This window comes from Streptomyces sp. NPDC006197 (genome assembly GCF_040613865.1).
GTDB lineage: Bacteria > Actinomycetota > Actinomycetes > Streptomycetales > Streptomycetaceae > Streptomyces.
Window position 1 is genome coordinate 1 of sequence record NZ_JBEXSZ010000071.1, and the last position, 40,501, is coordinate 40,501.

31 protein-coding genes and 1 pseudogene are annotated in these 40,501 nt (G+C 70.2%); 24 read left to right on the forward strand and 8 right to left on the reverse strand.

The window, feature by feature from the left end; genetic code table 11:
- Window positions 1-93: 93 nt before the first annotated feature.
- Window positions 94-1,422 (forward strand): annotated as a pseudogene (locus ABZ318_RS22170) (xanthine dehydrogenase family protein molybdopterin-binding subunit); the annotation flags it as partial.
- On the opposite strand, the gene ABZ318_RS22175 reads toward ABZ318_RS22170, so the two are convergent.
- Complete coding sequence (locus ABZ318_RS22175) at window positions 1,419-1,760, reverse strand: winged helix-turn-helix transcriptional regulator (RefSeq protein WP_356904203.1); 342 nt, start codon at window positions 1,758-1,760, stop codon at window positions 1,419-1,421. The pseudogene ABZ318_RS22170 and the gene ABZ318_RS22175 overlap by 4 nt on opposite strands.
- Window positions 1,761-2,387: 627 nt before the next feature.
- Here ABZ318_RS22175 and ABZ318_RS22180 point away from each other — a divergent pair.
- A complete protein-coding gene (locus ABZ318_RS22180; RefSeq protein WP_356904204.1) occupies window positions 2,388-3,671 on the forward strand; it encodes an MFS transporter in 1,284 nt (427 codons plus the stop codon).
- 7 nt (window positions 3,672-3,678) lie between these two features.
- Here ABZ318_RS22180 and ABZ318_RS22185 read toward each other — a convergent pair whose 3' ends face one another.
- Both ABZ318_RS22185 and ABZ318_RS22190 read right to left on the reverse strand, forming a co-directional pair.
- The gene (locus ABZ318_RS22185; RefSeq protein ID WP_356904205.1) at window positions 3,679-4,914 is read right to left on the reverse strand and encodes a helix-turn-helix domain-containing protein; all 1,236 of its coding nucleotides are present in this window, start codon (window positions 4,912-4,914) and stop codon (window positions 3,679-3,681) included.
- 51 nt (window positions 4,915-4,965) lie between these two features.
- On the reverse strand, window positions 4,966-5,091 hold the full coding sequence (locus tag ABZ318_RS22190; RefSeq protein ID WP_356904206.1) for a hypothetical protein: 126 nt from the start codon (window positions 5,089-5,091) through the stop codon (window positions 4,966-4,968).
- Between the two features lie 492 nt (window positions 5,092-5,583).
- On the opposite strand from ABZ318_RS22190, the gene ABZ318_RS22195 reads away from it, so the two are divergent.
- Window positions 5,584-6,192, forward strand: coding sequence for an XRE family transcriptional regulator (locus ABZ318_RS22195; protein ID WP_356904207.1), 609 nt, complete (start codon window positions 5,584-5,586; stop codon window positions 6,190-6,192).
- Here ABZ318_RS22195 and ABZ318_RS22200 read toward each other — a convergent pair.
- Window positions 6,189-7,676 carry an APC family permease gene (locus tag ABZ318_RS22200; RefSeq protein WP_356904208.1) on the reverse strand — a complete coding sequence of 496 codons (1,488 nt, stop codon included), beginning with the start codon at window positions 7,674-7,676 and terminating at the stop codon, window positions 6,189-6,191. The two genes, ABZ318_RS22195 and ABZ318_RS22200, sit on opposite strands and share 4 nt — an antisense overlap.
- A 572-nt stretch (window positions 7,677-8,248) precedes the next feature.
- On the opposite strand from ABZ318_RS22200, the gene ABZ318_RS22205 reads away from it, so the two are divergent.
- The 19 genes from ABZ318_RS22205 (at window position 8,249) to ABZ318_RS22295 (ending at window position 32,776) form a co-directional block, all read left to right on the forward strand.
- Entirely contained in the window at window positions 8,249-9,781 is a 1,533-nt protein-coding gene (locus ABZ318_RS22205) for an NAD(P)/FAD-dependent oxidoreductase (protein WP_356904209.1), read from the forward strand.
- Window positions 9,774-10,709: an alpha/beta fold hydrolase gene (locus tag ABZ318_RS22210; protein ID WP_356904210.1), complete on the forward strand. Its 936-nt coding sequence runs from the start codon at window positions 9,774-9,776 to the stop codon at window positions 10,707-10,709. Before ABZ318_RS22205 ends, ABZ318_RS22210 begins: the two co-directional genes overlap by 8 nt.
- Window positions 10,693-12,087 carry a flavin monoamine oxidase family protein gene (locus tag ABZ318_RS22215; RefSeq protein WP_356904211.1) on the forward strand — a complete coding sequence of 465 codons (1,395 nt, stop codon included), beginning with the start codon at window positions 10,693-10,695 and terminating at the stop codon, window positions 12,085-12,087. The genes ABZ318_RS22210 and ABZ318_RS22215 overlap by 17 nt, the downstream gene beginning before the upstream one ends.
- The gene (locus ABZ318_RS22220) at window positions 12,084-12,788 is read left to right on the forward strand and encodes a transporter (protein WP_356904212.1); all 705 of its coding nucleotides are present in this window, start codon (window positions 12,084-12,086) and stop codon (window positions 12,786-12,788) included. The genes ABZ318_RS22215 and ABZ318_RS22220 overlap by 4 nt, the downstream gene beginning before the upstream one ends.
- A gap of 26 nt (window positions 12,789-12,814) precedes the next feature.
- Complete coding sequence (locus tag ABZ318_RS22225; RefSeq protein ID WP_356904213.1) at window positions 12,815-14,173, forward strand: NAD-dependent succinate-semialdehyde dehydrogenase; 1,359 nt, start codon at window positions 12,815-12,817, stop codon at window positions 14,171-14,173.
- 29 nt (window positions 14,174-14,202) lie between these two features.
- Window positions 14,203-15,318: a Zn-dependent alcohol dehydrogenase gene (locus ABZ318_RS22230; RefSeq protein WP_356904214.1), complete on the forward strand. Its 1,116-nt coding sequence runs from the start codon at window positions 14,203-14,205 to the stop codon at window positions 15,316-15,318.
- 122 nt (window positions 15,319-15,440) lie between these two features.
- Complete coding sequence (locus ABZ318_RS22235) at window positions 15,441-16,592, forward strand: aminotransferase class III-fold pyridoxal phosphate-dependent enzyme (protein ID WP_356904215.1); 1,152 nt, start codon at window positions 15,441-15,443, stop codon at window positions 16,590-16,592.
- A gap of 99 nt (window positions 16,593-16,691) precedes the next feature.
- Window positions 16,692-18,248, forward strand: coding sequence for a long-chain fatty acid--CoA ligase (locus ABZ318_RS22240; RefSeq protein WP_356904216.1), 1,557 nt, complete (start codon window positions 16,692-16,694; stop codon window positions 18,246-18,248).
- A gap of 42 nt (window positions 18,249-18,290) precedes the next feature.
- Window positions 18,291-19,970, forward strand: coding sequence for an AMP-binding protein (locus tag ABZ318_RS22245; protein ID WP_356904217.1), 1,680 nt, complete (start codon window positions 18,291-18,293; stop codon window positions 19,968-19,970).
- A gap of 3 nt (window positions 19,971-19,973) precedes the next feature.
- Window positions 19,974-20,756 (forward strand): SDR family oxidoreductase, encoded by a 783-nt coding sequence (locus ABZ318_RS22250; RefSeq protein ID WP_356904218.1) that lies wholly within the window; start codon window positions 19,974-19,976, stop codon window positions 20,754-20,756.
- A 27-nt stretch (window positions 20,757-20,783) separates the two neighbouring features.
- Window positions 20,784-22,022, forward strand: coding sequence for an acyl-CoA dehydrogenase (locus ABZ318_RS22255; RefSeq protein WP_356904219.1), 1,239 nt, complete (start codon window positions 20,784-20,786; stop codon window positions 22,020-22,022).
- On the forward strand, window positions 22,022-23,122 hold the full coding sequence (locus ABZ318_RS22260) for a phosphotransferase family protein (RefSeq protein ID WP_356904220.1): 1,101 nt from the start codon (window positions 22,022-22,024) through the stop codon (window positions 23,120-23,122). The genes ABZ318_RS22255 and ABZ318_RS22260 overlap by 1 nt, the downstream gene beginning before the upstream one ends.
- Window positions 23,123-23,710: 588 nt before the next feature.
- Complete coding sequence (locus ABZ318_RS22265) at window positions 23,711-24,655, forward strand: dihydrodipicolinate reductase (RefSeq protein WP_356904221.1); 945 nt, start codon at window positions 23,711-23,713, stop codon at window positions 24,653-24,655.
- A 178-nt stretch (window positions 24,656-24,833) separates the two neighbouring features.
- Window positions 24,834-26,198, forward strand: a complete 1,365-nt coding sequence (locus ABZ318_RS22270; protein ID WP_356904222.1) for an FAD-binding oxidoreductase — start codon at window positions 24,834-24,836, stop codon at window positions 26,196-26,198.
- A gap of 379 nt (window positions 26,199-26,577) precedes the next feature.
- Complete coding sequence (locus tag ABZ318_RS22275) at window positions 26,578-26,811, forward strand: hypothetical protein (protein WP_356904223.1); 234 nt, start codon at window positions 26,578-26,580, stop codon at window positions 26,809-26,811.
- Window positions 26,808-28,493, forward strand: a complete 1,686-nt coding sequence (locus ABZ318_RS22280; RefSeq protein WP_356904224.1) for a transporter — start codon at window positions 26,808-26,810, stop codon at window positions 28,491-28,493. The genes ABZ318_RS22275 and ABZ318_RS22280 overlap by 4 nt, the downstream gene beginning before the upstream one ends.
- Before the next feature lie 301 nt (window positions 28,494-28,794).
- Window positions 28,795-29,661 carry a phytanoyl-CoA dioxygenase family protein gene (locus ABZ318_RS22285; protein ID WP_356904225.1) on the forward strand — a complete coding sequence of 289 codons (867 nt, stop codon included), beginning with the start codon at window positions 28,795-28,797 and terminating at the stop codon, window positions 29,659-29,661.
- 181 nt (window positions 29,662-29,842) lie between these two features.
- The gene (locus ABZ318_RS22290; protein WP_356904226.1) at window positions 29,843-32,035 is read left to right on the forward strand and encodes a SpoIIE family protein phosphatase; all 2,193 of its coding nucleotides are present in this window, start codon (window positions 29,843-29,845) and stop codon (window positions 32,033-32,035) included.
- A 114-nt stretch (window positions 32,036-32,149) separates the two neighbouring features.
- A complete protein-coding gene (locus tag ABZ318_RS22295) occupies window positions 32,150-32,776 on the forward strand; it encodes a TetR/AcrR family transcriptional regulator (RefSeq protein ID WP_356904227.1) in 627 nt (208 codons plus the stop codon).
- 71 nt (window positions 32,777-32,847) lie between these two features.
- On the opposite strand, the gene ABZ318_RS22300 is transcribed toward ABZ318_RS22295, so the two are convergent.
- The gene (locus tag ABZ318_RS22300; protein WP_356904228.1) at window positions 32,848-36,063 is read right to left on the reverse strand and encodes a cytochrome P450; all 3,216 of its coding nucleotides are present in this window, start codon (window positions 36,061-36,063) and stop codon (window positions 32,848-32,850) included.
- Between the two features lie 248 nt (window positions 36,064-36,311).
- Here ABZ318_RS22300 and ABZ318_RS22305 point away from each other — a divergent pair, with 248 nt between their 5' ends.
- Window positions 36,312-37,373 carry a zinc-binding dehydrogenase gene (locus ABZ318_RS22305; RefSeq protein WP_356904229.1) on the forward strand — a complete coding sequence of 354 codons (1,062 nt, stop codon included), beginning with the start codon at window positions 36,312-36,314 and terminating at the stop codon, window positions 37,371-37,373.
- A gap of 84 nt (window positions 37,374-37,457) precedes the next feature.
- On the opposite strand, the gene ABZ318_RS22310 is transcribed toward ABZ318_RS22305, so the two are convergent.
- Window positions 37,458-38,099: a DUF1345 domain-containing protein gene (locus ABZ318_RS22310; protein WP_356904230.1), complete on the reverse strand. Its 642-nt coding sequence runs from the start codon at window positions 38,097-38,099 to the stop codon at window positions 37,458-37,460.
- A 340-nt stretch (window positions 38,100-38,439) separates the two neighbouring features.
- Between ABZ318_RS22310 and ABZ318_RS22315 the strand changes: the two genes are divergently transcribed.
- Window positions 38,440-39,075 carry a VOC family protein gene (locus ABZ318_RS22315; RefSeq protein WP_356904231.1) on the forward strand — a complete coding sequence of 212 codons (636 nt, stop codon included), beginning with the start codon at window positions 38,440-38,442 and terminating at the stop codon, window positions 39,073-39,075.
- 429 nt (window positions 39,076-39,504) lie between these two features.
- Here the strand turns inward: ABZ318_RS22315 and ABZ318_RS22320 are convergent, their stop codons facing one another.
- Window positions 39,505-40,029, reverse strand: a complete 525-nt coding sequence (locus ABZ318_RS22320) for a peptidylprolyl isomerase (RefSeq protein ID WP_245389817.1) — start codon at window positions 40,027-40,029, stop codon at window positions 39,505-39,507.
- A gap of 265 nt (window positions 40,030-40,294) precedes the next feature.
- Window positions 40,295-40,501 (reverse strand): transposase (locus ABZ318_RS22325; RefSeq protein ID WP_356904232.1); only part of this gene is annotated, 207 nt, incomplete at its 5' end.

The window sequence follows — 40,501 nt, forward strand, 5'->3', positions numbered from 1 at the left end:
CCGAGGTTCGCAGGCTCTGATCGCAGACAACGCCGTCGGAAACCTCGACACCGCTGCCGTCGAGCCAACCTGTGGCGGGAGCGACCCCGATGCCGCCGCGACCTGCCCGCCGCCGTGGGGCACCGCGCGCCCACCGTCCAGCGCGTCCGCATCGGCGCCGCCGCCGACGGGACGATCGCGGCCCTCGCCCACGACGTGGTCACCCAGACGTCCACGGTGAAGGAGTTCGTCGAACAGGCCGCCGTCCCGGCCCGCACCATGTACACCTCCCCGCACAGCCGCACCACCCACCGGGTGGTCGCCCTGGACGTGCCCACCCCGTCGTGGATGCGCGCCCCCGGCGAGGCGTCCGGGATGTACGCCCTCGAAGCGGCCATGGACGAACTCGCCGGGACGGTCGGCGTCGACCCGGTGGAGCTCCGGCTGCGCAACGAACCCGACACCGAGCCCGACAGCGGCAAACCGTTCAGCAGCCGGGGCCTCGCCGCCTGCCTGCGGGACGGCGCGCGCCGGTTCGGCTGGGCGGACCGGGACCCGCGCCCCGGTGTCCGGCGGGACGGGGACGTGCTGTCCGGTACGGGCGTCGCCGCCGCCACCTATCCCGTACTCCTGAGCCCGTCCCGCGCCTCCGCCCACGCCGTCCCGGACGGCCGCTTCGTCGTCCGCGTCGACGCCACCGACATCGGCACCGGGGCGCGGACCGTCCTCGCCCAGATCGCCGCCGACGCCCTCGGCGCCCCGCTCGACTCCGTACGCGTCGAACTCGGCAGCAGCCGACTGCCCGACGCCCCCGTCGCCGGCGGCTCCTCCGGGACCGCGTCCTGGGGCTGGGCCGTGCACAAGGCCTGTGCCGCGCTGCGCGCGACCCTGGCCGCCGACCCCGGCCGTCCGCTGCCGCCCGAGGGCGTCACGGTCGAGGCGGACACGCGGGAGGAGGCGGGGCGGACGTCCCCGTACGCCCGCCACGCCTTCGGCGCCCACTTCGCGGAGGTCCGCGTCGACACCGTCACTGGCGAGGTCCGGGTGAGCCGACTGCTCGGCGTCTACGCCGTGGGCCGGGTCCTCAACGCGCGCACCGCCCGCTCCCAGTTCATCGGCGGCATGACGATGGGGCTCGGGATGGCCCTCACCGAACACAGCACCATGGACCTCGCCTTCGGCGACTTCCGCGAACGCGACCTGGCCTCCTACCACGTCCCTGTCTGCGCCGACGTGCCGGACATCGAGGCGCACTGGGTGGACGAGCCCGATCCCCACCTCAACCCGATGGGCAGCAAGGGCATCGGGGAGATCGGCATCGTCGGCACGGCGGCGGCGATCGCCAACGCCGTCCACCACGCATGCGGCATCCGCCTCCGGGAACTCCCCCTGACCCCCGACCGCCTCCTCCCGCTGCTCACCGCCCGGGCGCCCGCCCCCTAGGGGGTGTCGTGCGGGGTGCGCCAGGCGAACCAGGTGGGGAAGGCGGCCACCAGGTCGGGGTCGCCGTCCAGGCGGAGGTGGCCGGCGCGGCGGACGGCGGCGGGGGTGGTGGTGCGGGCGACCAGGCCGTGCCCGCGCATCCGGCGCAGCCGGGCGGACAGGAGACTGCGGCTGATCCCGGGCAGCCCCCGGTGCAGGTCGTTGAACCGCTCGGAGCCCAGGAGCAGTTCACGCAGCACGAGCAGGGTCCAGCGGTCAACGACCGCCTCCACCCCGGCCGTCACCGGGCAGTACTCGATCCCCCGCCGCGTCTCGCGCCGCGTCCCTCGCCCCGTCATGTGCCGTATCCCCGTCATGTGCCGTGTCCCCGTCGTGCCCCTCACCCCGCCGTGCCCCTCGCCCCGTTATGTCCCTCGCCCCGTTATGTCCCTCGCCCCGTCATGTGCCGCTTCTCCCCGCCGCCGACCGGGTCGTCGCCGCCGTCTTCGCCGAGCACGCGACGGCCGACGGCACGGTCCACGCGGACTCCGCCTACCTGCTCGCGGTGATCCGCCCGGCGGGCAACGCTCGTGATCAGTACGCCCGACGAGCTCGTGCCCGGAAGCGGTCCCAGCCAGTCCCGCCGATGATGTCCGGCGTTCCCGAACGCCGCAGCCACGACTGTGTCAGGACCGGCACCCCCACATTCGGGTCGCGATGCGAGGCGCACCTACGCCCGCGTGTCGCCCGTCGCCGCACGGCGGTGCGAATCCTCACCGGGGCGGGGCCGGGGCCCGCGCCGGTGGTGCCGAGTGCACAGGGCTGCGCGAACCAGGGTGCGGCGTGTCGTACCCAAGGACCGTCCGGATCGCGACAGTGAAGCACCACCGCCGACCGACAAGGACAACGATATGCCGGAGTTGACGACCACTCAGCGACGAGCACGCGGAGCTGCCGCCGTAGGCGTGGGCGCAGTCGCCACGGTCATGATCCGACGCAGCACCCGGAGGCGCGGCGAGTCGCCCGGTCGTCACGTACTGCCCGGAAGCACGAACGAGAACGTACGCGCAGCCGCGACGACGGCTGCGCCGCGCGTCGAGCAGCACACGAAGAGCCGGTGGGTGGTCTTCCTCGCCTACGGGCTCCTGGCGGCCGCGTCCCAGGCGCTCTTCGTGAACTACGCGCCCGTGACGGAGGACGCCGCGCGGCACTTCGGCGTCTCCATCGGCGAGATCGGCTGGCTGTCCCAGGTCTTCCCGCTGGTCTACGTCCTCCTTGCCGTCCCCGCCGGCATCGCGCTCGACCGGTTCCTCCGTCCGGCCCTCGTGGTCGGCGCGGTGCTCACCGCGTCAGGGGCGTTCCTGAGACTGGTTGCCGACGACTTCACCTGGGCGCTCATCGGACAGGCCGTCGCCGCCGCGGGGCAGCCCTTCGTCCTGAACGCCATACCGGGTCTCGCCGTGGGCTACCTCGCCGAGAAGCACCGCGCCACCGGAATCGCCGCCGCGTCCTCCGCCACGTTCGCCGGCATGGTCCTGGGCTACCTGCTGGGCGCGTTCCTGCCCGGCGAGAACCACATCCGCACCCTCACCCTCGTCACCGCCCTGATCGCCATGGACGCCGGGCTGTGTCTCGTCGCGGCACTTCGCCTCCCGCCGCGGGGGCGCCCCGAGTCCGCACCCGCGGCCAGTGGGCTCCGGGCCTTTCGCGCGGCCCTCGGCAACCGCTACGTACGACGTCTGTGCGCGGTCGTCGCCATCCCGATGGGCACGTTCATCGCCCTCGCGACGTTCGTGCAACCGCTGTTGGCGCCGGCGGGAGTTTCGGAATCCACCGCCGGTCTGATCCTCGCGCTGACCATGATCGCCGGCGTGATCGGCTGCGCCGTCGTACCGGTCTGGGCGGACCGACGCGGCCGCGAGGTCCAGGTCATGGGCGCCGCGATCGCCTTCACCGCCGGGGCCTGCCTCCATCTCGTCCTGGTCCCGAGCACGCCCATGGCCTTCCTCATGCTCCTCGGGACGGGCTTCGTGCTGCTCCCGGCCCTTCCCATCGTGCTCTCCCTGAGCGAGCGGCACGCGCCCGAAGCCGAGAGCACGGCGGCCGGTCTCATCTGGATGGCGGGCAATCTGGGAGGAGTACTGCTGGCGGCGGCCGTCGGGCTGCTCGTCACCCGCCCCGCGATCGCGTTCGCGGTCCTGTCAGCCGCCACCCTGCTCGCCCTCCCGGCACTCCACTGGTTCAGGAGGCTCGACACCACGGCCCCGTGAGGTGAACTCAGCCGGGATCGGGCGCAGCGATGTCGGGCGCGAGGTCCAGCAGCAGGAGCGCCGCCGCCACATGGGTCGGGTTGTCCTCCACCTTGACGGCCGAGAGCTCGTTGGCACGCGAGACCCGCCGCTCGACGGTGTTCCGGTGCGCGTAGAGGTGGGCGGCCGCCCGGGTGGTGTTGAAGCCGCACTGCACATAAGTGAGGAGTGCCTGCCGCAGTGCAGTGTCGGCTTCGGCCAACGGCCCGAGCGTGTTGATGACGAACCGACGTGCGCCGGCACGGTCCTTCGTGAGCGCGTCGATCAGCTCGACGTCGGCGTAGGCGGTGAAGTGCCGGTCGGACCCGAGCCGGATGACCAGCGCCTGCGCCGCGAGGGCGTCCTGGTGGCTGGAGCGGAATCCTTCGAGTCCACGTCCCGGCCTTCCCACCGCCACGCGGACCCGGTCGGTCGTCGCGAGGGCCTTCTCCACGTGGTGGAGGTCCGGAACGACCTCCCCCGAGAGCCAGATCCACCGCGACGTGACACTGGCACGCGCCACCAGGGCGCTCCGGCCCCCTGCGGCGGAGCGCACGGCCGGGATCGCCTCGTCCAGGGCATCGGCCTGCTGAGGATCGTCGGTCCACAGGACGAGGCCCACGTGCCACCGCCCCATCCGGTGGCGCAGGCGCCCCTCGGCCAGGTCTTCCGCCATCGGTGCCCCGCTGGCGATCAGCTGGATCAGTGCGATCCCCTCGGCATCCGTATTGCCCATCGCCGCGGCGAGGCCGGCTTCGCGCAGGGCCGCGACCGAGTCGAGGGCGTACTGCACCAGCGACTTCCCCGACACGTCCAGGACCCCGACGAGAAGGTCGGGGTCAACGCAGTGCGCCACGCACTCCTCCAACCATCGCCGCCAGCCGATCCCCAGGGCCACGCGCCAGGCGACGGCGAAGTCGGGCGCGATGCCGCGGGAGACGAGATCGTGGATGTACGCCGTGGTCCTCGGGCCGACGTAGGGCTCCACCCGCCGCCCCGGTTGCTGGACGTTCGCGGTCAGCCATTGGACGAGATCGGAGCGGTTGAGCTCGCGGTCCTCCTCGACCAGCGAGGCGTCCGCGAGGAGGGCGGGATCGTTCTGGGCCACCCGAGAGGGCTCTGCGAAGGCGTCGATCAAGGCGTCCGTTTCCGTCAGCAGACGCTGGCACAGTGACCTGATCGCATCAGCGACCTCGCGGGAGGGCGGGGGCCACAGCTCTTCCATGTCTTAAGTGTCCCTCCGGTCCCGAGGAGCCGACGCTCCCGACATGCCGTGTCACTGACAGATGAAGGCGAGCAGCGCGTCCTGGCGCTGTGCGGGCGTCGTCCTGGACCGCGCCGGAAAGGCGGCCGTCGCGGACCGGAGAATGCCGTTGACGACGTCGTCGACGATGCGGGTCATGGTTCCTTCTTCGTGGGTGAGGGATGCCGGAGGCATACGGGGTTTCGGGCTCAGGGGGCGGGCAGTTGACGCGACTGCCGTCCGGCGGCGAGGCCCTCCAGCGCCTGTGCGGCCCTCTTCGAGGAGAGCGTCCTTGTGGGGATCTCGATGGCGTCGCCTGCGGGGATCACGACCTCTTCGGCCCACGAGGAGACGCCCTGGTGGTGCGACGGCGCATCGTATCCGCCGCCTCGAAGGGCGTGGCAGGGCCTCGGAGAACAACCGCGCGCATGGGGCTCCAGAAGTGGGGGGTTGTTTAGTGATGCTAAACCGGCGGCAGGTTTACCACGCTGCCGGCGGCGCTGCAAGAGTTCCGGCGGCGTCGCCCCCCGAAGGGCACCGGCCACCCGTGACGCGCATGCCTTAGCCTCGTGTCACGGAGGGGCTCGTCCGAGTCGGCCCGTCACCCGATGGGCACGCGACCTCGATCTCTGGACGGGCGGTGAGCACACGATGTCCATCGAAAACAGCGGGAGAGCAGGCGGGGCGGCCAAGAACTCCCCTGCCCTCGAAGCGTCCACAGGCGCGCAACTGAGGGCGATCAGGATCAGCCGCGGGTTGTCGTTGACGGAAGTCGCGCATCGGGCGGATGTCACCAAGGGCTTCCTGAGCCAGTTGGAGCGTGGTCTCACCAACGTGTCCGTCCCGACGTTGTTGCGCGTCTGCGATGTGCTGCGGATCGGGGTCGGCGAGCTGTTCACCCACCCGGAGGAGCAGGTCGTGGAGAGCGGAAGCCGGATCGACATGGGCGGTGAAGGCGTGACCGAATATCTGCTCACGCCTGCCGACACCACGGCGTTCCAGGTCTTCCGCTCGGTGATCGAGCCGGGCGGGGGCACGGGCGGCCCCTATCGGCTCGACACCGCCACGATCTTCGCGATGGGGCTGAGCGGCTCGACCCGTCTGATCGTCGGGGGCGAGACCCGGATGCTGTCAGCCGGCGCGTCCACCTCGTTCTCCGGTCGGACGCTTCACCAGTTCGACAATCCGGGTACGACGGTCAGCGAGGTCCTGTGGGTCCTGTCGCCTCCACTGCCGCGCGTCACGCAAGGACCGGCCTAAACCACGTCTTTCGGACCTCGGCCGGAGGACACGGCCTGGAGCCGCTCGTAGACGGCCGGTCGGGCCGACCGCAGGACGAGGGCCTGTACCGCGCCGACCACGGCCGAGAGGGCGACGAACCCGCCGATCACCCAGGCGCCCTCGGTGGTGCCGACGAGGAGCGGGAAGTTGGCGACGATCAGGTAGACCACCCAGGCCAGGCCGAGGAAGGCCACGGCCGGGGCCACGGCCGCGCGCCACACCGACTGCTGCTCGCCGGCGCGCCGGAAGAAGCCGATCACCGCGAGGCTGGTGGCCGCCATCAGCAGGATGATGCCGAGGGTGGCGGCGCCGGAGAACCAGGCGTAGAGGTCCCCGATCGGGTCGAGGCCGAGCGCGACGACGACGAGCGTGGTGACGAACGCGACCGCCGAGGCGAGGGCCGAGGACGATGACGGCGCACGGTGCCGGGGGTGGACGACGCCCAGCGACGCCGGAAGGGCGCCGGCCCGGGACAGCGAGAACTGGTAACGCGTCACGACGTTGTGGAAGGCCAGCACGCACGCGAACTGACTGGTGATCAGGAGCAACTGCATCACGTCGGCCCAGACGGACCCGACGTAGCTCTGCGCCAGCTTGAGGACAAGGCCCTCGGGGTCGGCCTGCGCGGCGCCGGTCACGGAGTCGACGCCGACACCCACCACGACCGCCCACACGGTGAACGAGTAGAAGATCCCGATCACCAGGATCGCGACGTACGTCGCCCGCGGGACCGTGACGTCGGGGTCCTTGGCCTCGTTGCGGAACACGGCCGTCGCCTCGAAGCCGATGAACCCGAAGAAGGCGAACATCACGCCGAGGCCCGGGGATCCGTTCCCCACGATCGAAGGCGACAACGGCTCGGCCGTCAGACCATGGGCGCCGCCGTGTCCCACGATGCCGAGGTCCATGACCAGGAGCAGCAGGGATTCCAGCACCAGCACGACACCGAGCACCTTGGCGCTCAGCTCGATGTCGCGATAACCGAGGAAAGCGATGATGCCCAGCGAGACGAACGCCCACAACCACCACGGGGAGCCGACGTCGGCGTACCGCTCGATGACGTTGCTCGTCGCGACGCCGACGTAGGCGTTCACCCCGACGAGCAGCAGCGTGTAGGAGAAGAGCGCGAGGGTCGCGGCCGAGAGGCCGGGTATCCGGCCCAGCCCCGCCTGGACGTAGGCGTAGAAGGCCCCCGCGTCGCGCACCCGGCCGGCCATCAGCGTGAAGCCGACCGCGAAGACCAGCAGCATCACGGTGGACAGCGCGAAGTACAGCGGCATACCCGGGCTGCCGCTCACAGCGAAGGCGAGCGGCACCCCACCGGCCACCAGCCCGAGCGGCGCCGCCGCGGCGAGGACCATGAACACGATCTGCGGTACGCCGAGCCCGCGGTTGAGCGGGTCGCCCGTTCCCGCTTCACCGCTGGGTGCTTCGACGTGCCCTGTCTTGGAGAGGTCGGTCATGTCGACCACCTTTCAGCTCACGGCCGGTGCCGGCTCGTCATGGTTGGATGGATCGCCCCGAGCGGGAGCCGGGCTGCTCGTCGTTACCCCTCGCCGGCGATCCGGTAGTCGTCACCCGCGGCCGCCTCCAAGCCATGGCGGCCGTCGACGTCTCCACAGCAGCAAGCCGCCTCGACCTCCTCCGCGGTCAGACCGAGGCCGGGCTCCCACGACGCGATGCGTGCGACTGTCGGCGGGTGCGCACGCTCCCGCACACCGAGTCGGACCCGTGACTCACAGCAACCATCCGGTCACCTCAAGTCACCCTTCCGGTCATCCCGGGAGGGGGCCGCAACAAGGTGTTTAGTGCTACTAAACCGCAGCGGCAAACCTCTATCACGCCGGTGAGAACCCCACAAGGCCGCCGGCAAGGCTGCCGCGCTCGGCTGTCGACAACGCAGGAGAGCAGCGGTGCGACCGGCCTGTGCACCGTGCACCGGACCCGAGCGAAGCAGGTGCTCACTGTCGTTCTCGCAGGCGGCCGTGGCTGGCGAAAGTGAATCCACCAGCCACATGAACAGCGAGGAAACGCCATGACAGCTGAGGTGTTGGACGCCGTCGAGGAGTTCGACGTGGTGATCATCGGAGCGGGAATCTCCGGGATCGGCGCGGCCGCCTATTTCAGCCGAGAGCTCATCGACAAGTCGCTCGTCGTGCTGGAGGCCCGCGACAACATCGGTGGCACCTGGGACCTCTTCCGCTATCCCGGCATCCGTTCGGACTCCGACCTCCACACCTTCGGCTACGAGTTCAAGCCGTGGCGCCACGAAGCCGCGATCGCCGACGCCCACCTCATCAAGGGGTACCTCCAGGAAGCGGTCGAGGAGAACGACCTGGAGCGCCGCATCAGGCTCCGCCACCGGGTCGTCGGCTCGGAGTGGTCCTCGGAGGACTCGAAGTGGACCCTCACCGTCCAGACGCCGGACCCCGCCACGGGCGAGACCCGGACCAAGACGATCCGCGCGGGCTGGGTCTTCGCCGCCACCGGCTACTACCGGTACGACCAGGGGTTCTCCCCGGAGTTCCCGGGGCGCGACGACTTCGAGGGTCAGATCGTCCATCCGCAGCACTGGCCCGAGGACCTCGACTACAGCGGCAAGAAGGTCGTCGTCATCGGCAGCGGCGCGACCGCGATCACGCTGGTGCCGGCCATGGCCACCGGGGCGGGCGCCGCCCGACACGTGACGATGCTGCAGCGCACCCCCACCTACGTCATGGCGCTCCCCCGCGTCGACAAGATCGCCCTGGCGCTCACGAAGCTGCTCGGAGAAGAGCGCGGGTACGCCGTGACGCGGTTCAAGAACATCTGGACCGAACACGCCGTCGTCAAGGGTCTGCGGACCTTCCCCAAGGCCGGGCGAGCGTTGATCCGGCGCGAGAACATCAAGCGCCTTCCCAAGGGATTCGACGTCGACAAGCACTTCAACCCGCCGTACGACCCGTGGGACCAGCGGCTGTGCGCGGCACCGGACGGCGACTTCTTCGACGCGATCAAGGAAGGAGGGGCCTCCGTCGTCACCGACGCCGTGGCGAGGTTCAGCAAGCGCGGCATCGTCCTGGCGTCGGGTGAGGAACTGGAAGCCGACATCATCGTCACCGCGACGGGTCTGAACCTGCGGCTCTTCGACGGCATGCCCATCGTGGTCGACGGGCGCCAGGTCGACATCGCGGACGCGCTCTGTTATCGCGGCATGCTGCTGAGCGGGATCCCGAACTGGGCGATGGCGATCGGTTACACCACCTCGTCCTGGACGCTCAAGGTGAGCCTGATGTGTCGCTACTTCATCGATCTGGTCAGGCACATGGACGCCCGCGGATACGACACGGTGGTTCCGGTCGCACCGTCGGGGACGCCGCGCAGGCCCGTCATGGACCTCCAGGCCGGGTACGCCAAGCGCGGCGAGAAGCTCCTGCCCAAGCAGGGCCCCACGAAGCCCTGGCGGATGGCGATGTCCTACCCCGAGGACGCCAAGGCCCTGCGCGGACCGGTGGCCGACGGGAACCTCCAGTTCGGCACCGGCCGGCCGGCCGCGCAGCGGACCGGGAGGCGAGCGGCCCGTGCCTGAGACGAGCGGCGCCGAGAGCGTCGACCAGTACGCGACCCTGCCGTCCGGAATGACGATCTGCTTCCGGGACCACGGCGACAAGGCCGACCCCGTCATCCTGCTCGTCGCCGGCATGGGCGAGGACCTCACCCTCTGGACCGACTCGTTCTTCGCCTCGCTCGTCGCCCGCGGCTTCCGGGTCGTCGCGATCGACAACCGTGACGTCGGCCAGTCGACGTTCGTCGCCACGCCCCCTCCCGCGCTCTGGCGTCAGATCGCGGCGCGCCCGCGCGGCGACGCGTACGCGCTGGCCGACATGGCCCAGGACGCCGTCGGCGTACTCGACCACCTCGGGATCTCCCGGGTGCACCTGGTGGGGCGGTCGATGGGCGGGATGATCGCGCAGACGGTCGCGGCCACGGCGCCCGAGCGCGTTCTGTCGCTCACGTCCATCTATTCGACCACCGGGGCGAAGAAGGTGGGACAGCCGGCGCTGTCGACGATCCGGCTCATCGCCTCCCCACCGGCGAGGACCAGGACCGAGGCGGTCCGCGCCCACCTGCGGCTCACCGGGCACGTCGCCGGAGTGGGATACCCCATCGACGACGCGGCCGAGGCGGCCCTGGCAGCTCACGCGTGGGATCGCAGCGCCGGTGACCCTGCGGCCGGCGTGGCGCGTCAGGTCCAGGCGATCCAGCGCTCCGGAGACCGGACGGCCCAGTTGAGCAGGATCACGGCCCCGACGCTGGTCATCAACGGCGACCGGGACCTGCTGGTCGCCCCGAGCGGCGGCGCCGCGACCGTCCGGGCGATCCGCTCGGCCCAGCACGTGGTCATTCCCGGCATGGGCCACCACATCCCCGAGGCCCTCGTCGGCCCCGTCACCGAGTACATCGCGCAGCACGCGGCCCGCGTGGGCGAAGGAGGAAACCATGTCCGGATCTCGTAAATCCGGCTCCAGGGACACCACGGTCGACGTCGTGGTCGTCGGTGCCGGCTTCGCCGGCCTGAGCGCCGCCGAGCGACTGGTGAGCACGGGGCGGTCCGTCCTGGTCCTGGAGGGCCGCGACCGGGTCGGGGGCCGATCGCTCTCCGGTGAGGTCGCAGGCGTGAAGGTCGACCTCGGGGCGACGTGGGTGGCACGACGCCACACCGCCGTCCGGGACCTCGCGAACCGAATGGGCTGTACGACGACCGACCAGTTCAACCAGGGTCGCAACGTGCTGTGGATGGCAGGCCGGCGCCGCACCTACAGCGGCACCATTCCCAAGGTCTCCCCCGCGGCCCTGGTGGACATGGCCCGCATGCAGACGGCGGTGAACAAGCTGGTCGCGACCATCGACGTGAACGCCGCGTGGGAGACGCCCGGGGCCGGGCGGCTCGACGCCGTCTCGTTCGGCGAGTGGCTCGACCGGAAGAACGCGCTGCCCAGCACCCGTGCGCTGATGACCGTCATCAGCAAGGTGCAGTGGGGCTGCACCCCGGGGGACGTCTCCCTGCTGCACGCACTGCGCTACATCCGTTCGGCGGGCGGGCTCGATCACATGCTGGACGTCGACGGCGGCCAGCAGCAGGACCGGCTCGTCGAGACCACCCAGGAGATCGCCAAACGGGTGGCGGAAAAGCTCGGTGACCGCGTGCGCCTGGAGACGCCGGTGCGCCGCATCACGCAGGACGACGACGGCGTCACCGTCCACACCGACTCCGAGGAGATCCACGCCGGGTACGCGATCGTCACGGCCGCGCCGGCGCACCGCGCCGCCATCGCGTTCGACCCCGCTCTGCCCGAGCAGGCCGAAGGGCTCGCGCGAACCTGGCGCATGGGCGTGCTGAGCAAGGCCTTCGTGGCCTACGAGAAGCCCTTCTGGCGGGCCGACGGGTTCTCCGGCGAGGCGGTGACCGACACGGGAACCGTGTTCATCACCTTCGACGTGTCCCCCGCCCCCAGCGGACCGGGCATCCTGATGGCCTTCTGCGATCCGCGCGTCTTCGACGGCTTCAGCCCCGAGACCCGACGCGACCGGGTCGTCCAGCAGCTCGCCGACCTCTACGGTCCCCAGGCCCGCACCCCGATCGACTACGTGGACCACTGCTGGGGAGCGGAGCCCTTCGCCCCGGGTGGCCCCAACCCCGCCGTCGCCCCCTACGCGACCACGAGCTACGGCAAGGCGCTGACCGAGCCCCACGGGCGCATCCACTGGGCCGGCACCGAAACCGCCGGCGAATGGGCCGGCAGCATGAACGGCGCGGTCCTGACGGGCCAGCGCACCGCCGAGCGCGTCGTCACCCTCCTGTCCCGCGACGTCCGAGAGGGGGCGCTGCGATGAGGGAAGCGCTGTTCCTGCTGGCCGACCTGTGGATGATCTTCGCCGGCTACTTCTACGGATGGAAGTTCATCCGCCGGTACGGCAACTACCTCCTCGGTCTCGAGTGGATGGTCGTCGCGACGTCGGGCAGCAACTTCCTGCTCTGGTCGCTGCTCAGTGGCGACAGCGGCAGCGTCCTGTACGACGTGGCGTACTTCTTCGACGCGTTCTCCAGGTCGGTCGGCATCACGCTCATCCTGATCATGGGCCTGATGAAGGTCACCCATCGCTACAAGCCGAGCGTCGGCGTCGATGTCGGCGTGTTCGGGGTGGCGATCGTGGCCGGCCTGTTCCTCCGACACTTCCATGGCGCGGATCTCCACGCCGACCGCGGTGCGTTCTGGGTCTCCGTGTTCTACGTCGTCGTCAACCTCCTCACGACCGTGTTCCTCTGCTACTTCGTCAAGCGGCTCTGGAACGCGGGCGCGAGGTGGCCGGCGGTCTGGACGGCACTGGTCACGGCCGCCGGGACCACCATCGCGATCACGTACGACTTCTTCCCCCTGCCGTTCGACGACGCGAACCGCACGATCTTCTACACCGCCGCGCTGGCGACCTGGGGCACCCAGGGATTCGTCTACTTCCGCGCCTACCGCGCGCTGCACGACCGCAACGCGGCCTCGGACGCGAACCCGGCCCGCGCAACCGAAACCCTCGCATGAACCCCGAAAACGAACAAGGAGTCAGCATGGCGAAGAGGCACGTGTACGCGGTGGTGGACCCGGCCACCGGCAAGCTGGTCAAGGAGTACCCCACCGCGACGGACGAGACCGTCGACGCGGCGCTCGACGCGGCGGCCGACGCCTACGCCCGCTGGTCGAGGCAGACCTCCGTGGCACAGCGCGCCCAGCTGTTGCACGCCGTCGCCACCCTGCACGACGAGCGCAGCCGACAGCTCGCCGAGATCATCCACCGGGAGATGGGCAAGCCGGTGGACGAGGCCGTGGGGGAGGTCGAGTTCAGCGCCTCCATCTACCGGTACTACGCCGAGAACGCGGAGAAGTTCCTCACCGACGAACCGATCGAGCTCCTGGAGGGAGAGGGCACCGCCTTCGTCCGCCGCCAGCCGGTCGGCGTGCTGCTGGGGATCATGCCCTGGAACTACCCGTACTACCAGGTGGCCCGGTTCGCCGCGCCCAACCTCGCACTGGGCAACACCATCGTGCTCAAGCACGCGTCGCAGTGTCCGGAGTCGTCCGCCGCTCTCCAGCAGCTGTTCACGGATGCGGGCTTCCCCGAGGGCTGCTACGTCAACGTCCACGCCACCGGCGAGCAGATCGCCCGCGTCATCGCGGACCCGCGTGTGCAGGGCGTCTCCTTCACCGGTTCGGAGCGGGCCGGCGCGGAGGTCGCCGAGAAGGCCGGGCGCAGCCTCAAGAAGGTGGTGCTCGAACTGGGCGGCTCGGACCCCTTCATCGTGCTGTCCACCGACGACCTCGACGCCACGGTCCAGGCGGCGGTCGAGGCGCGGTTCGAGAACGCCGGGCAGGCGTGCAACGCCGGGAAGCGCTTCATCGTCGCCGAGGACCTCTACGACGCCTTCCTCGACAGGTTCACCGAGAAGGTGCTCGCCCTGACCGACGGCCTGGCGCCGCTCTCCTCGGTCGCCGCCGCCGAGTACGTCGAGGACCAGGTCGAGCGAGCCGTCGCTGACGGGGCGACCTTCGTCTCCGCTCGACAGCGAGAGGGAGCGTACTTCCCGCCCGGCGTTCTGACGGGCGTCTCGCCGACGTCGCCGTCGGCCGCCGAGGAGCTCTTCGGTCCCGTCGCGACCGTCTACCGCGTCGGATCCGAGGACGAGGCCGTCGAGCTGGCGAACGAGACCCCGTACGGGCTGGGCTCCTACGTGTTCACGACGGACGCCGAGCAGGCGCTGCGCGTCGCCGACAGGATCGACGCCGGCATGGTCTTCGTCAACGGCGTCGGCCTCGAAGGGGCGGAACTGCCCTTCGGCGGGGTCAAGCTGTCCGGTTTCGGCCGCGAACTGGGCCGGGGCGGGATCGACGAGTTCGCCAACAAGAAGCTCATCCGCACCGCTCGGACCTGATCGCCACAGCGCACAGAAGGGAACCCGTCATGACCATCGAATTCGACGCCGCCGTCTTCAGGACGCCGAACGAACCACTGACCATCGAAAAAGTGACCCTCCCCTCGACGCCTCCGCCCGGCGAGGTGCTCGTGCGGCTCCAGGCGAGCGGGGTGTGCCACAGCGACCTCCACGTCCTTCTGGGCGAATGGGAGGTTCCTTCGCCGATGATCCTCGGCCATGAGGGAGCCGGGATCGTCGAGAGCGTCGGCGAAGGCGTCACGACGCTGAAGAAGGGCGACCACGTCGTGCTGTCGTGGACGCCTTCGTGTCGCCGCTGCCGCTACTGCATCAGTGGCAGGCCCGTCCTCTGCGACATGGTCAGCCGGCACTCGGCGAACCACCTGTCGTTCGACGGTCGGTCCCGGATCACGTCCGCCGGCGGGAGCGACGTCCTCAGCTTCGCGGGCCTCGGAACGTTCGGCCAGTACACCCTCGTGCCCGAATCGGGTGCGATCGCCATCCGGGACGACGCCCCGTTCCCCCAGTCGGCTCTGGTCGGATGCGCCGTCACGACCGGCGTCGGCGCGGCCGTCAACACCGCCAACGTGAGGCCGAGCGACACCGTGCTGGTCCTCGGCTGCGGCGGCGTCGGCCTGAACGCGATCCAGGGTGCCCGGCTTGCCGGCGCGCGGAAGATCATCGCCGCGGACATCTCCGACGAGAAGCTGGAGCAGGCGCGCGTCTTCGGCGCGACCGACCTGATCAACAACGGCCGCGAGGACTTCGCGGACAGGGTGCGACAGCTCACCGACGGACGCGGTGTGGAGATCGCCATCGAGGCCATCGGGCTGCCCCGCACCATCGAGGCGGCCTACGAGGTCCTGGCCCGGGGCGGCACGGCGGTGGTCGCCGGGCAGGTGGCGGACGGCCTGAAGGTCTCCATCGATCCCTTCGTCATGTCCGATCAGGAGCTCTCGCTGATCGGCTCGAACTACGGCTCCAGCAAGCCGGATTCCGACTTCCCCATGCTGATCGACCACTACATGAACCATCGCATCGATCTCGACTCCCTCGTGACGCGCGTGATCGATCTGAAGGACGTCAACGAGGCGTTCGACCAGATGAAGCGCGGCATCGGCATCCGCTCGGTGATCACGTACTGAAAGGCAGGGGCAACCTCATGGCCCTGGAATCATCACGCTCGGCCTTCGAGCGAGCCCGCCGCAGCGTCGGCGGGGGTGTGGGGTCGGGCCTGCGCGCCGCGATGCCTCCCCATCCGCTCTTCGTGCAAGAGGCACGGGGCGCGCACGTCTGGGACCTGGACGGCGACCGGTACATCGACTACGTGATGGCCTGGGGCCCGCTCGTCCTCGGTCACGGTGACCCGCGGGTGGTTTCCGCGGTGTCCGAGGTCGCGAAGAAGATGCAGGTCGTCGGCACCGGCCACCGACTCGAATATCTCGCGGCGGAAGCGGTCCTCGAGGCCGTGCCGCACGGCGAGCGACTGCTGTGGAGCAACACGGGGACAGAAGCGGTGCAGGTCGCGCTGCGCCTCGCGCGAGCCGCCACCGGGCGGCGCCGCGTCCTCAAGTTCGCCAAGAGCTACCACGGCTGGCACGACACCGTGTACGCCGGGATGTCCGAGGACGACTGCGATCGCCCCGCGGCTCCCGGCGGAGCGGGGCAGTCGACCAGCGTGCTTGACGACCTGGTCGTGGCGCGCTTCAACGACGTGCACCTGGCCGAGCGCCTGCTGAGCGAGGCCGTCGAGCGCGACATCGCCGCCGTGCTCGTCGACCCGGTGATGAGCAACGCCGGCGTCGAAGCACCCACACCGCAGTTCCTGTCCACGCTGCGGACCCTCTGCGACCGACACGGCGTCGTCCTCGTCTTCGACGAGGTGATCGCCGGGTTCCGGGTCGCACGGGGCGGGGCTGCCGAGAAGTACGGCGTGCTCCCCGACCTGTCCGTCTTCGGGAAGGCGATGGCCGGCGGTTTCACCCAGAGCGCCGTCGTCGGCCGAGCAGAGCTGGTCGATCAGGTGACGGTCGGCGTCGTTCATGCCGGAACCTTCAACGCCAACCCGATCGCACTGGCGGCCGTCGAGGCGACGATGCGCGTCCTGGCCGATCCCGCGGTCTACGAACTGCTCGAACGGGCCTCGTCCGAGTTCGAGGCCCTCGTCGGTGGCGTGCTCGGCTCGTCTCCCGACTTCGGCCGCTTCAACAGGGTCGGCTCGCTCCTCCAGTACGTTCCCGCCGGCGGGGCCACCGGGCTCCACGGAACCGGCGGGCTCTGGACCGAGATCCTCGAAGGGATGCTGCGGCAGGGCTTCCTGTTCATGCCGTCCGGCAAGGTCTTCCTCAGCACGGCGCACACCACCGCCGACATCGAGGCGACGGCCGAGGCCCTCGACCGGCTCCTGCGGAAGTTGTGACGTCCGCACCGAGCCACGTGTAACGCCCCACCCGCCCCGGGCCAGGCCGTATGTCCCGTTCCCTGCGGCCTGGCCCGGTCCACTTTCCCGGAAGACACCATGCTGAACCTCTCGGTCCTGCTCGAGGACTCCGCCCGCACGCACCCGAACCGGGACGCAGTGGTCCTCGGCCCGACGCGTCTCACCTACGCCCAGGTCGAGGCCGCCGCGAACCGGATCGCCAACCTCCTGGTCGACCGCGGCATCTGGCCCGGCGACAAGGTCGCGCTCAGTTGTCCGAACGTGCCCTGGTTCCCGATCGTCTACTACGGGATCCTCAAGGCCGGCGCCGTCGTCGTACCGCTCAACATCCTGCTCAAGGGCCGGGAGGTCGCCTACCACCTCGCCGACTCGGGGGCGAAGGCGTACTTCTGCTTCGAGGGCGACGCGGGTCTGCCGATGGGTGCGGAGGGACACGCCGGGTTCAGCGAGACCCCGGGCTGCGAGCACTTCTTCCTCATCACCGCCGACCCCGCGGCGGAAAGCCCGATCGAGGGCGTCGAGACCATGGGCGCCGCGCTGCGGGGCACGGCGACGACGTTCGACAGCGTCGGGACCTCGGGGGACGACCCGGCCGTGCTCCTCTACACGAGTGGGACGACAGGACAGGCGAAGGGCGCCGTACTCACCCACGCCAACCTGGTCCTCAACGCCCTCGCGTGCAACCGGCTGTTGGAGAACCGGCCGGCCCTGGACACCCATCTGGTCGTGCTGCCGCTGTTCCACTCCTTCGGCGCGACCGTGCAGATGAACGCCGGTTTCTCGACGGCGAGCACACTGGTGCTGCTGCCGCGGTTCGACGCCCGGCAGGCGGTGTCCCTGATGCAGCAGGAGGACATCACCTTCTTCGCGGGCGTCCCCACCATGTGGTGGGGCCTGTTGCAGGCGCTCAGCGACGACGTCGACGTCGAGAGGATCGCGAGGAACCTGCGCGTCGGCGTCTCCGGCGGTGCCTCGCTCCCCGCGGAGCTCATCAGACAGGTCAGGGAGAGGCTGGGCGTCCAGGTCCTGGAGGGCTACGGCCTCTCCGAGACCTCGCCGGTGGTGACCTTCAGCGATCCGGCGCAGGAACCGCGGCCCGGGTCGATCGGCGTGCCGATCTGGGGTGTCGAGGTCAAGCTCGTCAAGCCGGACTGGTCGGAGGTCGAGGACGACGGTACCGGCAGCGCCGTCGGGGAGATCGCGGTCAAGGGCCACAACGTGATGAGGGGCTACCACGGCCGCCCCGAGGACACCGCCGACGCGGTCAGGGACGGCTGGTTCCGCACCGGCGACCTGGCCCGCAGGGACAAGGACGGCTTCTACTACATCGTCGACCGGGCGAAGGACCTGATCATCCGCGGTGGCTTCAACGTCTACCCACGCGAGGTCGAGGAGGTCTTGATGACGCACCCCGCGATCAGCCTGGCCGCGGTCGTCGGCGTGCCGCACGAGAGCCACGGCGAGGAGATCAAGGCGTTCGTCATCCTCGACCGCGGCGCCGAGGCCTGCCCCGACGAGCTGATCGTCTGGGGCAAGGAGCAGATGGCCGGCTACAAGTACCCGCGCATCGTGGAGATCGTCAAGACGCTGCCGATGACGTCCACCGGAAAGATCCTCAAGCGCGAACTCGCGTGACCGGAAAGACAAGCGCATTCGTATGGGTGGGAAGGACGGCAGATGACAGTGGATGAGGGTCGGCGGAGGGACGCGTTCCTCGACGGGTTCGGCAAGGGGACGGATGCGGCCCCCGACTCGCTCGTGGCCGCCTGGAAGGCGCGCGTGGCGAAGAACCCGAACGGCACGGCGCTCCGTTACTTCGACGGTGCCCTGTCCGCGCGGGAGGTGGACGCGGCGTCCGACGCCCTGGCCGCCGCGTTCGAGGCCCGCGGGACCGGACGGGGCGATCGCGTCGGCGTGTACCTGCAGAACGTTCCGCAGTACGCGCTGGTGCTGTTGGCCCTGTGGAAGCTGGGGGCCACGGCGCTGGGACTCAATCCGATGTACCGGCGCCAGGAGCTCCGCCGGATCATCGACGACTCCGGGGCGGTCGGGGTCGTCTGCGCGGACGCGGACGTCCACGAGACGCTCGGCACGCTGGCGGGGAGCACGGTCCGATGGCTGGTCAGCACGTCGGCGCTGGACTACCAGTCGAGGAACGACGCACGGGCCTTCGCGACGACGGAACGCCACGCCCCGGCGCCGGACGGCGACCTGGTGGCGCTGATCAGCGAGTTCGAGGGCCGCGCTCCCTCGCCCGTGGAGCCGACCCGCGACGACGTCGCGTTCCTGACGTACACCTCGGGAACGACGGGGCCGCCGAAGGGCGCCATGAACACCCACGGCAACGTCCTGAGCGTGGTGACGACCTGTGCGTCGTGGATGGACGTGAGCGACGGGGACGTCGTGCTCGCCGTGGCCCCGCTGTTCCACATCACCGGCGCGGTCGTCAACGCGACGATCTCCCTGCTCACCGACACCACGCTCGTCCTGGCGGGCCGGTTCCACCCCGAGGTCGCCCTGGAGGCCTTCGCCGAGCACGGGGTGACCTACACGATCGGCTCCATCACGGCGTTCAACGCCATTTACGAGCTTCCGCAGGCCGGACCGGAGCACTTCGCGTCGGTGAAGGCCCTGTACTCCGGGGGCGCGCCGATCCCGCCGGCGACCGTCGAGCGGTTCCGGGAGCGGTTCGGCGTCTACCTCCACAACGGCTACGGGATGACGGAGACGACGTCCGCCGTCATCGCCGTGCCTCCGGGAAGCAGGGCCCCCGTCCATCTGCCGAGCGGGACGCTGTCCGTCGGCAAGCCGCTGCCGCACCTCACGGCACGCGTCGTGGACCTGCACGGCGACCCGGTGCCCAGTGGGGAGCAGGGCGAACTCGAACTGAGCGGGCCGCAGGTGGTGCCCGGGTACTGGGGCAAGCCCGAGGCCACCCGTCACACGATGCCGGAGGGCCGGCTCCGTACCGGTGACGTCGCCGTCATCGACGAGGAGGGCTGGGTCTACCTGGTGGACCGGCTCAAGGACCAGATCAACGTGTCCGGGTACAAGGTCTGGCCGCGCGAGGTCGAGGACGCGCTGTACGAGCACCCGTCGGTCCTCGAGGCCGCGGTCGTCGGGCAGCCGGACGAGTACCGCGGCGAGACCGTCGTCGCCTACGTCTCGCTCAAGGCGGGTCTGAACGCGACGGCGGAGGAGCTGATCGCCTTCGCCCGCGACCGGCTGGCCGCCTACAAGTGTCCCCGCACGATCCACTTCATCGCCGACCTGCCCAAGACCCAGAGCGGCAAGATCCGGCGCGCCGAACTCCGCGGCCTCGACGGCACCGGGCCGGCATCGCCCCTGAAGGACTGACCCATGAACGAGAACCACACCGACCGCGGCCGTTTCTCGGGCCGCACCGCCATCGTGACCGGAGCGAGCCGGGGCATCGGTCTCGCCGTCGCCGAACGGCTCGTCGCCGAAGGGGCGCGCGTGTGCCTGACCGCGCGCAAGACCGGACCGCTCGAAGAAGCCGCCGCCGCCCTCCCCCGGGGCAGCGTCATCACCGTCGCCGGTAAGGCCGACGACCCCGAGCACCGCCGCGAGGTCTTCGACACCGTCGCGCGCGAGTTCGGCGGACTGGACGTCCTCGTGAACAACGCGGGCATCAACCCGGCGTACGGCCCCGTCGTCGGCCTGGACCTCGACGTCGCCCGCAAGGTCCTGGAGGTCAACGTCCTCGCCACCCTCGCCTGGGTGCAGGACGCGGTGGCCCACCCGAAGCTCGGTTTCACCGACCGCCGCGGCACCGTCGTGAACCTCTCCTCGGTGACCGGCGACACCCCCGCGCCCGGCATCGGCCTCTACGGCGTGAGCAAGGCGGCGGTGTCGCATCTGACCAGGACCCTGGCCGTCGAACTCGGCCCGGAGATCCGTGTCAACGCCGTGGCACCCGCGGTGGTGAAGACCCGGTTCGCCGAGGCCCTGTACGAGGGCAAGGAGGCCGAGGTGGCCGCGGAGTACCCCATGAGGCGCCTCGGCGTCCCGTCGGACATCGCCTCCGCCGTGGCCTACCTGGCCTCGGAGGACTCCTCCTGGGTCACCGGTCACATCCTCACCGTCGACGGCGGCCTCACCGTCGCCGGCGGCACCGCGTAAACCGCGCTCACCCGACAAAGGACAGCCATGACTTACCCTCATCTCCCGCCCGAGGTCGCGGAGCTGCGCGACCGCACCCGCCGGTTCATCCGCGAGGTCGTCATCGACGCCGAGCCCGCACCCGGCGGGCGCCTCGACCAGGCCACCCGTGACCGGCTGCAGGCGGCGGCGAAGGAGGCCGGTGTCTTCGCACCGCTCGTGCCGAAGGAGTACGGCGGGCAGGGCCTGCCCATCGAACACTGGTCGCCGATCCTGCAGGAGGCCGGGTACTCGCCGATCGGCCCCAGCGTGCTCAACTGCATGGCCCCCGACGAGGGAAACATGCACATGCTCAACCTGATCGCGACCGAAGAGCAGAAGAAGCGCTATCTCGCGCCTCTGGCCGCCGGAGACATCCGGTCGTGCTTCGGCATGACCGAGCCCCACCCCGGAGCGGGCTCCGACCCGGCGGCGTTGCGGACCACAGCCGTCCGCACCGACGGCGGCTGGATCATCGACGGCCACAAGCGGTTCACCAGCGGCGCTGTGGGCGCCGGGTTCTGCATCGTGATGGCCCGGACCCCGGCCATGGACGGCTCCCCCGAGGGGGCCACCATGTTCCTCGTCGACCTGGCCAACCCCGGCATCCGGATCGGCGAGGCGATCCACACCGTCGACCGCTCCATCGACGGCGGCCACCCCCACCTGTACCTCGAGAACTGCCTCGTACCCGACGAGGCGGTACTCGGCGAGGTGGGCCTCGGCTTCCGCTACGCCCAGGTCCGGCTCGGACCGGCCCGTCTCACCCACTGCATGCGGTGGCTGGGGCTGGCACGGCGGGCCCACGACATCGCCCTGGACCGGGCCGCCCGGAGAGAGCTGTTCGGTGGTCCGATCGACTCCCTCGGCCTGGCCCAGCACCTGATCGCCGAATCGGTCATCGACATCGAGACCTCCGACGCGATCATCACCAAGACGGCGGCGCTGCTGCACGGCGATCCGAAGGCGGGCTCCGCGATGTCGTCGATCGCGAAGGTGCACTGCTCGGAGGCGATCTTCCGGGTGATCGACCGTGCCGTCCAGATCTGCGGCGGCGACGGGGTCTCCGACGGGCTCCCGCTGGCGCAGTACCTGAGCGAGGTCCGCCCGTTCCGCATCTACGACGGCTCCAACGAGACCCACCGGTGGGCCATCGCCCGCCGGGCCTCGGCCGGCCGCGCCGCCGCGGTCCGGGCCGGTGAGCCCTACCGGGGCGACGCCGTCGTCGGCCGGGACGGGGGCGCGTGATGCACACCGTTCCCGACGGCGTGGAGGTCGTCGCGAGCCGGGAGGAGGCCCGTCACCTCGACAGCCCTCCGCTCCTGGTCCTCGACGCGGTCACCGGCTTCCTCGACGCCCACGGCATCGGCCACGGCCCGCTGGCGTGGCAGCGCATCGGCGACGGCCACTCCAACGTCACCTACCTGATCGAGCGCGGCAACGAGTCCGTCGTCCTGCGCCGTGGCCCGCGCCCGCCGCTGCCGAAGTCGACGCACGACATGGTGCGCGAGGCCCGCATCCAGAAGATCCTCGGCGGGCACGGGGTGCCGGTGCCGGAGATCCTCGCGGTGTGCGAGGACGAGTCGCTGCTGGGCGTGCCGTTCTACCTCATGGCCCGGCTCGACGGAACGGTCGTCACCGACACGATCCCGGCCCACCTCTCCCCCGCCGCACAGCGCCGGGCCACCAGCGAGGCGGTCGTCGACACCCTCGTCGCCCTGCACGGCATCGACGTGACCGAAGGGGAACTCGCCTCCCTGGGCCGCCCCGAGGGATACCTCGGTCGCCAGGTCGACCGGTTCCGCGGCCTGTGGGAGGTCAACACCACCCGCAACCTGCCCGCGGTGGAGCGCATCGCGGACTGGCTCGCCCGCAACCTGCCGACGAGCCAGGCGGCCTCGGTGGTGCACGGCGACTACCGCATGGGCAACCTCATGTTCGCCCCACAGGCACCGGCCAGGGTCCTCGCGATCCTCGACTGGGAGATGGCCACGCTCGGTGACCCGCTCGCGGACCTGGGATACCTCACCGCCACCTGGTCCGAGGCCGGCAACCCTGCCACCCCGCTCGAACTCACCCGGGTGACCCGGTCACCCGGCTACCTCACCCAGCGCCGGCTGGCAGAGCGCTACCAGTCCCGCACGGGCCTCGACCTGACCCCGCTGCCCTGGTACCAGACCCTCGCGCTGTGGAAGGCGGCGATCTTCTGCGAGGCCATCTACACCCGCTGGCAGCGCGGTGAGCGTCCGAACGACACGGTCTTCGGACCGTCGCTCGAAACGGGTGTCCCCCGGCTCCTGGAGCGGGCCGGGCGGTACGCCAGCCTGACGGCGACCACTCGCCGCTGACATCCGACGCGTCCCGGTACGGGGCGCTTCGGCAACCTCGCCGCGGCCAGGCCGTCTTGCTCCGACATCGGTTCACCGCCGTGATGGAAGCGATCCGGGCGCCGCGGAGCGGGCCGGTGCGGCCCCGTGTCCGGCCGCTCACGTCTTGGGCGACAAGTAGCGGCATCCCGGGAAGCTCTCGGCTGAAACGGGTGGCTGCGTCGATCCCGGAGATCCCCGCTCCGATGATCACCACATCGAACTCCTCGACGGCGTCCAACACTCAGCCGTCATGGCGTTTCCTCGCTGCTGGAGTTGGGCGTGACCGGCTTGTGCACCGTGCACCGTACCCAGGGGGAAGCGGGTGCTCAGTGTCGTTCCCACTGCGGCCGTGGCTGGCGACAGTGAGGTACGAGGTAACCGCCACAGGCGAAGTTCCGTATTGCTGAACACCGTGTCGTGGGCGTGCCGACTTGGGCGCCTAGGGGAGTGTCCTTGAGTAATCAGACTGTCATTGTGGGTCTCGGCGCCACTGGTCGGGCCATCGCTTCTTCCTTGCTGCAACGCGCGGACGTGGAGATCGTCGGAGCAGTGGACCAGGACCCCCGCGTGGCTGGTCAAGACCTCGGAGCGCTCCTTGATGGCCCCGCGAACGGCATCCTCGTCGTGAGCGACCTGGACGGCCTGCCCGCCGCCGACCTCGCGATCGTGGCGACCACCTCGGATCTGAACCAGGTCGCCGGCACCCTGCTGCCGCTGCTGGAGCGTTCGTACAACGTCCTGAGCATCTGCGAAGAGCTCGCCTATCCCTGGCAGAGCCATCCCGACCTGGCCCGGCGGCTCGACGAGACGGCCAGGGCGAAGGGCGTGACCGTCCTGGGCAGCGGGGCGAACCCGGGCATCTTGATGGACACCCTTCCCCTCCTGCTGACCGCACTGACCCAGCGCGTGGAGAACGTGCGCATCCGCCGACGGACGAACATGTCGCGTTACGGCGCGATCCTGTCGAAGTTCGGCCTCGGTCTGACCGCGGAGGAGTTCGAGAAGGCTCGCAGCCGGGGCGAGGTCGTCGGCCACTACGGCTTCGAGCAGGCCCTCGGAGCGCTCGCGGCGGGGCTCGGGTGGGATCTCGACTCGGTGGACGTGGGCGAGGTCGAACCCGCCGTCGTGACGACCTCGCCGCGCGTCGGGGAGCACAGGCGCATCGAACCGGGTCAGATCTCGGCCGTCACCCATGCCGCCCGCGGCGTGCTCAGGGGCGAGACGGTGATCGACCTGGAGATCACGTTCGGGTTCTTCGAGCCGGCCGACGAGGTGACCGCGGGCGACGACTACCGGATCGTCGGTGAGGAGCAGGTCATCGACCTTCGTTCCTCCGTGGGCTTCGATTCCTTCCTCAGCACGATCGCGGCGGCTGCCAACGCCGCCGCCGCGGTCGTCGAGGCACGACCCGGACTCCTGTCGATGGCAGACCTCCCGGCCCGCGCGCTCGCGGCCAAGGGAGAACGCCGAGCATCCCGGGCCCCGCTCCGAACCACCGCTCCTCAGAACTGAGACGGAGACGCAGAGGACGGAAAACCTGCTGCTCGCCATCCTCACACGTCTCGTCGAAGAGACGCCCGTCACGGTTGATCTGCTGGACGGGAACGAGGGCTTGCGGCGCGTGCCGAGCAGATCTTGGCGCGAAGCATGACGTAGGACAAACACCCCACCTAAACGAGACCAGGACAGCATGAGGACCGACGACACGAAATACAGCAGCTTCACCGGCTGGATCGACCGGCCGAACGACGTGCAGCCCGCGCTGGACGGCGATCTCACCTGTGACATCGCCGTCATCGGCGGCGGCATGGGTGGCATGGCGGCTGCACTGCGCCTCGCGGAGCGTGACCAGGACGTGGTCCTGCTGGAGGCCGAGTTCTGCGGATACGGCTCAGCCTCGCGCAACGGCGGTCAGATCGCCGGGGCACCGGGTGGTGACCTGCGGATGCTCAGCCTCCAGTCCCCGAAGAAGGTGCCGGCCATGGTCAAACTGGCGGAGCACGCGGGCCACTACGTGGAAGGCCTCATCAAGACGCACGACATCGACTGCGACTATGTGGCGAACGGCCTGGTGTGGGGTGCGGTCTCACCCCTCATGATGCTCAGGGTGCGCACCCAGGCGGCGGTCCTGCGCGCCTTCGGTGGGCAGGGGACGGTCGGCAGCAGGGAGGAACTCGGCCTCCCTGCCGGCTTCGTGGGCGGTATGCGGGAATCCATCGGCGGGATGCTGAACCCGGGCAAGCTCGCTCGTGGTGTGCGTCGCGCGCTGCTCGCCTCCTCGGCCAAGGTCTTCGAGCAGTCGCGGGTGAGCGATGTCCGCCGGACAGGCAGCACCGTCGAGCTCACGACACCGCACGGCACCGTGCGGGCCAACAAGGTGGTGCTCGCGACCAGCGTCTACGGCGGCGAGTGGGACATCTGGCCCAAGAACCTCGCGACGCCGCTGTACGTCATCGAGATCGAGTCGGAACCCATCGCGCCGGAGCGGCTCGCCGCACTGGGCTGGACCAGCCGGTCCGGCATCATCACCCAGCACCAGTTGATGACCCACTACCGGCTCACCGAGCGCAACACCATCGTCTGCGGGGTCCGCCAAGCGCAGCGAGGCCCGGCCTTCCCGCTCCCGGACCGGGTCCCGGATCCCCGTGTCGTGCAGGACATGGGGAAGGATCTGGCCAATCGGTTCCCGTCGCTGTCCGACGTGGCCATCGAGCGGGCCTGGGGCGGTTGGATCGGCATCAGCCCGGACTGGCTGTCAATTGCCGGGCAGGTGGGTGACAACGTCTTCTACTCGATGGCCTGCAACGGCCACGGCCTCTGTCAGGTGCCGTACGTGGCCCATCAGATCGCCGACTACATCGTCGACGGTGAGATGCCGGATGACCTCGCCGGCATCTGGTCGGACGCCGCGAAGTACTCGTCGTCGATGTCGCTGCTGCTGCAGCCGCTCGTCCTCCGAGCCGTCTGGGGGATCGACCGGTTCAACGACTTCTTCAACGGCAGCAGGACGCTGGCCCGGCGGACGCTCCGTCGTCGCCGGCGCGGGAACTCCTGAAGGTTCGGGTGGCGCCTGGTCCGTGACGACGTGGCGTGGGATCGCCACCCGCTACGACAAGACCGCCGAGTCCTACGAAGCAGTCGTCGCCCTCGCATCACTCCTGGTGCGGGCCTGACATTTAACGACAGAACCCAGGCCGCTGCTCGCCGACGAGAGCCGGCGCGACCTCCTCTGCGGAGGCCGCGCCACCGTCGAGCCCCCGCGGTCGCAGACATGGAGTTCCGACGGGTACGGAGCGCGGCCGCCCGACTCCCTCGCTCGTCCCCGACGACTGCGACCTCCCCCACGCCCGCTCACGCCGTGTCCTTCTTCCTTTCCTTCAGAGAGAGGTCCCGTGCCCTCCGTTTCCTCCCAGCATTCCCCCCGTGACACACGGATGCTGGTCACTGTCAATGCGCTGCCGCTCGCCGTCGGTGTCCTGCTCTCCTGCTCCACGCCCCTCGGAGAGATCTCCGTGTACGGACGTCTCACCCTGGGCATCACCTGGGCACTCACGCAGCTGGTCGTCCTCGTCGGCGGGACCTGGTGGTACGAGAACCGGGCCGCGTCCTCCTTCGAACCGGCCTCGGCGACGACTGCCGCCTCTCGTGCGGCCGGGGGCGCGTGGTGACGACGCACCTCCTGAGCGTCGGTGCGCCCGATCTCATCGGCACTGCCGCGAGGGGCGCGGTCATCAGCGCCTTCCTCGTCTTCATCGGCCTCTGCCTGCTGTGGGTCTTCACCCTCGCCACGCAGGACGACGACCCGGAACGCCTCTACGTCGCCGGCCGGTCCCTCCCGCCCGTCTTCAACGGCGTCGCGATGGCGGGGGAGCAGATCACGGTCGTCATTCTGGTCTCGCTGCCGGGAGCGATCGCCATCTTCGGCTACGACGGAGTCTCGACCGCTGTCGACAGCGCCCTCGCACTCGGCGTCTTCCTGCTCCTCGCCTCCAGGATTCGCGCGACCCGCCGCTACACCCTGGGCGAGCTGTTCTCCCTGCGTGCCGAGGGACCGGGAGCAAGGATCGCCGGTGCGGTGGTGACCCTGTGCATCGCCGTACCCCTGCTCATGGTCCAACTGCGTGCCGGCGGCATCACCGCCTCACTTCTGATCGGCATGCCGAGCGAGCGGGCCCAGGTGGTGTGCACGGTGCTGATGGGGCTCCTGATCACGTGCTTCGCTGGGGTGGCCGATCTGCGCGGCACCAGTTTCGTGCAGGCCGCCAAGGTGCCCGTAGCCCTGGCGACGCTCGCCGCGGTGACCCTGCTGGCGCTCCGCCTGTTCGACTGGAGTCCTGGATCCCTGCTGTCGGCCGCCATGGACAAGAGCGTGTCGCCGGACGAGTACCTCAGTCCCGGGCTTTGGGCGCACTCCACCGGCCTCGGGTCGCTCGGCACGCTCGGCACGCTCAGTGACCACATCGTCGTCATCCTCGGCACGGCGATGATGCCCCACCTGCTCCTGCGCGTCAGCGCCAGCCGGGACGTTCCCGGCGCCCGACGCTCCCTGAGCGTCGCCGTAGGGCTGACCGGCCTCTTCTACCTGCTCCTGGTCACGACCGGCTTCGCCGCGGCCGCGGTGGTGGGCAGCGGACGGATCGGGGCGGTCGACGCGAAAGGGCAGGGCGCCCCGATCCTCCTGGCCTCGGAGGTCCTCCCCCACCACCCCACCGGCCGCGTCGTGCTCATCACACTCGTGGCCTGTGTCGCCTTCCTCGCCGTCCTCACCGCCGTGGCGAGCGTGACCTTCGCCGCCGCCGTCTCCGTGACCCGCGACCTGATCGGGCAGAAGGGCCGTACCCGGCTCGGGATCGGAGAGCCGACGGTCCTGCGGCTGTCCGTCGTCGCGCTCTGCGCCGTGAGCCTTTTCCTCACCACCGCCGTGCACCGCTACCCCATCGAGTTCCTCCTCGCCTTCTCGCTGAGCCTGGCCGCCTCATGCGTGTTCCCGGCGCTCGTCTACTCCTTCCTCTGGCCCGGCTTCGACCGCCGAGGGCTGCTGTGGCTGGTCTACGGAGGGCTGTCCCTCTGCGTCCTGCTGACCCTCTTCTCCCCCTCCGTGTCCGGGACGGCGTACGCGCTGCTGCCGGAGGAGGACTTCGACCTGTTCCCGCTCCACACCCCCGGGCTGGTCTCCGTCCCGGCAGCCTTCCTCCTCGGATGGCTCGGCAGCGCGCGTCCGTGGGAGCGGACCGCACGCCCCCGGCGCACGGCATGGGGGGACGCAGGAGATCAGGGTCGCGCCCCGGCTCCTGACCGTGGTGCCTCTCAGGCAGGCATCGGCTACGGCCGGGACGGCGTCACCGGGTAGATCCGCTGAGACTGCGAACGTTCGGGAGCCTGGAACGGCGACCTCGCGCGGTTGCACCGCCGCTCTCTTACGACTGTCTACGGCCGGAGGAGAGCGGCGGTGCGACCGGCCTGTGCATCGTGCACCGGACCCGAGCGAAGCAGGTGCTCGCTGTCGTTCTGGCCGGCGGTCGTGACTGGCGAAAGTGAAGCCACGAGCCCCGGGAACAGCGAGAAAACACCATGCCAATCGAACTCATCCGACCGTCGGCAGCCGTCGAGGGCCCGGTCAACCGGAGTTCTCATCGAGGGAGAGAATCCACATGACAACACAGAAGCAGCCCCAGACCCTGCCGTCGGTGGCGGCTGACACGCCGAAGGACGAAATTCTCCAGCTCCTGACCCGCGACGGCGGCGTCATCGTCAAGAACTTTCTGACGAAGGAGCAGATGAACCGCTTCAACGCCGAGATCGAGCCTCCGCTGCAGGCACTTCGCCCGGGCTCGACCCACTCGAACGAAATGGTGGCCGCGTTCCACGGCAGCAACACCAAGCGGCTCACCAACCTGGTCACGCACAGCGCCACGTTCCGCAACGAGATCCTCGAACACCCCCTGGTCCACGAGGTCTGTGACCAGGTCTTCCTCCCGGAGTCGGGCACGTACTGGATGACCACCGCGCAGGTGATCGAGATCGGCCCCCACAGCCAGGCACAGATGCTGCACCGGGACCTGGAGAACTGGTTCCCGTTCATCGGTATGGGGCCCGACGGCCCGGAAGTCACCCTCAACTTCCTGATCGCCCTGACCGACTTCACGGAGGAGAACGGCGCCACCCGCGTCATCCCCGGGAGCAACCACTGGAGCGACTTCGAGGACCGCGGGACTCCGGAGCAGACGATTCCCGCAATCATGAACGCCGGAGACGCCCTTCTGTTCAGCGGCAAGACCGCGCACGGTGGCGGCGCGAACCGGACCGGCGACGAGTACCGGCGGGCCGTGGCCTTCGCCCTCAATCCGGGCTTCCTCACCGGCGAGGAGGCGTACCCCTTCCTGGTCGACATGGAGATCGCCAGGACGCTCTCGCCGCGTGTCCAGCGCATGCTCGGGTTCCGCTCCCAGTACCCGACGGGCTCCCCCGGCCTGTGGCAGGTGGACTACGCCGACCTCGGCAACTACCTCGGTCTCTGAGAGCCGACCCGATCGGCTCACGTGTCGTGACTCCTGACCTCAGGGTTCCGACACGGTGACGGGGCCTGGGCCGGCGGCAGCCCTTCCCGGACGACCGTCATCGTGCTGTGGCGAACCAGGTCACGGGAACGCCGCAACTGTCCGAGGAGCGCACGCCAAGGCCCTCCCGTACATTCGCCCTATGGGAACCGACGTCGATGCGTTCCTCGGTCAGCTGGCTCGCCGCCTCAGACCACAGGTGCGGAAGCTGGCCGGCCTGCTGCTCCAGCGCCTGAACGGCGAACTCCCCGAGCTGTCGGAGGAGGCGGACATCGCGGCTCTGAACCTGGAGGAGACGGCCCAGCACATCACCGCCTTTCTGGATCTCCTGGAGACCCGCCCCGATGCGAGCGCGCCGAAGGCTCCCCCGATCGCCTTGGAAGGAGGTCGCCTCTACGCCCGGCGAGGGATTCCGGTGAGCAGGCTCCTCCGTGGCTACCGGATCGGCCATCTCAGCCTGCTCGAACTGCTGCAAGCCGAAGCGCCCCGCCTCACCGACGACTGGCACATGATCCACCTGGCCTCGATGAGGCTGGTCACGATCGGCTTCGACTACGTGGACCGGTCCTCGGAAGAGGTCGTCGCCGCCTACCAGGAGGAGCGCGACCGTCTGCTGCAGCGTCGGCTCGCCCTCACCAACAGGGCGAGCAAACGGATCGGGACCACGCTCGACGTCACCCGGACCGCGGAGGAGCTGACGGAGTTCTGCACCGAGGACTTCGCCGACCTCGTCACCGTCGACCTCTTCGACTCCGCACTCGACGAAACGGGCATGGGTTCAACAGAGGCTCTGACGCAGCGCCGAGTCGCCCAGCGCTCCGTCCTCGACGGCTGTCCGGAGTCCCTGCTCCGCATCGACGAAGCCCACTCCTACCCCGATGAATCGGAACCGGTTCGCGCACTGACCACCGGACGACCCGTCCTGCACCACATCACGGGGACCGAGATGCCCACGTGGATGGCACCGTCCGAGTCCCACGGCCGAGTGCTGCGCACGCTCGGCCTCCACTCGGTTCTCCTCGTGCCCTTGCACGCCCGCGGGGACACCCTGGGCCTGGTGCAGTTCGTGCGCCATCGCACCTCGGCCCCCTTCGACGACGACGATCTCCTGCTGGCGCGGGAGATCGTCTCCAGGGCAGCGGTGTCCATCGACAACGCCCGTCGGTACACCCATGAGCGTTCCACCGCGCTCACCCTCCAACGCACCCTGCTGCCGCACCACACGGTGCGACAGTCGGCCGTCGAAACTGCCTCTCGTTACCTGCCCGCCGGGTCCCGCGCGGGTGTGGGCGGGGACTGGTACGACGTGATTCCGCTGTCCGGGGCCCGCGTCGCGCTCGTCGTCGGCGACGTCGTCGGTCGCGGTCTGCACGCCGCCGCCACCATGGGCCGGCTCCGCACAGCGGTCCGCGCCTTCGCCGACATCGACCTCATGCCCGACGAACTCCTCACCCATCTGGACGACGTGGTCATCCGGATGCAGCGGGAGGAGTCGCGGGACGAGGGCGAGACCAGCGCCACCTGCCTGTACGCGATCTACGACCCCGTCTCCCGCCGGTGCTCCCTCGCCAGTGCCGGCCACATCCCGCCGACCGTGGTCATCCCCTCGACCACCGGCGGGGCCATCTCGGCCTCCGGCGTGGTCGAGCTGCCCGAGGTACCGATCGGACCGCCTCTCGGCCTGGGCGGACTCCCCTTCGAGACCGCCGAGTTCGAACTGCAGGAGGGCAGCCTGCTGGTCCTGCACACCGACGGGCTGATCGCCGCCGACCGCACGCGTGACGTCGACCTCTCACTCACCACGCTGCACGGTGTCCTCGCCTCGGCGCCGGAGTCGTTGGAGGAGATCTGCGACCGGCTGCTGGCCGCGCTGTTGCCCAGCCGACCCGCCGATGACGTCGCTCTGCTCGTCGCCCGGACCCGTGCCCTCGACCCGGACCACGTCGCCACGATGGACCTCCCGTCCGATCCGGCAGCCGTATCCGGGGCCCGTGGTTTCGCGTCCGACGTCCTGGCGGCCTGGGGGCTGGAGGAACTGTCCTTCACCACGGAGCTGGTCGTCAGCGAACTGGTGACGAACGCGATCCGCTACGGCAAGAGCCCCATCCAGCTGCGACTGGTCCTCCAGACGACGCTCACCTGCGAGGTCTCCGACGCCAGCAGCACGGCCCCGCATCTGCGCCGCGCCCGGATCTTCGACGAGGGCGGCCGCGGCCTGCTCCTGGTGGCCCAGCTCACCGAACGCTGGGGCGCACGGCACAACCGCGAGGGAAAGGTCATCTGGGCCGAGCAGGCCCTTCCTGCGGACAGTGGACCGAGCACCGAAGGAACGTGACCCCGCTCGGACCCCGGGAAGAGGAACGAGTTCGCCCGAACCACCCGCACGGCCAGCGGGCGAGCCGTCGACCGGGGCGACTGTGTCGACCGACTGAGTCGATATAGTGGGCCTATGGCTCATGTTTCCGCGGCGGAGCGCCGCCCTCAGTTGATCAAGGCGGCCATCGACCTCATGGCCCGGGAGGGCGTGGCCGCGGGGAGCACCCGCGCCATCGCCGCGGAGCTCGGTGTCGCGCAGACCACCGTCCACTACACCTTCGGCACGAAGGAGGACCTCTACCGCGCGGTCATGGACCACATCACCGACGAGCTGGTCGCGCAGGTGCAGCGGGCGGCGCCGGAGGACGCGGGCTTCGAGGAGACCATCGGCGCCTTCGCGGGGGCCCTGTGGGGCACCGTGCGCGAGCCGACGTCGCACCACCAGCTGCTCAGCGAGCTGACCATGTTCGCCCTGCGTGTGCCCGGTCTCAACGAGGCCCGGCAGGGTCACTACCAGCGGGTCATAGAGGTGACCGCGCAGGTGATCGCCGAGACGGCGGAGAGGACGGGGCAGGAGCTGGCCGAGTCCCCGGAGACGGTGGCCCGGTTCTTCCTCTCCGGCTTCGACGGACTCACCATGCAGGTCCTCGTGGCCCTGCCGGACGAGGCCACTGAGCGGACCGGCCTCAGGGCGCTCGTGGCCGCGACCGTGGCGCTGGCCAAGGGGGACCTCGGCCTCCCTGACGTGCCGATGGCCTGACACGACACGAGAACGGTTGTGGGCGCGCCTTTCCAGGTGCGCCCACAACCGTCTCTGCCTCCTCGTGGGGTTCAGCCGGCCCAGACGTCCTCGACGTAGCGCCCGGACGCGACGAGCTCCGCGAGCCATGCCACGGCCTGCTCGTCGCTCGCACCGGTCCGCTCGCGGTGGATCGCCATGAACGCCTCCCGTACGGCGGGTGCCATACGGCGGCCGTCACCGCAGATGTAGACGCGGCCGCCGGCCTCCAGGACCGACCACACCTCCTCGCTCTCGCGGGCGATGCGCTCCTGGACGAAGCGGGCCCCGTTCTCGGGCGCGTGCATGAAGGTGGGGCGCATGCTGACGGCGCCGGCCGCCTCGGCCGCCTCGAACTCCTCCCGGTGCAGGAAGTCCACGTCGGGGTGGTCGCAGCCGAAGTAGCAGAGCAGGGTGCCGGTCGAGCCGGCGTGGTGGCGATCGAGGACCGCGCCGCGGAAGGGCGCGAGGCCGGTGCCCGCGCTGATCAGGATCACCGGCACGGAGGTGTCTTCGGGGAGGCGGAAGGACTCGCTGCACGGCAGGACCCGGGCCTGGATCACGTCGCCCGCGTTCACGGTCTGCAGGAAGTGCGAGGCGATGCCCCGGAAGGTGCCCTCGCCCGACCGGTGGGGCGCGGCGAGCAGCGACACCATCAGGTCGGCCTCGCCGGGCCGGGCCGCGGCCGACGACGAGATCGAGTAGTGCCGGGGACGCAGGACCGGCAGCAGCTCCAGGAAGCGTTCGAAGGGCAGCTCGCACGCGCGGTAGCGCTCCAGGAGGTCCAGGACGCTGAGCCCCGCCATGGTCACCTGCTCCCGGAAGGTCTCGGGAGCGGCGGTGGCGAAGGCGGTGAGCGGCTGCTTCTCGGGCGGGCAGGCGGTGTGCTCGGCGAGCACGGCGACCTGCTCCTGGGTGGCCGCGTCCTGGAGCTCGACGAAGTCGGTGAGGAGGCGGCGCAGGGTCAGCGGCCGGTCGACGGGCAGGGCGCCCCGGCTCCGGCGCCGGGCGCGCAGCCGGACGGTGCGGTCCAGGTCGAGGCCGAAGCGGTCGGCGACGCGCTGGACGAGGGCCTCGGAATTGCTGGGCAGGACGGCCAGGTGGTCGGCGGTGCGGTAGGTGACGCCCTCGGGCAGCCGGAGCCGCAGGAACCGCTTGGAGCGTCCCAGTTCGTGGTCGGTGTCGACGAGTTCGTACGCTTCGAGGACCTCCATCGGCCGGACGCCGTGGCGCTCGGCGAGGCCGCCGAGGACCGACTCGGAGGTGTCCTCCAACTCGTACAGCCCCTCGTCTTCCGTCTCCGGTGCGGGGTCGGCCGCTTCACCGGCGACCGCCTCGCCGTACTCGTCCAGGAGCGCCTTCCACAGGTCTTCCGTCCACTGGTCGACCGCTCCGCCGAAGTCGCCGGAGGCGTCGGCGCTGCCGCGCTCCAGGAGCGGAATGGCGCCGACGGCGGTCAGACGCTCGTCGATCAGGGTGGGGATCCGCTGGTAGGTGGCTGCCCAGTTGCGGTCGCCGACACCGAGGACTGCGTACCGCAGCCCGGTGAGCGAGCCGGGGGCGAGGTTCTCCAGCCAGGCGACGAACCCGGCGGCGTCGTCGGTGGGGCGACCGTTGTAGGAGGCGGCGACGATGACGACGGGCCCCTTGGAGCCGGCCAGCCTCTCCGTGTACGCGTCGAGGGGGGCGACGGACGGGGTGAAGCCGTGCTCCTCGCCGTCGGTGCCGAGGTCGCGGGCGATGCCGGCACAGGTGCCGAGGTTGGAGCCGTGCAGCAGGGTCAGCGCGGTGCCGCTCGCCCGGCGCGTCACGGCCGCGGTCCGGCCCGCGACAGGGGCGGCCGCCGTCGCGGCGGGCAGGCGCCGTTCGTCGCTGGTGCGGCGGGCGAGCCGCAGGCTGAAACCGTCGGGCTTGATGGTCAGCGTCGACTTGATCTTCATCTGGTAGTCGGTGTGGTCGATCAGGCGGTAGCGGTGCACCAGCAGGCCGAGCAGCAGGGTGGCCTCGTGCAGCGCGAACTGGCGGCCGATGCAGGCCCGCTCGCCGCTGCCGAACGGCTTGAAGGCGTGGACCGAACGGGCCGCCTCCCGCTCGGGGGTGAAGCGCTCGGGATCGAACAGCTCGACGTTCTCCCCCCAGGCCGCATCGCGGTGCAGGGCGGAGGTGATCACCATCAGCGACTCGCCCTTGCGCACGGGGTACTTGCCGCCGATGACGGTGTCCTCGATCGGCTCGACTGCGTACGCGGGCGCCGTCGGCCACAGCCGCAGGCTCTCGTTGAGGATCTGGCGGATGTAGGTGAGTTTGCCGATGTCCCCGTACTGGGGGTCCGGGGACTCGGCGTCGCCCCACAGGGCGTCCACCTCGGCCTGGGCCCGGGCGAGCACCTCCGGATGCTTGGTCAGGTAGTACAGGGCGAAGGAGAGCGCGCTGCTGGTGGTCTCGTGGCCGGCGATCAGGAAGGTGATCACCTGGTGCCGGATGTTGACGTCGTCCAGCGGCTCACCGGTGACGGGGTCCTTCGTGTGCAGCATCAACCCCATCAGGTCGTCCGTGCTGGTGTCGCCGGAGGCGCGGCGCTCCCTGATCACGTCGTCCACGAGGTCCACCATCAGGTCGATGTCCGCGCGGAACTGCTCGACCTTCTTCCTCTTGAACAGCTCGGAGCCCGGGATGGACTCGCCCTTCTCCTGGGCGAAGACGAGGGCCCGGGCCATCGCCTCGACGAACGGGTGCAGGTCGTTCCGGCGGAAGGACTGGAAGTCGTAGCCGAAGCCGCACAGGCCGATCGTGTCGAAGGTCAGACGGGTCATCTCGTCGGGCACGTCCACCGACTGCACCCCGGCCAGCCGGTCCCATTTGCCGATCAGCGAGCGGGCGACCTTGAGCATGGGGTCGTGGTAGCTGCGCATCGCGCCGAGCGAGAACGCGGGCATCAGGATGTCGTGGGCCTTGCGCCAGTTCGGTTCGTGGTTGTAGGCGGTGAACAGACCGTCCCCGGCCAGAGCTCGGACCTCGACCAGGTCGGCGTGGACGTGCTTGCGGAAGCGGGTCTCGTCCGACAGCTCGGTCACGAGGTCCAGGCCGCCGACCATGACGGTGTCCCTCCCGAAGAGCCGCAGCCGGTACACGGGCCCGAATTCCTTGAACTCCTTCAGCAGGTAGGCCAGGAAGTCCGCGCCCGCGGGAACGTTGAACGCGTGGCCTACGAGGGGCAGCGGGGGGCGCTCGGGGATCGCCCGCGCCGCACCTACGGACACCTGAGTCATGAGCGTGCCTTTCGTTGCACTCCAGCAGTCGCCAACCAACTTACACACGACTGTGTCAGGTGAACATGTCGGTTGACTGTATTGAGTGACACAGTCCATTGATGGAACTTGGCGACCTTGGAAAACGTCCGGCGGAAGCCGCTTGACAGGCGACATTGTCAGTCGACACGGTTGAACGACATGGTCAGTCGACCATGTCGAGCGCATGAGCTGTGCGCACTTCTCACCGAGCACATCGAGGTTTCCGCATGAACACCATGCTGGCCGGACGGCTGCGCCTGGACACCCGCACCTTCGCCGTCGAGGAGGTCCCGATCCCGGTTCCCGGCCCGGGCGAGGTCCTCGTCGAGGTGCGGGCCGCCGGTGTCTGCCTGTCCGACATCCATCTGATCGACGGCAGCCTGAGCCCCTTCTTCCCCGTGGACGCCGTCAAGGAATCCGGCGCCATCACCCCCGGCCACGAGGTGGCCGGCGTCGTCCACACCGTCGGCCCCGACGTGAAGGGCGACTGGACCCCCGGCCGACGGGTCGTGCTCCAGGCCGGGCAAGCGTGCGGCGATTGCGCCGACTGCCTGCGCCACGCGCTCTGCCGCCGGCCCCGGACCCGTGGAGTGGACTACGACGGCGGCTGGGCACAGTACGCCCTCGCCCGGGAGGACACCCTGCTCCCCATCCCGGACCACCTGCCGTTCGACCAGGCCGCGATCATCCCCGACGCCGTCTCCACCCCGTACGCCGCGATCGTGGACACCGGCGCCGTCCGACCCGCGCAGGCGGTCGGCATCTGGGGAGCCGGAGGCCTCGGCGCCCACGGCATCCGGCTCGCCCGTCTGGTCGGCGCCGCCCCCGTCATCGCCGTCGACCCGCTGCCCTCGGCCCGCGAGCGCGCCCTCCTCTTCGGAGCCGACCACGCGCTCGACCCCATGGCCGGAGACTTCGCCGAGGCGGTGCGCGAGGCCACGGCGGGCCGGGGCATCGACGTCGCCTTCGACTTCGCCGGTGTCGGAGCGGCCCGCGCCCAGGCCACCGCCGCCCTCGGCCCGAACGGCGTCCTGGTGCTCGCCGGCCTCACCCCGGAGCCGATCACCGTCGCCGACAGCATCGACTTCTGCTTCAACGTCCGACAGATCCGCGGACACTACGGCTCCGAGCCGGAACACGTGGAACAGCTCGTCGGACTGGCCGCGGCCGGTCGGATCGACCTCGGCCCCTCCGTCAGCGCCCACGTCCCCCTGGCCGAGGCCGCGGACGCCGTCGCCCGGCTGGAGAAGAAGATCGGGGACCCGATCCGCCTCGTGCTCATCCCCTGAGCAGGAAGGGCGGTGGCCGGCTCGCCACGCCCAGCGCGGCTGATCCGGCCACCGCCCCCGCCCTCCGGGGATCAACGGCACCCGTCAGGCGCCCTGCCCGCTGTCCAGCGCCGCGACCCTGCCGGCCACGATCACCGTGCTGAAGACGAACGTGATGGTCGCGTTGGCCGCCACCGTCCGGCGCATCTCCCGCGACATCACCGTGACGTCCGTCGTACCGAAGGTGGCCATGACCGACAGGGCGAAGTACACGTAGTCGGCCCAGGCCACCGTCTCATCACCCGGAAAGTCCAGCGCTGCCTCGTCCTCCACGAGGTTGTCTGCATGGAAAGCCACCGCGAAGGCGGCCGGCACGCAGATCCAGGCGACGACGAGGCCGAGCGCCATCAGGACCCGTACCGCCGCCGGGAAAGCGGAACCCAGATGCCCGGGACGCCAGACCGCCGACACCACGAGCGCCGCCGACGCGATGAGGACCGACACTCCCGGCCCCGGCGCGGTCCCCAGGAGATAGCGCTGCAGCACGGTGCCCCGCGCCTCCCGCCGGGCCCACAACCGGATCCGTCCCGGCGGTGCGGACGAGAAGGCCCTCAGCGTGACCACCAGGTGGCACAGCAGGTAGGCGAACAGCGCCACCACGCCCAGGTCGGCACTCGATGCGGACACCGACCCCGGCGCGAGAACCCTCAGCAGGCTGAGGAGCACGGCGACATGGGCACACGCCATCCTCGGGTGGTCGGACGGCTGATGAAGATTGCCACATGGACTCAAAGGCATTCTCTTCCAGGGTCGGCCCAGTGTCCTGCGCCGGAAAGGGCATAGAGCCTGCCTCTTGGAATTGCCATGCGCATGGCGCTGCATGCCAACTCGAAGTCGTGTGCCAGCGGCTGATCGAGCGGGTCGTGGGTCTCGACGACGCTGCGGTGCTGCTGCCCGGCTTCAACCGGGCCTCCCCAGCCGGGATGACGATGATCGATCCGCTCCACGGCTGAATCCACGGCGGACGCGGCCGGGGCGGCGGGCGTGGCGTCGGGATGTGGACGGGTTGTCGGGTGATGATGCCGAAGTGCGACTTGATCACGTGTCCTATGCGGTGGCCCGCGACAGCTTCGTCTCGACCGTCCAGCGGATCGGATCGGCCCTCGGCGCCGGGTTCGTCGACGGGGGCGTGCACCCGCGATTCGGCACCCGCAATTTCGTTCTCCCGCTGAGCGGCGGCACCTACGTCGAGGTCGTCACCACACTCGACCACCCCGCCGCCGACCGCGCGCCCTTCGGCCAGGCGGTCGCGCGCCGCGCCGCCGAGGGCGGCGGCTGGCTCGGTTGGGTGGTCTCCGTGGACGACATCGCCCCGGTCGAGGCCCGCCTCGGCCGCACCTCGACCGAGGGCCACCGGGTCCGCCCCGACGGGTTCGACCTGAGGTGGAAGCAGATCGGCCTGCTGGAGCTGCTGGAGGACCCGCAACTTCCCTATTTCCTGCAGTGGTTGGTCCCCAGCGAGGAGCGCCCGAGCGCCGACCCGCGCACCTCCACCACCATCCACGGAGTCTCCATCGCCGGCGACGCCGCCTCCATCGCCGAATTCCTCGGCGAACCGGCCGACCACCCCCTCGACCAGATCGACGTCACCTGGGTCGAAGACGAGGAACCGGGCCTGGTCTCGGTCGAGTTCGCCACCGCCCACGGCCCGGTCACGATCTGACCAGGGCCCCACTGCCCCGCGGGAGCAGCCGGCTGGGGTCTCCTGGCCAGCGCGTGTCCCTTTGACGGGAGGCGCGTCGCGGCGGACGATTCGGGGCCTCCCGGACTCCAGCCGGGCAGCTGGGCAGCCGGAGGTGCATCGGCGACGGCCGGTGGCTGAATACGCTCGAAGTGACGCGGGTCGGGCCGCCCGCACGCCCAAGACGGAGTCCAGCCCCGGCAGGGGGCCGGGACCGGACAACTGGTGCGATGTCCACGGGCAGCACCGTACGGATTGCAGAGGTCGGGCCTCGGGTGCTTCACGCAGGCCGGGCACAAGGTCCAAAGCCCCCCTTCCGCACCCGGACTCTTCACCCGGTCGGCGTAGTCCGCCTGGGGCGGCCGCAGGCGCCAGGCATGCTCGTCGAGGACGTGGCCACGTCGCGGTGCGTCAATGCCGGCAGGACGGCCGGACGCGGAGCAGCTCGGTCCGCAGGACGGGTGTGCCGTCGACCGGTGCCGGGTTCTCCGCGGTCGGCTCGATGCCTGCGGCGGCGATCTTGTCGAGTGTCGTCAGGCCATCGGGGCCGACCGTGCCGAACACCGTGTAGTTCGGTCGCAGTGCGGAGTCGCCGTAGACGACGAAGAACTGCGAGCCGTTCGTGTTCGGACCGGCGTTGGCCATCGCCAGCAGGCCGCGCCCGTAGAGACGGCGCGTGCCGGTGGGATCGGTGGGTGCGGGCGGCAGGTCCACCGGCAGCTCGTCCTTGTACTTGTACCCGGGGCCGCCCTCACCGGTACCGGTCGGGTCGCCGCACTGCAGGACCTTCAGCGTCGGATACGCCGTCAGACGGTGGCACACCGTACGGTCGTAGAACCCGTGTCGTGCCAGGTGCAGGAAACTCTGCACCGTGCACGGCGCCTTGGCCCGGTCCACGTGCAGCAGGAGCGAGCCCTGGCTGGTCGGAACCGCCATGTCCACCGTGCCGCGACTGGGGGTGCGCCGCGGGTCGGGCGGCAGCGGAACAGGGCGCGCCGGCGGCTCGTCCGGGGTCTGCGTGTACTGGCAAGGGCCGTGCGTGGTGCGTGGCGGGGCGCTGTCGGAAGCGGTGGCGACACTCCCCCCGGACACGACTAACGCCACGGCCGCGAATGCGCCGATCAGTGCTCGTTTCATCTTGCACGCCTCCCGAAGATCTCCAGGTCTTGGAGCGGTCGCAGTCTAGGGGGTGTCTTGTCGATCATGTCTCGAGCCAGATGAGGATGCTGGCGAGGGTGACGGCGGCGAGGTAGCGGTCGGGGCGTTTGTCGTAGCGGGTGGCGATGCCCCGCCATTGCTTCAGGCGGTGGAAACAGCGCTCGACGACGTTACGGCGCCGGTAGACGGCCCTGTCGAATCCGCAGGGCCGTTCCTGACGCCGTTTCCGGCCAGCAAGCTGGTCCACCCG

What these genes read in the sequence shown, in the direction of transcription:
- ABZ318_RS22175 (WP_356904203.1), bottom strand. Translation starts at nt 1,760, where the DNA reads ATGACGGGGCGAGGGACGCGGCGCGAGACGCGGCGGGGGATCGAGTAC.
- ABZ318_RS22180 (WP_356904204.1), top strand. Translation starts at nt 2,388, where the DNA reads ATGATCCGACGCAGCACCCGGAGGCGCGGCGAGTCGCCCGGTCGTCAC.
- ABZ318_RS22185 (WP_356904205.1), bottom strand. Translation starts at nt 4,914, where the DNA reads ATGGAAGAGCTGTGGCCCCCGCCCTCCCGCGAGGTCGCTGATGCGATC.
- ABZ318_RS22190 (WP_356904206.1), bottom strand. Translation starts at nt 5,091, where the DNA reads ATGACCCGCATCGTCGACGACGTCGTCAACGGCATTCTCCGGTCCGCG.
- ABZ318_RS22195 (WP_356904207.1), top strand. Translation starts at nt 5,584, where the DNA reads ATGTCCATCGAAAACAGCGGGAGAGCAGGCGGGGCGGCCAAGAACTCC.
- ABZ318_RS22200 (WP_356904208.1), bottom strand. Translation starts at nt 7,676, where the DNA reads ATGACCGACCTCTCCAAGACAGGGCACGTCGAAGCACCCAGCGGTGAA.
- ABZ318_RS22205 (WP_356904209.1), top strand. Translation starts at nt 8,249, where the DNA reads ATGACAGCTGAGGTGTTGGACGCCGTCGAGGAGTTCGACGTGGTGATC.
- ABZ318_RS22215 (WP_356904211.1), top strand. Translation starts at nt 10,693, where the DNA reads ATGTCCGGATCTCGTAAATCCGGCTCCAGGGACACCACGGTCGACGTC.
- ABZ318_RS22220 (WP_356904212.1), top strand. Translation starts at nt 12,084, where the DNA reads ATGAGGGAAGCGCTGTTCCTGCTGGCCGACCTGTGGATGATCTTCGCC.
- ABZ318_RS22225 (WP_356904213.1), top strand. Translation starts at nt 12,815, where the DNA reads ATGGCGAAGAGGCACGTGTACGCGGTGGTGGACCCGGCCACCGGCAAG.
- ABZ318_RS22230 (WP_356904214.1), top strand. Translation starts at nt 14,203, where the DNA reads ATGACCATCGAATTCGACGCCGCCGTCTTCAGGACGCCGAACGAACCA.
- ABZ318_RS22240 (WP_356904216.1), top strand. Translation starts at nt 16,692, where the DNA reads ATGCTGAACCTCTCGGTCCTGCTCGAGGACTCCGCCCGCACGCACCCG.
- ABZ318_RS22245 (WP_356904217.1), top strand. Translation starts at nt 18,291, where the DNA reads ATGACAGTGGATGAGGGTCGGCGGAGGGACGCGTTCCTCGACGGGTTC.
- ABZ318_RS22250 (WP_356904218.1), top strand. Translation starts at nt 19,974, where the DNA reads ATGAACGAGAACCACACCGACCGCGGCCGTTTCTCGGGCCGCACCGCC.
- ABZ318_RS22255 (WP_356904219.1), top strand. Translation starts at nt 20,784, where the DNA reads ATGACTTACCCTCATCTCCCGCCCGAGGTCGCGGAGCTGCGCGACCGC.
- ABZ318_RS22260 (WP_356904220.1), top strand. Translation starts at nt 22,022, where the DNA reads ATGCACACCGTTCCCGACGGCGTGGAGGTCGTCGCGAGCCGGGAGGAG.
- ABZ318_RS22270 (WP_356904222.1), top strand. Translation starts at nt 24,834, where the DNA reads ATGAGGACCGACGACACGAAATACAGCAGCTTCACCGGCTGGATCGAC.
- ABZ318_RS22275 (WP_356904223.1), top strand. Translation starts at nt 26,578, where the DNA reads ATGCTGGTCACTGTCAATGCGCTGCCGCTCGCCGTCGGTGTCCTGCTC.
- ABZ318_RS22285 (WP_356904225.1), top strand. Translation starts at nt 28,795, where the DNA reads ATGACAACACAGAAGCAGCCCCAGACCCTGCCGTCGGTGGCGGCTGAC.
- ABZ318_RS22290 (WP_356904226.1), top strand. Translation starts at nt 29,843, where the DNA reads ATGGGAACCGACGTCGATGCGTTCCTCGGTCAGCTGGCTCGCCGCCTC.
- ABZ318_RS22295 (WP_356904227.1), top strand. Translation starts at nt 32,150, where the DNA reads ATGGCTCATGTTTCCGCGGCGGAGCGCCGCCCTCAGTTGATCAAGGCG.
- ABZ318_RS22300 (WP_356904228.1), bottom strand. Translation starts at nt 36,063, where the DNA reads ATGACTCAGGTGTCCGTAGGTGCGGCGCGGGCGATCCCCGAGCGCCCC.
- ABZ318_RS22305 (WP_356904229.1), top strand. Translation starts at nt 36,312, where the DNA reads ATGAACACCATGCTGGCCGGACGGCTGCGCCTGGACACCCGCACCTTC.
- ABZ318_RS22310 (WP_356904230.1), bottom strand. Translation starts at nt 38,099, where the DNA reads ATGGCGTGTGCCCATGTCGCCGTGCTCCTCAGCCTGCTGAGGGTTCTC.
- ABZ318_RS22320 (WP_245389817.1), bottom strand. Translation starts at nt 40,029, where the DNA reads ATGGCGGTTCCGACCAGCCAGGGCTCGCTCCTGCTGCACGTGGACCGG.